The organism is Actinomycetospora soli (assembly GCF_021026295.1).
Taxonomy (GTDB): Bacteria; Actinomycetota; Actinomycetes; order Mycobacteriales; family Pseudonocardiaceae; genus Actinomycetospora; species Actinomycetospora soli.
This window is the reverse complement of the sequence record NZ_JAJNDA010000007.1, coordinates 170,190-224,547: the sequence shown is the minus strand read 5'-3', so window position 1 is coordinate 224,547 and position 54,358 is coordinate 170,190. Positions and strand designations below refer to the sequence as shown.

Annotated in this window: 60 protein-coding genes and 4 tRNA genes (2 of these 64 only partly in view); 22 read left to right on the top strand and 42 right to left on the bottom strand. The window is 73.4% G+C overall.

Annotated elements, in window-relative coordinates:
* On the top strand, positions 1-75 hold the 3' portion of the coding sequence (locus tag LN037_RS13985; protein WP_230753470.1) for a hypothetical protein. It extends 684 nt beyond the left edge of the window; only the last 75 of its 759 coding nucleotides appear in the window; its start codon lies beyond the left edge, outside the window; its stop codon occupies positions 73-75.
* Positions 76-223: 148 nt separating this feature from the next.
* Here the strand turns inward: LN037_RS13985 and LN037_RS13980 are convergent, their stop codons facing one another.
* From LN037_RS13980 to LN037_RS13970, 3 genes are read right to left on the bottom strand one after another with little or no spacing between them, the layout of a single operon-like run.
* Positions 224-694, bottom strand: a complete 471-nt coding sequence (locus LN037_RS13980) for an NUDIX domain-containing protein (protein WP_230753468.1) — start codon at positions 692-694, stop codon at positions 224-226.
* A 50-nt stretch (positions 695-744) separates the two neighbouring features.
* Positions 745-2,115: an Ea47 family protein gene (locus LN037_RS13975; RefSeq protein ID WP_504755817.1), complete on the bottom strand. Its 1,371-nt coding sequence runs from the start codon at positions 2,113-2,115 to the stop codon at positions 745-747.
* Positions 2,105-2,869 carry an XRE family transcriptional regulator gene (locus LN037_RS13970; protein ID WP_230753464.1) on the bottom strand — a complete coding sequence of 255 codons (765 nt, stop codon included), beginning with the start codon at positions 2,867-2,869 and terminating at the stop codon, positions 2,105-2,107. The genes LN037_RS13975 and LN037_RS13970 overlap by 11 nt, the downstream gene beginning before the upstream one ends.
* 161 nt (positions 2,870-3,030) lie before the next feature.
* Between LN037_RS13970 and LN037_RS13965 the strand changes: the two genes are divergently transcribed.
* From LN037_RS13965 to LN037_RS13935, 7 genes are read left to right on the top strand one after another with little or no spacing between them, the layout of a single operon-like run.
* Positions 3,031-3,435 (top strand): hypothetical protein, encoded by a 405-nt coding sequence (locus LN037_RS13965; protein ID WP_230753462.1) that lies wholly within the window; start codon positions 3,031-3,033, stop codon positions 3,433-3,435.
* Positions 3,436-3,438: 3 nt separating this feature from the next.
* Positions 3,439-3,801 (top strand): WhiB family transcriptional regulator, encoded by a 363-nt coding sequence (locus tag LN037_RS13960; RefSeq protein WP_230753460.1) that lies wholly within the window; start codon positions 3,439-3,441, stop codon positions 3,799-3,801.
* The gene (locus LN037_RS13955; RefSeq protein ID WP_230753459.1) at positions 3,801-5,015 is read left to right on the top strand and encodes a hypothetical protein; all 1,215 of its coding nucleotides are present in this window, start codon (positions 3,801-3,803) and stop codon (positions 5,013-5,015) included. The genes LN037_RS13960 and LN037_RS13955 overlap by 1 nt, the downstream gene beginning before the upstream one ends.
* Positions 5,012-5,233, top strand: coding sequence for a hypothetical protein (locus LN037_RS13950; RefSeq protein WP_230753456.1), 222 nt, complete (start codon positions 5,012-5,014; stop codon positions 5,231-5,233). The genes LN037_RS13955 and LN037_RS13950 overlap by 4 nt, the downstream gene beginning before the upstream one ends.
* Positions 5,230-5,580 (top strand): hypothetical protein, encoded by a 351-nt coding sequence (locus LN037_RS13945; protein WP_230753454.1) that lies wholly within the window; start codon positions 5,230-5,232, stop codon positions 5,578-5,580. The genes LN037_RS13950 and LN037_RS13945 overlap by 4 nt, the downstream gene beginning before the upstream one ends.
* A 3-nt stretch (positions 5,581-5,583) precedes the next feature.
* Complete coding sequence (locus LN037_RS13940; RefSeq protein WP_230753451.1) at positions 5,584-5,766, top strand: helix-turn-helix domain-containing protein; 183 nt, start codon at positions 5,584-5,586, stop codon at positions 5,764-5,766.
* Positions 5,766-6,974 (top strand): tyrosine-type recombinase/integrase, encoded by a 1,209-nt coding sequence (locus LN037_RS13935; protein ID WP_230753448.1) that lies wholly within the window; start codon positions 5,766-5,768, stop codon positions 6,972-6,974. The genes LN037_RS13940 and LN037_RS13935 overlap by 1 nt, the downstream gene beginning before the upstream one ends.
* Positions 6,975-7,071: 97 nt before the next feature.
* Here LN037_RS13935 and LN037_RS13930 read toward each other — a convergent pair.
* The 4 genes from LN037_RS13930 to LN037_RS13915 form a co-directional block, all read right to left on the bottom strand.
* Positions 7,072-7,143, bottom strand: a tRNA-Val gene (locus LN037_RS13930).
* A 20-nt stretch (positions 7,144-7,163) separates the two neighbouring features.
* Positions 7,164-7,661 carry a TIGR02611 family protein gene (locus tag LN037_RS13925; RefSeq protein WP_230753445.1) on the bottom strand — a complete coding sequence of 166 codons (498 nt, stop codon included), beginning with the start codon at positions 7,659-7,661 and terminating at the stop codon, positions 7,164-7,166.
* A gap of 41 nt (positions 7,662-7,702) precedes the next feature.
* On the bottom strand, positions 7,703-8,506 hold the full coding sequence (locus tag LN037_RS13920) for an anti-sigma factor (RefSeq protein ID WP_230753443.1): 804 nt from the start codon (positions 8,504-8,506) through the stop codon (positions 7,703-7,705).
* Positions 8,503-9,087 (bottom strand): RNA polymerase sigma factor, encoded by a 585-nt coding sequence (locus tag LN037_RS13915; protein WP_230753440.1) that lies wholly within the window; start codon positions 9,085-9,087, stop codon positions 8,503-8,505. Before LN037_RS13915 ends, LN037_RS13920 begins: the two co-directional genes overlap by 4 nt.
* 304 nt (positions 9,088-9,391) lie before the next feature.
* On the opposite strand from LN037_RS13915, the gene LN037_RS13910 reads away from it, so the two are divergent.
* The 6 genes from LN037_RS13910 (at position 9,392) to LN037_RS33575 (ending at position 12,342) form a co-directional block, all read left to right on the top strand.
* Complete coding sequence (locus tag LN037_RS13910) at positions 9,392-9,811, top strand: SsgA family sporulation/cell division regulator (RefSeq protein ID WP_018330195.1); 420 nt, start codon at positions 9,392-9,394, stop codon at positions 9,809-9,811.
* 92 nt (positions 9,812-9,903) lie between these two features.
* A tRNA-Gly gene (locus tag LN037_RS13905) sits at positions 9,904-9,976 on the top strand.
* Between the two features lie 26 nt (positions 9,977-10,002).
* A tRNA-Cys gene (locus LN037_RS13900) sits at positions 10,003-10,074 on the top strand.
* Between the two features lies 1 nt (position 10,075).
* Positions 10,076-10,147: transfer RNA gene (locus LN037_RS13895), tRNA-Val, on the top strand.
* Positions 10,148-10,496: 349 nt separating this feature from the next.
* Entirely contained in the window at positions 10,497-11,540 is a 1,044-nt protein-coding gene (locus tag LN037_RS13890; protein WP_230753437.1) for a COG4315 family predicted lipoprotein, read from the top strand.
* Between the two features lie 55 nt (positions 11,541-11,595).
* Positions 11,596-12,342: an IclR family transcriptional regulator gene (locus LN037_RS33575; RefSeq protein ID WP_230753434.1), complete on the top strand. Its 747-nt coding sequence runs from the start codon at positions 11,596-11,598 to the stop codon at positions 12,340-12,342.
* Here LN037_RS33575 and LN037_RS13880 read toward each other — a convergent pair.
* From LN037_RS13880 to LN037_RS13840, 9 genes are all read right to left on the bottom strand, one after another.
* Entirely contained in the window at positions 12,339-12,776 is a 438-nt protein-coding gene (locus LN037_RS13880) for an OsmC family protein (RefSeq protein WP_230753431.1), read from the bottom strand. The two genes, LN037_RS33575 and LN037_RS13880, sit on opposite strands and share 4 nt — an antisense overlap.
* A 2-nt stretch (positions 12,777-12,778) precedes the next feature.
* Complete coding sequence (locus LN037_RS13875) at positions 12,779-12,958, bottom strand: hypothetical protein (RefSeq protein ID WP_230753429.1); 180 nt, start codon at positions 12,956-12,958, stop codon at positions 12,779-12,781.
* A 39-nt stretch (positions 12,959-12,997) separates the two neighbouring features.
* The gene (locus LN037_RS13870) at positions 12,998-13,786 is read right to left on the bottom strand and encodes an alpha/beta fold hydrolase (RefSeq protein ID WP_230753427.1); all 789 of its coding nucleotides are present in this window, start codon (positions 13,784-13,786) and stop codon (positions 12,998-13,000) included.
* 51 nt (positions 13,787-13,837) lie between these two features.
* Positions 13,838-14,824 carry an NADPH:quinone oxidoreductase family protein gene (locus tag LN037_RS13865; protein ID WP_230753424.1) on the bottom strand — a complete coding sequence of 329 codons (987 nt, stop codon included), beginning with the start codon at positions 14,822-14,824 and terminating at the stop codon, positions 13,838-13,840.
* A 36-nt stretch (positions 14,825-14,860) separates the two neighbouring features.
* Entirely contained in the window at positions 14,861-15,040 is a 180-nt protein-coding gene (locus LN037_RS13860) for a hypothetical protein (RefSeq protein ID WP_230753422.1), read from the bottom strand.
* A gap of 146 nt (positions 15,041-15,186) precedes the next feature.
* Complete coding sequence (locus LN037_RS13855; RefSeq protein ID WP_230753419.1) at positions 15,187-15,846, bottom strand: NADPH-dependent F420 reductase; 660 nt, start codon at positions 15,844-15,846, stop codon at positions 15,187-15,189.
* Positions 15,847-15,945: 99 nt separating this feature from the next.
* Complete coding sequence (locus LN037_RS13850; protein WP_230753417.1) at positions 15,946-17,850, bottom strand: HNH endonuclease signature motif containing protein; 1,905 nt, start codon at positions 17,848-17,850, stop codon at positions 15,946-15,948.
* A gap of 86 nt (positions 17,851-17,936) precedes the next feature.
* Positions 17,937-19,091, bottom strand: a complete 1,155-nt coding sequence (locus LN037_RS13845; protein WP_230753414.1) for an oxidoreductase — start codon at positions 19,089-19,091, stop codon at positions 17,937-17,939.
* 17 nt (positions 19,092-19,108) lie between these two features.
* The gene (locus tag LN037_RS13840; protein ID WP_230753412.1) at positions 19,109-19,765 is read right to left on the bottom strand and encodes a class I SAM-dependent methyltransferase; all 657 of its coding nucleotides are present in this window, start codon (positions 19,763-19,765) and stop codon (positions 19,109-19,111) included.
* Between the two features lie 82 nt (positions 19,766-19,847).
* Here LN037_RS13840 and LN037_RS13835 point away from each other — a divergent pair, with 82 nt between their 5' ends.
* Positions 19,848-20,090 (top strand): DUF8847 domain-containing protein, encoded by a 243-nt coding sequence (locus LN037_RS13835; protein WP_230753409.1) that lies wholly within the window; start codon positions 19,848-19,850, stop codon positions 20,088-20,090.
* Between the two features lie 7 nt (positions 20,091-20,097).
* On the opposite strand, the gene LN037_RS13830 is transcribed toward LN037_RS13835, so the two are convergent.
* From LN037_RS13830 to LN037_RS13820, 3 genes are read right to left on the bottom strand one after another with little or no spacing between them, the layout of a single operon-like run.
* A complete protein-coding gene (locus LN037_RS13830; protein WP_230753406.1) occupies positions 20,098-20,484 on the bottom strand; it encodes a hypothetical protein in 387 nt (128 codons plus the stop codon).
* A 21-nt stretch (positions 20,485-20,505) separates the two neighbouring features.
* The gene (locus LN037_RS13825) at positions 20,506-21,678 is read right to left on the bottom strand and encodes a cation:proton antiporter (RefSeq protein WP_230753403.1); all 1,173 of its coding nucleotides are present in this window, start codon (positions 21,676-21,678) and stop codon (positions 20,506-20,508) included.
* Positions 21,679-21,686: 8 nt separating this feature from the next.
* Positions 21,687-22,169 carry a cation:proton antiporter regulatory subunit gene (locus tag LN037_RS13820; RefSeq protein ID WP_230753400.1) on the bottom strand — a complete coding sequence of 161 codons (483 nt, stop codon included), beginning with the start codon at positions 22,167-22,169 and terminating at the stop codon, positions 21,687-21,689.
* Between the two features lie 81 nt (positions 22,170-22,250).
* Between LN037_RS13820 and LN037_RS13815 the strand changes: the two genes are divergently transcribed.
* Positions 22,251-24,776, top strand: coding sequence for a DEAD/DEAH box helicase (locus tag LN037_RS13815; protein WP_230753398.1), 2,526 nt, complete (start codon positions 22,251-22,253; stop codon positions 24,774-24,776).
* A gap of 3 nt (positions 24,777-24,779) precedes the next feature.
* Here LN037_RS13815 and LN037_RS13810 read toward each other — a convergent pair whose 3' ends face one another.
* From LN037_RS13810 to LN037_RS13770, 9 genes are all read right to left on the bottom strand, one after another.
* Positions 24,780-24,947, bottom strand: a complete 168-nt coding sequence (locus tag LN037_RS13810; RefSeq protein ID WP_230753395.1) for a hypothetical protein — start codon at positions 24,945-24,947, stop codon at positions 24,780-24,782.
* Between the two features lie 102 nt (positions 24,948-25,049).
* Entirely contained in the window at positions 25,050-25,910 is an 861-nt protein-coding gene (locus tag LN037_RS13805; protein ID WP_443611897.1) for an exodeoxyribonuclease III, read from the bottom strand.
* 9 nt (positions 25,911-25,919) lie between these two features.
* Complete coding sequence (locus LN037_RS13800; protein WP_230753393.1) at positions 25,920-26,411, bottom strand: hypothetical protein; 492 nt, start codon at positions 26,409-26,411, stop codon at positions 25,920-25,922.
* Positions 26,412-26,442: 31 nt separating this feature from the next.
* Entirely contained in the window at positions 26,443-26,985 is a 543-nt protein-coding gene (locus tag LN037_RS13795; protein WP_230753390.1) for a DUF6790 family protein, read from the bottom strand.
* Positions 26,986-27,070: 85 nt separating this feature from the next.
* A complete protein-coding gene (locus LN037_RS33570) occupies positions 27,071-28,870 on the bottom strand; it encodes a helix-turn-helix domain-containing protein (protein WP_230753387.1) in 1,800 nt (599 codons plus the stop codon).
* Between the two features lie 66 nt (positions 28,871-28,936).
* On the bottom strand, positions 28,937-29,407 hold the full coding sequence (locus LN037_RS13785; RefSeq protein WP_230753385.1) for an SRPBCC family protein: 471 nt from the start codon (positions 29,405-29,407) through the stop codon (positions 28,937-28,939).
* A 57-nt stretch (positions 29,408-29,464) separates the two neighbouring features.
* On the bottom strand, positions 29,465-29,863 hold the full coding sequence (locus LN037_RS13780; RefSeq protein ID WP_230753381.1) for an FKBP-type peptidyl-prolyl cis-trans isomerase: 399 nt from the start codon (positions 29,861-29,863) through the stop codon (positions 29,465-29,467).
* Positions 29,864-29,886: 23 nt separating this feature from the next.
* Positions 29,887-31,698, bottom strand: coding sequence for a thiamine pyrophosphate-requiring protein (locus LN037_RS13775; RefSeq protein ID WP_230753378.1), 1,812 nt, complete (start codon positions 31,696-31,698; stop codon positions 29,887-29,889).
* Between the two features lie 30 nt (positions 31,699-31,728).
* Positions 31,729-32,769 carry a glutathione S-transferase family protein gene (locus LN037_RS13770; RefSeq protein WP_230753376.1) on the bottom strand — a complete coding sequence of 347 codons (1,041 nt, stop codon included), beginning with the start codon at positions 32,767-32,769 and terminating at the stop codon, positions 31,729-31,731.
* Positions 32,770-33,112: 343 nt separating this feature from the next.
* Between LN037_RS13770 and ppc the strand changes: the two genes are divergently transcribed.
* On the top strand, positions 33,113-35,887 hold the full coding sequence (ppc, locus tag LN037_RS13765; RefSeq protein ID WP_230753373.1) for a phosphoenolpyruvate carboxylase: 2,775 nt from the start codon (positions 33,113-33,115) through the stop codon (positions 35,885-35,887).
* A gap of 141 nt (positions 35,888-36,028) precedes the next feature.
* On the top strand, positions 36,029-37,114 hold the full coding sequence (locus LN037_RS13760; protein ID WP_230753371.1) for a sodium:calcium antiporter: 1,086 nt from the start codon (positions 36,029-36,031) through the stop codon (positions 37,112-37,114).
* Between the two features lie 67 nt (positions 37,115-37,181).
* Here LN037_RS13760 and pqqE read toward each other — a convergent pair whose 3' ends face one another.
* The 9 genes from pqqE to LN037_RS13715 form a co-directional block, all read right to left on the bottom strand.
* Positions 37,182-38,303, bottom strand: a complete 1,122-nt coding sequence (gene pqqE / locus LN037_RS13755) for a pyrroloquinoline quinone biosynthesis protein PqqE (protein ID WP_230753369.1) — start codon at positions 38,301-38,303, stop codon at positions 37,182-37,184.
* Positions 38,296-38,607, bottom strand: a complete 312-nt coding sequence (gene pqqD, locus LN037_RS13750; protein WP_230753367.1) for a pyrroloquinoline quinone biosynthesis peptide chaperone PqqD — start codon at positions 38,605-38,607, stop codon at positions 38,296-38,298. The genes pqqE and pqqD overlap by 8 nt, the downstream gene beginning before the upstream one ends.
* Entirely contained in the window at positions 38,604-39,290 is a 687-nt protein-coding gene (gene pqqC / locus LN037_RS13745; protein ID WP_230753365.1) for a pyrroloquinoline-quinone synthase PqqC, read from the bottom strand. Before pqqC ends, pqqD begins: the two co-directional genes overlap by 4 nt.
* Positions 39,287-40,174 (bottom strand): pyrroloquinoline quinone biosynthesis protein PqqB, encoded by an 888-nt coding sequence (gene pqqB, locus LN037_RS13740; RefSeq protein WP_230753363.1) that lies wholly within the window; start codon positions 40,172-40,174, stop codon positions 39,287-39,289. Before pqqB ends, pqqC begins: the two co-directional genes overlap by 4 nt.
* Positions 40,175-40,181: 7 nt before the next feature.
* The gene (locus LN037_RS13735) at positions 40,182-40,946 is read right to left on the bottom strand and encodes a ribonucleotide-diphosphate reductase subunit beta (protein WP_230753361.1); all 765 of its coding nucleotides are present in this window, start codon (positions 40,944-40,946) and stop codon (positions 40,182-40,184) included.
* Positions 40,943-41,128, bottom strand: coding sequence for a rubredoxin (gene rd / locus LN037_RS13730; RefSeq protein ID WP_343054021.1), 186 nt, complete (start codon positions 41,126-41,128; stop codon positions 40,943-40,945). Before rd ends, LN037_RS13735 begins: the two co-directional genes overlap by 4 nt.
* Before the next feature lie 91 nt (positions 41,129-41,219).
* A complete protein-coding gene (pqqA, locus tag LN037_RS13725) occupies positions 41,220-41,300 on the bottom strand; it encodes a pyrroloquinoline quinone precursor peptide PqqA (RefSeq protein ID WP_230753680.1) in 81 nt (26 codons plus the stop codon).
* 47 nt (positions 41,301-41,347) lie between these two features.
* On the bottom strand, positions 41,348-43,036 hold the full coding sequence (locus LN037_RS13720; RefSeq protein WP_230753357.1) for a PQQ-dependent dehydrogenase, methanol/ethanol family: 1,689 nt from the start codon (positions 43,034-43,036) through the stop codon (positions 41,348-41,350).
* A gap of 19 nt (positions 43,037-43,055) precedes the next feature.
* Positions 43,056-43,520, bottom strand: a complete 465-nt coding sequence (locus tag LN037_RS13715) for an MSMEG_3727 family PQQ-associated protein (protein ID WP_230753356.1) — start codon at positions 43,518-43,520, stop codon at positions 43,056-43,058.
* Positions 43,521-43,959: 439 nt separating this feature from the next.
* Between LN037_RS13715 and LN037_RS13710 the strand changes: the two genes are divergently transcribed.
* Positions 43,960-44,700, top strand: coding sequence for a hypothetical protein (locus tag LN037_RS13710; protein ID WP_230753355.1), 741 nt, complete (start codon positions 43,960-43,962; stop codon positions 44,698-44,700).
* Here LN037_RS13710 and LN037_RS13705 read toward each other — a convergent pair.
* From LN037_RS13705 to LN037_RS13690, 4 genes are read right to left on the bottom strand one after another with little or no spacing between them, the layout of a single operon-like run.
* On the bottom strand, positions 44,697-47,921 hold the full coding sequence (locus LN037_RS13705) for an ATP-binding protein (RefSeq protein ID WP_230753353.1): 3,225 nt from the start codon (positions 47,919-47,921) through the stop codon (positions 44,697-44,699). The genes LN037_RS13710 and LN037_RS13705 overlap by 4 nt on opposite strands.
* Positions 47,918-49,171, bottom strand: a complete 1,254-nt coding sequence (locus tag LN037_RS13700) for a sensor histidine kinase (protein WP_230753351.1) — start codon at positions 49,169-49,171, stop codon at positions 47,918-47,920. Before LN037_RS13700 ends, LN037_RS13705 begins: the two co-directional genes overlap by 4 nt.
* A complete protein-coding gene (locus LN037_RS13695; protein WP_230753346.1) occupies positions 49,168-49,836 on the bottom strand; it encodes a response regulator transcription factor in 669 nt (222 codons plus the stop codon). Before LN037_RS13695 ends, LN037_RS13700 begins: the two co-directional genes overlap by 4 nt.
* Positions 49,827-50,375, bottom strand: coding sequence for a sensor histidine kinase (locus tag LN037_RS13690; protein ID WP_230753344.1), 549 nt, complete (start codon positions 50,373-50,375; stop codon positions 49,827-49,829). Before LN037_RS13690 ends, LN037_RS13695 begins: the two co-directional genes overlap by 10 nt.
* 194 nt (positions 50,376-50,569) lie before the next feature.
* On the opposite strand from LN037_RS13690, the gene LN037_RS13685 reads away from it, so the two are divergent.
* The 3 genes from LN037_RS13685 to LN037_RS13675 all read left to right on the top strand — a co-directional run bounded on the left by LN037_RS13685 (position 50,570) and on the right by LN037_RS13675 (position 53,178).
* Positions 50,570-52,123: an Hsp70 family protein gene (locus LN037_RS13685; protein ID WP_230753341.1), complete on the top strand. Its 1,554-nt coding sequence runs from the start codon at positions 50,570-50,572 to the stop codon at positions 52,121-52,123.
* A gap of 90 nt (positions 52,124-52,213) precedes the next feature.
* Positions 52,214-52,405, top strand: a complete 192-nt coding sequence (locus LN037_RS13680; protein WP_230753337.1) for a hypothetical protein — start codon at positions 52,214-52,216, stop codon at positions 52,403-52,405.
* Entirely contained in the window at positions 52,405-53,178 is a 774-nt protein-coding gene (locus tag LN037_RS13675; RefSeq protein ID WP_230753336.1) for a PIG-L deacetylase family protein, read from the top strand. The genes LN037_RS13680 and LN037_RS13675 overlap by 1 nt, the downstream gene beginning before the upstream one ends.
* 1 nt (position 53,179) lies before the next feature.
* Here the strand turns inward: LN037_RS13675 and LN037_RS13670 are convergent, their stop codons facing one another.
* Positions 53,180-54,358, bottom strand: the 3' portion of a protein-coding gene (locus tag LN037_RS13670) for a hypothetical protein (RefSeq protein ID WP_230753333.1). 30 nt of this gene lie beyond the right edge of the window; 1,179 of the gene's 1,209 nt are visible here — the last part of the coding sequence; its start codon lies off the right edge, out of view; it ends in the stop codon at positions 53,180-53,182.

The window sequence follows — 54,358 nt, the reverse complement described above, 5'->3', positions numbered from 1 at the left end:
AGAGAGATAGAAGAGTTCGAGGCGCTGAGCGACGAAGAGCAGGAGGACGTAATCAGAAAGCTGCATGAGGGATGAGCAAAAGAACCGAATCGCTTTGGATTTTGATACAAAAGCTCTCTTCATCGTAGCCCGCGCAGTCCGCTAGCAGGTGCTGGAGGTACGCCCAAAAAAACTCTTTGAAGTAGTGTCGCCGACGGTAACCGAGAGGTGGTGCTATAGATAATCAGATTATCTCCGGTTCACTAGTGGCTTCCAGGGCTCTATCGATGCGCCGTCGCATGCTAGGGTGAATCGACAATTTGGACAACTCTGAAGGCTCGACCCAACGTGCGGCTTTCGACTCGGTCATGTCACCCCGCGCTTTTCCACCGAGTGGCCGGGCGTGAAAGCATATCGAGAACTCTTGCCGGACTTCACCGTCATCGTAGACCATCACATGACCCGGGTCCGTGTAAATTCCAACAAGTCCGGTCACCTCAACTCGGACGCTGGTTTCCTCCTCGACCTCGCGGACTGCCGCGTCTCGGACGGACTCGCCGAGCTCCATCGCACCTCCTGGTAGGGCCCAGAAGCCGTTGTCGATCTTATGAATCAAAAGAACTCGGCCGTACTCGTCACGCGTAGCGGCCGTGACGGACGGAACTATACTATTTGCGGTCGGCGCTTTGGGGTCGTCGAAATAGTCAAGCCTCACTAGTGAACTCGCTTTCGGTTGTTCTTGCCGAACGCTTTCCGCGTCTCCATCTAGTCTATAGCTGTGGGACCCCAACTCGCCCACATCCTGCTAGCAACGGAAAGGAGACCGTGCTGGACGTCCTCGCCCGACTCATCCTGCTCGTGGATGAATCGCACTTTCCCGAAACGACGCGTGTAGATCGACGTGATCATTCGACCCCACCCCGTCCTATCCTGGGCCACGACCGCCAGGGCGTCTAGTCTGTCTGGATTGTCGGTCGCGCGCACGGGGTAGCCCTCACCATCTCGGGACTCAGGGGCGATCCACATTTCACCGATTACGATGGCTCCATCGGCTCCCCGATGTTGAATTCGGTCAGCAATAATTTGCGAGATCACCATCTTGTCTGCGTGAGTCTCGATGTCTATCGGAAAGAAGTCGATTGGCTGAGCGTCTTGGTGAAGGATACACAGCGTAATGTGGTTCTTATCCTTCTCGAGAATCTTCTTGGCACGCTCCATGTAGACTGGCACTCGCTCGAACAGCGTTGTAGCAGCGGCCAGCCTCGAATCCCAGTCGGGCGCGATCTTATATCGTTTGTCGATCTTATCCAAACTCAACTTAGGCAGATCCACTGCCTGACTTTGGTAGATCATTGAAACCGGACCATCCTCGCCGATTGCGTAAGCACTCGTCCGCTTCATCAAAGTAGAAGCCATGCATGGCAGTCGACCGGACAGATGTTCAGTCGGGACCTCGATGCTTATAGCACCCCTGATCTCGCGAACGCCCAGTTCGTAGCCGTCACGCAAATGCGCGTCCGCTACGATGCGCGCGAGAAATCCATAGCAGTGCGCGAGGGCATCTAGCAGCTCTCGCTCTGGCAGCGCTTGATCTACCCACCGACGTTGGACGTAGAGAACCGTGTCCTGCCAGATATAACGCGGTAGACCCATGTGCGGCAGCCGCTTCGCGTACTCCGATGGTCTCGTAAGCGGTGAAATAGTGCGCGCAACTTCTTCCGCAATTGGCGAATCAGGTAGACCACTCGCGTAGATCTCGGCCGCACCTTCGTACCCGTGGACGAAACGCATTTGCGCGGTGGAGTTAATCTCCAGGTCACCCTCCTTAACGATTCTGTTTCGCGACTTCACCAGCCAGCGCATAATGGGGTCCGCCTTCATTGAGTCTTGCCATGCGGCGTACCAAGCGTCGAAATCCCGAACCAGGCTTTTTTCCTTCTGGATCATCCAGGTGACGTTCCGAAGTGCTTGTACCCCTGCGTTCAAGTTGGCCCGAAAATTGTCTACATCGTCGTAACTGTTGAGACACCCGTGCCACCACTTATGCGCTTCGTCCAAGCGACGGTGGGCAGTAGGGGTCGGGCATCTGAAATCACCGTCATTTGTCAAGTTGCAACACTCCTTTTTACGGCCCACAGAAGCGCGGATTCCTAGCTGCTGTCTTCGCAATGTCCCATACGCTCTCGAACGACTTCATATAGTGGTCCCAAATACGACCACCTGCGACTCGCCGCAAATGTAGAATCGGTGACTGTCCGGCGGGCGCGCCCCACGCGTGGCCGTTCACGAGTAGGTCTAGGTCGAAGCGGAAGAGCGAGTTGTAAAGCGTAGTGCCGTGGGCGCGGACCTCGACACCGCGGACACCGTCGAGGTCGCGCAGGTAGCGGCGGTGGAGCTGGATGCGCCCTTGCAGCCCGCCACTGGTGCCTTCCTCCTCGGCGCGTAGGGCGACGGCGCCGGAGGTCTCATCGCCGATGAGGATGCGGACGCGCACTCCCTGGCTGGCCTTGCGGCGGATGACGTCGACGAAGTCGTACTGCTCGAAGAGGAACGACCCGGCGTAAACCAAGATGTCGATCGCTTCGCGAGCGCCGTCCATGAGCTGGGCCCAGGTCTCGTGCGGGATGGACGCCCGAGACGGGTGCATCGCCAGCAGCTCGGCCTGACTCGCCGACTGCGTGACCGGCAGGTCGACCACCTCGGGCCAGATGTAGCCCTCATCGACCGACAGGGCATCGGCGACGGCGACCCGGTGGGTGCGATGCGGTAGCCGGCCCTTGGTGATCCACCGCTCGACGGTCTTGGCGTCCACCCCGACCCGCTCGGCCAGGTCCGCCGGACGCAGCCCGGCCGAGACGATCGAGCCACGGAGCCGCTGATTCGTCGACATGGCGAGGGACCTCCCGGGACGTTCGATCACGCCTAGGGACACTTTAAGGCCCACAGGACGTCCCGTCACGTCCCTTCTTGGCGGTGGGGGTGTCCCCCGCCCTCGCCGTCTCCTGGACTCACCCGCCGGACCAGGCGGGACACCGACTCCAGGAGCCCCACGTGTTCGAGTTCAACGCCCCCATCGACACCAACCTGATGCAGCCGGTCGCCACCGGCCACGCCCAGACCATGGAGCGCTGGGAAGACGGCCCCAACGGCCGCCGCTCCTCCGGCCAACCCCTCATCGACGAGGCCACCGGCGCCCCCGTCCGCATCTACGACGTCATGCTCCCCACCGGCCGCGACGGCCGCCACGAACTGCACGGCGTCCGCGTCATCAGCCACGAGGCCCCCGAGCTCGCCCCCTACGCCCCGGTCGAGCTCGACGGCTTGGTCGCCAAGGTCCGCCAGGCCCGCAACGGCGGCAAGGGCGTCGACGTCTCCTTCACCGCCGACGCCATCCGCCCCGCCACCACCGCCCGCCCCGGTGGCCGCCGCTCCGCCGACACCGCTGAGGCGGCGTAGGTCATGAGCTGGCAGAGCCACGCGGCGTGCCGCGACACCGACCCCGAGCTGTTCTTCCCACCCACCGATGACGACACCAGCCTGATCGCCGCCCGCCACAAGATGGCCGTCGCCCCGATCTGCTCGCGCTGCCCGGTCGCCACCGACTGCCTGCGCTGGGCCCTCGACACCGGCCAGGAACACGGCCTCTGGGCCGCCACCACCCCCACCGACCGGCGCGCCATCCGCCGCGCCCGCTCCGCCGGCGTGCCGGACGTCCTGGCCGACACCGACCCGATGTGCCCGGCCTGCTCGCTGCTGTTCCCGATGCCCGCGGTCGACGGCGACCTGTGCGCCCGCTGCACCGAACGATGGGAGGCCGCGTGATGACCACGCTCGCCTTCCTCTCCCCGCACCGGCACTGGCGCGGCGGACGAGGCCTGTTCGACGGCCTGAGGGCCCGCTGGGCCGAACAGCGCTGCCTCCAGCACCACGCACGCCTCGAGGACGAACTACGCGGCCTGTGGCGCGAAGCCTGCTTCGGCGTCGGGGTCTGCCAGTACGTCCAGGCCGCCGCCGGGATGACCGTCCGCACCCCACGCTTCGGCGCAGCCCGCATCCTGCGGGGCCGGACCACCTTCACCGCCGAACTACTGCCCGGCGGCGAGCCTGAGGACCTCCGCGCCCACGCCCCGCGCCTCGCCCACACCCTCGGCTTCCAAGGGCTGCGGGTTGAACCGATCGCTGGGCGCTGGGTCCGGGTCATCCTGCTGGGGACCGACCCTCTCGCCGACGCCTTCGCCCTCCGCCGACTCATCACCTCCCGCGCCGACGAGACGGTGATCCTCGGGCGCGCTGAGGACGGGGTCACCCTCGGGCACGCACTCGCCGATGCCGCCCACCTCGCCGTGCAGGGCCAGAACGGCGCCGGAAAGTCCGCCTTCACCTACGGCCTGCTCGCCCAGGTCTGCGCCGCACCGGACGTCCTCGTGGCCGGCTCCGACATCACCGGCCTCGTCCTCGGCCGCGCCTGGACCGACACCGCCCACCACGACTGGCAGACCACCGGCACCCGCGACATCCCCGCCCACGCCGCACTGCTCGACCGGCTCGTCGCCGAGATGGACCGCCGCCTCGACACCATGCCGCCCCGTCGCGACAAGGTCACCCCGACCACCAGGACACCGCTCGTGCTCGTGGTCCTGGAGGAGTTCCCCGGGCTGCTGCGCGCGGCCCAGGCGAAGGACAAGAAGCTCGCCGAGCGCATCACCTCGGCCGTGCTGCGACTCGTGTCCGAGGGGCGCAAGGCCGCGTTCCGGGTCTTGATGCTCGCCCAGCGGTTCGAGGCCAACGCCGTCGGCGGCGGCTACGCCCGCGACCAGTTCGCCCTCCGGCTCTCGTTCCGGGTGCCGGGCGAGTCGCTGGTCATGCTGCACGGCGAGGACGCCCGCCAGCTCGGTCCCGAGCACGCCAACTCCGCCCCCGGGATCGCCTACCTGTCCGCTCCCGGGCACGACTGCACCCGCCTCCGCGCCCCGTACCTCGGGGACTACGGCGAGTTCTGCGACCGCATCCAGACCCACGGGCGGAGGGCGTCGTGAACCTCGCCGCCTTCGTCGTCATCGCCTTCCTGGTGACCCTGCTGCTCGCCAAGAGCAGCAAGGCCGGCCCCGCCGCGCTGTCCGGGATCGTCACGGTCTGCCTGCTCTTCGCCGCCTTCCCCGCCCTTGGGCCTGCCGTCACGAGCGGCACCGCCGAGTTCGCGCGGGAACTCGGCTCCGCCGCCGACCGCGCCGCCAACGTCCAGGAGGCGCGATGAGCCACCCCGTCGCCCGCGACGTCGAGAAAGCTGCTGAGGCGCTCAGGGACGCCTGCCACGCCTCCCACCGCGGCCTGGTCGACGGCCCCGGCGCCTACGCCGTCGTCGGGAACCTCGTCGAGCTGACCGGGCGGCTGCCCCAGCTCCTCGACTACCTCGCCCGGTCTCTGCGCCGTGCTGACGTCACCGCGCACTACGACGACCGCGGCCGCGACCCCGCCGACGCCCTCGACCGCGCCGACGACGCCCTGGTCGAGGCCCACCGCCACCTCGGCCCGCTCTACGACCAGCTCACCACCGCCCACAACCAGCTCGGCCACCTCGGCCGGCTCATCACGGAGGACTGAGACATGGAACTGCTGACCTACACCGTCGAGGAGGTCGCCGCGATGCTCGGCACCGCCCGCTCCGCGACGTACGAGGCCGTGCGCGAGGGCCGCATCCCCGCCGTCCGGATGGGTCGGCGCTGGCTCATCCCTCGCGAGCGCTTCCACGCCTGGCTCAACGGCACGACGACCACGGACGCGGCCTGATGGGCTTCGTCCGGAAGACCGAGACCGGGAAGTGGAAGGCGTTCTGGCGCGACCCCACCGGCTCGCAGCGCTCCAAGGTCTTCACGACGAAGAAGGACGCCAGCGCCTTCCTCGCCGAGACCGAGTCCTCGAAGAGCCGGGGTCTCTACGTGTCCCCGCACGCGGGCCGGATGACCTTCGGCGAGCACGCAGCCGCCTGGATGGCTTCGTGGAACACCGAGCACACCACCGCTGCCCGGGACCGCTCGGTGATGCGCACTCACGTGCTGCCGCAGTGGGAGTCCTGGCCGCTCGCCAAGATCGACCACCTGTCGGTGCAGGCGTGGGTGACCGAGCTGGGCCACCGGCGCGCCCGGGCCACGGTCGCCGAGGCTCATCGGCTCGCCTCGGCGGTGCTGCGCTCGGCGGTCCGTAACCGGCTGATCGCCTTCAACCCCGCGCTCGACGTCCGGGTCCCGAAGCGCCGCAAGACCGACACCGACGAGCAGATCATCAGCCGGCCGACCCTGCGCCACGTCCTGCTCCCGAAGGTCCCCGAGCGCCACCGCGCGCTGATCGCCACGGCCGCCGGCTGCGGGTTGCGGTGGGGCGAGGTCGCCGGGCTCATGGACGACGCCATCGACCTGGAGGCGGGTGTCCTGCGGGTGGTCCGCACCGTCGTGGAGGTCGCCGGGCACCGGTCGTTCAAGCCCTTCCCCAAGTCGGTCGCCGGACGGCGCGACGTCCCGATCCCCGGCTGGGTCCGCCGTCTGGTCGCCGAGCACGTCGAGCGCTGGCCCTCGCCGTCCACCTCGCCGGTCTTCGCCAACGAGATTCAGGGCCCGATCGGCCGGACCGCGTTCCGCGCCCGGGTCTGGCGTCCCTCGCTCGTGCGGGCCGGGTTCATCGGCGAGGTGAGGGAGCTGGGCGAGAAGAAGTTCGAGGCCCGGTGGCGCGACAAGGACGGCGACGAGCAGTCACTGGAGACCAAGACCGAGTACCAGGCCGTGATGGAGATCGCCCGGCGCCACCACGGCGGGCTGCGCTTCCACGACCTGCGCCACTCCTACGCGACGTGGCTGGTCGACGACGGCGTCCCGCCGAACATGGTCCAACGTGTCATGGGTCACGAGCGGGCCTCGACCACGCTCGACCTCTACACCCGCCGGACCGCCGACCCGAGCCGCATCCTCGCCGCGCTCGGCGACGACGAGGGGGACGACCTCTGATGCCCGCTGCTGCCTCGACGCTGCCTCAACCGACCCCTGACACGACAAAGGCCCTGGCCGGCGACTCTCGCGAGTCCCTGACCAGGGCCTTCCTGCGTGGGCGATACTGGGATCGAACCAGTGACCTCTTCGGTGTGAACGAAGCGCTCTCCCCCTGAGCTAATCGCCCGCAGCAGGGACCAGCCTAGCTCACGCCATGATCGGGCTGTGCAGCCAGGTCCAGTGCCCGAGGCCGACCAGCTTGGCGACGATCCACAGCGCGTCCAGCAGCCAGAGGGTCGCGAGCACGATCAGACCCGTGGCCAGCGCCAACAGCAGCTGCACCACCTTGTTCTGCCGCTTCACCCACGCGACCCACCGGTCGTAGTAGCGCCGCGCGAAGCGCAGGACGCGCCCGGCCCACTCGAACTCCGTCGAGAGGATGCCGAGGCCGGTGAAGACGATCAGCCACCCGGGGCCGGGGTACGGGATCGCGATGACGCCGAGGATCAGCACGACGGTGCCGATGAAGCCGATGCCGAAGCGCCACGCGAAGTTCCAGTGCGGACGGGCGCGCACCTTCATCCGGAAGGCCCGCACGCGGATGCGCAGGCCGTGCAGGCGCCTTCTCGACGGCGGGTCGGGCGGCGCGGCGGGCGCGGTCGGCTCGGTCGGTCGCTCGGAGGTGGTGCCCTGGTCCTGGGTCATCGCCTTCCCTGGCCTCGTCGTCGGTGCGGGCCGCGACGGGGTCAGCCCGCCAGCTGACCGCTCGCGACGACCTGCGTCGGCGCGGCCGGCACCGTTCGTCCGGGTTCGTACGACACGGCGAACCCGGCGAACCGGCCGCCGGCCACCCCCGAGGGTACGGAAGCCGTCACGGGCCCCGAACCGGACATGTCGAACGTCCCCAGCCCGACCGGTCGGCCCCCGGCCAGACCCCAGAGCACGTAGGTGTGCGCGGCGTCGTTCGGCGGCAGCCCCGTCGCGAGGAACTCGGGTCCCGCGCCGCGGTCCACGACCAGCCCGACGAAGGTCCCCTCGGTCGACGCCAGCACGGCGTGCGGCGTCCCGGGCCGGGACGCCGCGTCGACGAGTTCGACGACCTGCCGGCTCCGGTCCGCCTGCGCGGCGGCCGCGTCGCGCTCCTGGGCGAGATCGCGGTTCGCGTTCACCAGCCCGCCGATCACGACGACGAGCGCTGCCGCGGCCGCCACCGCCAGCCCGGCGGTCGCACGCCGGACCCAGCGCCGCCGCTGCAGCGGGACGACGGTCGACGACGTGGCGTCGCCGGCACCGGGTGAAAGCGGTGACGCACTGCTGTCATCGGGGGCGGCCGCCGCCTCGAGGATCCGCGCCCGCAACGAGGGCGGCGGCTCGACCGGCTCGACGGCCGCGCCCAGCAGGCCGCCGACCTCCTCGGTCCCGGCCACGATCTCGAGGCACGCGGCGCACTCGTCGAGGTGGGCGGCGAACTCCGCGTCCTGCTCGGGCTCCAGCGTGTGGAGGACCCAGGCCACGGCGAGCTCGGGGTGGCCGTCGGGCGTCGCCCTCATGCCGATCCCTCCCCTCGCTCGACCTGACCGTCCAGCAGACCCCGCAACGTGCGGACCGCCGTGAACATGCGCGATTTCACCGTGCCCAACGGGACCCCGGCGATGCTCGCGACCTCCCGCTGGGTGAAACCCCCGAAGTAGGCGAGCGTGAGGGCCTCCCGCTGCTCGGTGGGCAGCCGGCCCAGGGCGTCGCGCACGTGACCGGCGACGACACGGTCCAGCGCGGCCTCGTCGGCCCCCGGACCGGAGGGGAGGCGGTCCTGCGCGGACCACTCGTCGCCGTCGTCGGCCGGGGGCACCGTGTACTTGCGGCGGGTCGCCTCGCGGCGCACCGCGTCGACGGCGCGGTGGTGGACCATGGTCATCAGCCAGGTCGCGACGCTGCCCCGCGTGGCGTCGAAGCGGTCCGGGTGGCGCCAGACGTGGAGGAAGACCTCCTGCACCACGTCCTCGGCGATCGTCTCGTCGACGCAGATCCGGCGGGCCAGGGCGTAGGCCCGGCGGGAGAAGCGGTCGTAGAAGGCGTCGAGGGCCCGGGGCGCCCGCTCGGCCACGGCGCGCAGCAGTGTGGCGTCCGCCACGACGTCGTCCGAGATTCCGTCACTCTCCGCAGTCGGCTCGGATCGTCGCTGCGACGCCTCTGCCACGGGTCCACCTCCTCCTGTGCCCTCGTGTCCGGGTCCGACGAGCCACAGGTTAGTGCGGTCGGGTAGCGGTGGGCGCTCCGGCAGGGAGGGGCGGTCGTTACGGAGGCGGACCAGGTAAGGGCTCGACCGGGTACTCCTAAGATGTGCTCGGTGCGTGAGCCGGGTGAACCGGCGTCACAGGCTCGGCCGCCGGTCGTTCCCCTCTTCGACAGCAGCGTGCGCGAAAGGCAGCCTTCGAATGCACAACGACCACGTGACGATCCGGTCCACGGCCGTGTTCGACCTGATCGGTCCGCCGAACCCGCCGGTGCCGGTCCAGGTCGAGCTCCGCTACGACACCCGGGACCCCTACGCCGTGCAGGCGGCCTTCCGGACCGGCCGCGCCGGCTGGGTGGAGTGGGTGTTCTCCCGCGACCTCCTCACCGAGGGCCTCATCGACGCCGCCGGCGACGGTGACGTCCGCATCCGTCCCTCCGAGGGCGAGTCGGTCGAGATCGAGCTCTCCTCCCCCTCCGGCCACGCGACGTTCCGCGCGCTCGCCCGCGAGGTCTCGGAGTTCCTCCAGCGCACCCACGAGGTGATCGAGCCGGGCGCCGAGGACGACTGGCTGGACCTCGAGCACGCGCTCGGCCTGCTGCTCTCCACCGACCCGAGCTGATCACCACCCCCCTGATCGGGGGCCGCGCACGATGCAGTAGAGTTCTCGTCATCGGCAGGGAGAACTTCTCCGGAACTTCTTACCGATGACATGCGGACGTAGCGCAGTTGGTAGCGCATCACCTTGCCAAGGTGAGGGTCGCGGGTTCGAGTCCCGTCGTCCGCTCGGGGAGGCAGGCCTCCGAGGATCCCGGCGGAGTGGCCGAGTGGTTTAGGCAAGGGCCTGCAAAGCCCTGTACGCGGGTTCGATTCCCGCCTCCGCCTCGGGCGATTAGCTCAGTGGGAGAGCACTACCTTGACACGGTAGGGGTCACTGGTTCAATCCCAGTATCGCCCACAACAGGCCCTGGTCACTTCTGTGACCAGGGCCTTTGTCGTGTTCCGGGGTCCTTCCCGACGACGGGTCGGTGCCGGTCGCTGCCGGTCGGGCCCGTCTCGCGACGAGCGGTCCCGCGACACCGTTGCTGAACCGTGACCTCGGCAGACGGAGCAACCGCACCCGCCGTCCGGAAGAACCTGCCGCCGTTCGCCGCGTCGGACGAGCCCCTGCACGGTGTGTCCGGCCGCTCGCTCTCAGCAAAGCGGGGTCGGCGACCCCGTGCTCCCTACCGTTCTGGCTGCGCCGCCGCGGGATGCCCCCGACTCCCGCGGCGGCACCGCTCCCCAGCGACGGAGGTAGGACCCCCATGCGCCCCGATGTGCAGCAGGACCCGCGACCGGAGTTCGGCATCCCCGTGCCCCGGGAGGCCCGGCCGTACGACGGCCCCGACGCCGCCCCGCGCACGGGTGGCTACCCGGCCGCGCCGTACGGCGGGCCCGTGTCGGGTCCGCAGCCGGTGAGCCCGTACGGCTCCGGGGCCCACGCGGCGGTGCCCTACTCCGGTCCGCAGCCGGTGGCCGGCCGTGGTCCGGTCACCGGTGGCTGGCCCGCGGCGGAGCGCCCGATGTCCGGCCCGCAGGCCCTCCCCCGCGACCTCGGGCCGCGCGGTGCCACCGAGCCGACCGTCCGTCGGCGGCTCGCCGACGACGTCGAGCCCCGCCCGCGTGACCAGCACCCGAGCGGTCCCTTGCCGATGACCGGCGGACACCGGCGCGGCCGGGGCGGTCGCGGTCGCACCGCCCTGCTCGCCCTCGTCGCGGCGGGTGCGGTCGCCGCCGGGGCCGCCGGCTACGTCGCGATCGCCCACTGGGGCACGTCCGACCAGGCGGTCACCCCGACGGCGGGTGCGGGCCAGGTCGCGCTGACCTCGCTGACCGGGGCGAACCTGGCGACGCGGCAGACGCCGCTGGGCACCGTGGCCACGAGCGACGGCTACACGCTGTACTCGTTCACGAAGGACTCGAACAAGCCCGCGGCGAGCACCTGCACCGGCTCCTGCGCCGAGCAGTGGCCGCCGGTCCTGGCCTCGGACGCCGACCCGTGGCTCAAGGGCATCGACGCGAGCCGCGTGGGCACGGTCGACCGCCCCGACGGCACCCAGCAGCTCACCCTCAACGGCTGGCCGCTCTACCGGTTCGCGAAGGACGCCGCGCCGGGCGAGACCGCCGGCAACGGGGTCGGCGGGACCTGGCGCGCGGTGGGTCCGGACGGCAAGCCGGTCGCGCCGAACGCCTCGGCCCCGAGCGCTGCTCCGAGTGGCGGACAGGCGCAGGGCGGCTCCGCGGCTCCGGCTCCCGCGAGTGGCGGCGGCAGCGGCTACGGCGACGCCGGCGGCTCCTCCGGCTACTGAGTTTCACTCGTTCAGCTCAGCAGCACGTCACCCTCCGCGATCTAGGCTCCGGAGGGTGACGACCGCTGCCCCCGCCGGCACCCTGCGCGCCCTGCGCCTGTTCGCCGCGAACCCGGACGGACTCGACCTGCGCAGCGCCGAACGGCAGCTCGGGCGCCCGACCGCGTCGGCCCGGCAGGCCGTGGACGCGCTCGTGGCGGGCGGGTACGTCGAGCGGACGTCGGCCGGCACCTTCCGCATGCGGCCGGGGCCCGAGGGCCTCGCCGGTCCCGTGGCGCGGGCGTCCGAGGTCCCGACGATGCTCGCCGACGCCGTCACCGAGCTGCACCGCCGCACGCGGGCGCGGGCCTACCTGGCGGAGTGGACCGACGACGACCACGTCGACCTGCTCGACGCCCGGGGCCACGAGCGGCTCGCCCGGATCCCGGAGCTGCCCGCCCGGGTGCCGCCGACCATGGCGCACGCCGTCGCGGCCGCGAAGGTGCTCATGGCCTTCTCGTCCGCGCGCCGGTCCCGCCTCGAGGGCGCGTCCTGGACGCGGTTCACGGCCACCACGATCACCGACCCGCTGACCCTCGACGTCGAGCTCGCGACGATCCGCCGCGACGGCTACGCCCTCGACCGCGAGGAGTTCGCGGAGGGGTTCAGCTGCGTCGCCGCCCCCGTGGCCGACCCGGGCGGCCGCGTGGCGGCCTGCCTCGCGGTGTCCATGCCGACCCGCCAGCTCGACACCTGCCGCGCGGAGACGATCCGCGCCGTCACCGACGTCGCCCGGACCGCGCACCGGCTCTGGTACCGCTAGGTCGCGACCGTCACCGGGAACGCCACGCTGCGGGCGATGAAGCACGCCTCGTGCGCGGCGTGGTGGAGCGCGTCGAGATCGGCGGCCCCGCCCGTCGTCGTGATCTCCGGGTGCAGGACGACGGACTCGAAGGACCAGCCGCCGTCGTCGTCGCGGGTCATCCGCCCGACCGGGCTGTCGGTGTAGGCGGTCACGACGACGCCGGCCTCGGCCGCGAGGTGCAGGAAGCTGAGCAGGTGGCACTCGGACAGGGCCGCCACCAGCAGTTCCTCCGGGTTCCACCGGGAGGCGTCGCCGTGGAAGGACCGGTCGGCCGAGCCCTCGAGCGTCGGCCTCCCGGTCGCCGCGACCGTGTGGTTCCGCGTGTAGGACCGGTAGTCCACGGTGCCCGGGTCGTCCGACCAGGACACCGTGAGCCGGTACTCGTGGGCCACCGTCAGCGACTCTCGCGGTCCCGGCGGTCCTCCTCCTCGGTCCGCTCGCGGGCGATCTCGAGCGCCCGCGCGGCGGTGTCCTGATCGGGATAGGGACCGAGGCGGTCGGCCGCGCGACACCCGTCGTACGGCTCCACCGTGTTGTGCTTCAGGCAGTAGTACCACTCGTTCTCGTGGGCCACGGCCCGCAGCCTGCCACGGATCAGCACCCGTGCATGGGTCTAGACGCGGGAGAGTCGCGCGGTGCCGAGGATCAGCTCCGCGGTGAGCTCCGGGTCGTCGGCCATCGGGACGTGGCCGCAGCCCGGCAGCACCACGACGCGGGCGTCCGGCAGCACCTGGCGCAGGCGCCGGATCTGCACGCGCGGGAGCAGGTAGTCGCGGGCGCCCCAGCCGACCATCGTCGGGACGTCCGAGCGGCGCGGCGCCGTCCACGTGTCGAGCGCGGCGAGCATCGTCGCGAAGCCCTCGCGCGGGCGGGCGAGGCCCTGCAGGTCGTCGCCCATCCCCGCGTAGTGGTCCCGTCCGGGGTGGGCGACCAGGGCGCTCAGCAGCGCGTGCCGGCCCGCCTTCGACCCGAGCACGGCGTCCAGCCGCTCGCGCGACCACGACTGGAGGAGCTTCGAGGAGCCGCCGAGCAGCGTCTTCGCCCAGAGGCGGCCGACGGGCGACCAGAAGCCCGCGGGCGACAGCGCGGTCGCCGAGCGCACCGAGCCCCGCGCCGCCATCTCCAGGGCGATGAGCCCGCCGAGCGAGTTGCCGGCGATGTGCGGGCGCTCGATCCCGAGGTCGCTCGCGAGCCCCTCGACCGCCTCGACCAGCGGTCGGGTCGAGCCGTCGAACCCGGGGTCGACGTCGGCGGACTCGCCGTGCCCGGGGAGGTCGATCGCGATCACCTCGTGCTCGCGGTCCAGCAACGGGATCACCGGGTCCCAGCCCTGACGGCGGTGGGTGATGCCGTGGACGAGGAACAGGGGTTCCCCGCTCCCGGTGCGGCTGTGGGCGAGCATGATCGGACCTCCCCGACGGCGGTGTCGATGTCGGGGAGGACCGTATCCGGACTACTCGCGGGTGTGGATCACGACCTTGCCCGTGACCCGCCGCTCCGCCAGCTCGCCGACCGCTGCGGCGGCCTCCGCGAGCGGGTAGACGCCGCTGATCGGCGGCGCGAGGAGGCCGGAGGCGATGTCGTCGGTCAGTTCGTCCCACTGACGGCGCATGTACCCGGGGTTGCTCCAGGCCCACTCGCCCCAGCCGGCGCCGACCACCTCGGTGTTGCGCAGCAGCAGCCGGTTCACCTTCACCGTCGGGATCTCGCCGCCGGTGAACCCGACGACGACGAGCCGCCCGGCGCGGGCGAGCGAGCGCAGCGAGTCGGTGAAGCGGTCGCCACCGACCGGGTCGACGATCACGTCGACGCCCCGCTTGTCGGTCAGCGCGAGGACCGCGTCCTTGAAGCCCGTGCCCTCGGCGTCGGTGACGAGCACGGCGTGGTCGGCACCGGCGGAGCGGGCGACCTCGGCCTTGCCCTCGGTCGACACGACGGCGATGACGGTGGCGCCCCGCGCCTTGGCGAACTGGATGCAGGCGATCCCGACGCCGCCCGCGGCGCCGTGCACCAGCACGGTCTCGCCCTCGGCGAGCCGACCCCGGGTCGCGACGACGAACTCGGCGGTCAGGTAGTTCATCGGCAGGCCCGCGCCGACGTCGAAGGACACCGCATCGGGCAGCGGGAACGTCTGGTCGACGTTGGCGGCGACGGTCTCAGCGAACGCGCCCACGACACAGAGCGCCGCGACGCGGTCGCCGGGCGAGAACCCGGACCCGTCGGGGGCGGTGCGCACGGTGCCGGCGACCTCGGAGCCGAGGACGAACGGCAGCTCCGGCTTCATCTGGTACTCGCCCCGCGTCTGCAGCAGGTCGGGGAACACGACCCCCGCCGCCTCGACGTCGATGAGGACCTGGTCCGGGCCGGCGACCGGCTCGTCGACCTCGACGACCTCGAGTGCCTCCGGACCCTCGAGCTTGCTCACCTGCACTGCGCGCATGGGCCGATCATGCCCCACGGCGCGGTGCGGTGACCGCTACAGGCCGAGCACGTGCAGGTGCGACAGCGCGCCGATCAGGTAGATCGCCAGCAGCACGAGCAGCGCGACGCCGCCGCGGATCGCGCCCGGGGTGCGCAGCAGCTCGCCCCAGCCCGGGCGGCGCTCGGCCCCGGTGTCGCGGCGCTCGCCGGTCCCGGTCGTGCGTCCCGTCGTCATGGCGGTCTCCCTCCGTCGGCGGCCCCTGGCGGGCGGCGGCCGGGGAACATCCGACCGCCGCACTCACCAGTGGGACGTCTGCCGCGCGGGAATCGTCACGGACTCGACCGGATGGAGTACGTCACGATCGTGGGAAGGCCCGCGGCTCAGGCCGAGAACTCCGCCGGACGCTCCGGCGGGGCCGCGGCCAGGGCCGCGCGGACGCCGTCGGCGTCGAGGTCCGTGCCGTACACCGGCGTGCCGGGCTGCTGACGCCACGACTCCTCGAGCGGCCCGGCGTCGACCGGGTCGAACCCGAGCTCGTCGACCAGCGCCAGCACCGTCTCCTTGCCCGGGCCGTCGGCCCCGGCGACCGGGAGCGCGATGCGCCCGGCCTCGCCGCGCGGGCGGCCGCGGTTGAGCAGGTGCTCCCAGTAGATGCCGTTGAACGCCTTGTAGACCGGCGTGCCGAGCTGCTCGGACACCCAGACGCTCTCCGGGGTGCCCTCCTCGATCGCGTCGATCCGACCGTCGCGCTGCTGCGGGTAGTAGTTGTTCGTCTCGACGACGGGCGCGCCGGGCTTCCGGCTCGCGACCACGCCCTCGGGCAGGTTCGGGGTGTTCTTCTGCGGGATGCTCACGACGACGAGGTCCGCGTCCTGCGCCGCCTCGCTCGCCCACACCGCGGTCGCGCCGGTCTCCGCGGCCAGGTCCGCGAGCGTCTCGGGGTCGCGGGAGTTGGCCACCCGCACCTCGTGCCCCAGGGACGTGAGCCGCCGCGTCAGCGTGCCCGCGATCAGGCCCGCTCCGATGATGCCGATCCTCATGCGCGGGCCAACCCCGCGCCGGTCGCGGGTGTTCCGGTCGCGGGGGTGGTGCGCGAGACACGTCCCCGCCGGCGGGACGGGGCTGCCCGAGCACAGCGCTCAGGCAGCCCTGTCCATGGCCTGCCAGGGCCGGTTGTGTCGGGGTTGTCGGGTGGGGTCGAGCCATGTGGGGGGTCGGAACCAGGGCATGTGGTCGGTCATGTGGACGTCCCAGCCGCTGTGGTGGACGAGGTCGTGGTGATACCGGCAGAGGCAGACGAGGTTGTCGGGTTCGGTGTGTCCGCCGTTGGCCCAGTGGATGATGTGGTGGATTTCGGAGTGCCGCGCGCGTCGGCGGCAGCCGGGGAACGCGCAGTGCCGATCCCGGCGGGTGACGGCGCGGGCGGTGGCGGTGGGGATCGAGCGGGTCTTGCGGCCGACGTCGAGGACTTCACCCTTCGAGCCGAGCAGCATGGGGATGATGTCGGCGTCGCACGCCAACCGCCGCGCGGTGTCGGGGCGGATCCAGGTGGAGTCACCGAGCAGGGCCAGTGCGGTGCTGGTGTCGGCGAGTTGTTGGCGCAGCGTCTCGTAGTCCAGCGTCACGGTCAGGGTGACGCGTTCCCGGCCGGGGAGCGCCATGGTGTCGACGTCCGGTGGGGTCCACGGCCGCCGCGGTGGCGGTGGTTCATCGGCCTCGGACTCAGTAGTTGCATCGGATTCGTGGTCCGGCGTGGGCGCGCCGGGGCCGAACATCGAGGGCTCGTCCGCCTCGGGCTCGCGCTTGGAGGTGGCGTCGGATCCGGTGCCGGTGGCACCGGTTCCCGCGTCCTCCTCGGGCGAGGGCTCGTCGGTGGCGGGCTCCGGTGCGCGGTTCGCGTCGGAACCGGTGCCGGTGACATCGGTTCGCGCGTCGTTCCCGGGCACGGTCTCGTCGAGGCCGGGGTCGGGGAACGGCATCGACGCCTGCCCGGTGCCGGGCTCGGGGTCGGGTTCGTTGAGGCCGGCGTGGTGGCTGGCGGAGATCAGGTCCAGCAGCCCGGAGGCTTGGCGGGCCGGGAGGGAGCGGTCGGCCTCGTCGCGCGGGTCGTGCCCACGGTTCCCATCGGCGGATTCCGGGGCTTCCCCGGTGTCCGGGTCGGCGACCACCGACGACGCCGGAGCAGGCGTGGCGGCCCGGATGGCGTCGTCGAACAGGGCTGCCGCGGTCCGTTCGCGCAGTACCAGTTTGGCGTGCAGGTCACCGTTGCGGCGCTTGGTGTAGCGCAACTCGTTGCCCGAGGCGTCGTCGTCCTTCGGGGCCGCCCCGTCGGGGTCGAGCCGATCCGCGATCACCTTGGCCGCCGAGAACAACGCCTTCGGGCTGTGGGTGGTGGCCAACGCCGCGAGCTGCTCCTCCGCCGTCGCCAGCACCGCCGGCCCGAGGCCGGGGACCGCGCCGAGACGCTGCATGGTCTTGCGGATGATCTCGACGTGGTGCTCGTCGACCAGCCCGTCCTCGACCACCGCCGCCGTCGCGGGCAGATCGGCCGGTGTCGTGGCTCCGGTGGGGGTGACGGTCTCGCGCAGCGCGTCCGCCTGCCGCTCGAGCAGGCGCACCGTGGTGGGGTCCAGGCGCAGATGGTCCTCGAGCAGCCGCGACATCCGCCGGTAGCCGGTCTCGTCGAGGACATCGCTGTCACGGATCGCGTTGATCGCCCGGTACAACCGGGCCCCCGCCAACCGTCGGGCCCGCACCGCCGCCGCGCCCTCGGCCAACAACGCCAACGACCCCGCCGACACCTCACCGTCCGAGGACGCCTCCGGCTCCGAGACTCCCGGCACCGCCCACCCAGGCTCCACCGGCTCGACCGGCTCGGTGGCGAGTGGCGGCTCCTCCTCATCATCGAAGGAGTACGCCGAGATCGGCGCGAGGGCGTCCTCGACCGCCCACGCCGCGAGCTCCTCGTCCGAGAGCGGCACGAACGGCGGGTCGTCAGGCAGCGGCATCCCCGTGTCGGGGTCCCACCCTGCCTCGATCGCCATGCACCCATCATCGAACACCAGTTCGACAAGATCCAGGGGCCATCCGGCGCAACATGCTCGCGAATGGAGCAGGTACTCGGGCCGACCTATCCGACCGGCGGCAGCCCGATGCTCTGCTCGGGGCCGCGGAAGTGCTCGATCCACCACTGCCAGTCGTCGGGCAGCAGGTCGAACGGGCGCTCGCGGCCGAGCTCGCGGGCCGCCCAGACCGGCCAGTGCGGGTTGGTCAGGGCCGGGGTCCCGAGCAGGACGACGTCGATCCACCCGTCCCGGACCGCCGCGTCGGCGTCCTGCGGGCGCCCGAGGTTCCAGCTCGACATCATCGGGATGCCGACCTCCTTCCGCACTCGCGCGGCGCGCTCGGCCATGAACGCGGGACGGTGGAAGTCGGGGCGGTCCGGCATGTCTGCGGTGTTGAAGCCCATGCTCATGTCGGCGAGGTCGAGGCCGTGCTCGGCCATCCAGCCGACCGCGGTGACGGCGTCGTCGAACTGCACGCCGTCGGGGTGGCCGTCGTCGGAGCCCAGCCGCATCGTCAGCGGGTACTCCTCGGGCCACACCTCCCGGACCGCGTCGAGCGCCTCGAGCAGGAACCGGGCCCGGTTCTCCAGCGACCCGCCGTACTCGTCGTCGCGGTGGTTCGCCAGCGGCGAGAAGAACTCCGCGCCGAGGTATCCGTGCGCGAAGTGCATCTCCAGCCACCGGTATCCCGCGTCGGCGGCCCGACGCGCGGCGTCGGCGTAGGACCGGTGCAGCCCCCGGATCTCCTCCACGGTCAGCGCGTGGACCGGGTGGTCGTGGTGCCCGTCGTCGTAACAGACCGCCGAGGGACCCGAGACCTGCCAGCCGCGCGGGTGGTCGGGCGGCAGCTGCCAGCCGCCCTGGTAGCCGTCGACGACGTCGTGCTTCGCGACCTCGCTGCCCTTGCGCCCGGTGTGCCCGAGCTGGATGCCGGGCACCGCGCCGAACTTGGACAGCATCGACGTGACCCGCGCGTGGCTCTCGACCTGGTGGTCGGCCCAGATGCCGGCGCAGTCGGGCGTCGTCCGGCCCTCCGGCACGATGGCGACCTGCTCCGGGAAGACCAGCCCGAAGCCGCCCGCGGCCCGGGCCCCGAGGTACATCACGTGGTAGTCGTTCATCGTGCCGTCGACCGACTCGTGCATCGTCATCGGCGACATCCCGATGCGGTTGCGCAGGGTGACGCCCTTGACGGCCAGCGGGGAGAAGAGGTCGGCCACGTCACGGTGCTTACCCGCTAGATCAACCGGTGCACCGTGGTCGGCGTGACCGCCCGGCCCTCGAGGTCCGAGGTCTCCGGGACGTCGTAGGTCGCGAGCGCCTCGACCCGCCGTCGGGGGAGGTACTCCCGCCCCGGGTCGCCGACGTAGACCTCGATCCCGACGCCCGTCGCCTCGTCGAGGAACTCCAGCATCAGCCGCGCCATCGGCTGCTCGTAGAACACGTCGCCGGCGAGGATCACGTCGACGTCCACCACGAGGTCCGACTCGCCCACGAGGTCGCCCACCACCTCCACCGGCACGCCGTTGAGCGCCTCGTTGCGCGCCGTCGCGACGCGGGCGCGGGCGTCGTGGTCGGAGGCGACGACCGACGCGGCCCCCGCCCGCAACGCGGCGATCCCGACGATGCCCGACCCGCTCGCCAGGTCCAGGACCTTCTTCCCGACGACGAGCTCGGGCCGGTCGAGCACGCAGCGCGCGAGCGCCTGCCCGCCCGCCCACGCGAAGGCCCAGAACGGCGGGGCGGCCTCGTCGGTCTCGGACCAGGTGCGGTGGATGTCGTCGGCGAGCAGCAGCGTCACCTCCGGCACGAGCGGGGCCGTGCCGGGGGCGGTCCAGCTCGTGACCTGGGCATCGAGTTCGCCGAGGGTCACGTCGTCGTCACCGCTGGTCACGAGATACCCCGGACGGACGCAGCGCCGAGCCGGTTCCCCACCTACCCTGTGGCGGAACCGCGAGACCCCGGGGAGGCAGACCATGTCCGACGAGACGACCCGTGAGGACGCCGTCCTGCTCTACCTCGGCGGCCCGCTCGACGGCCGCGTCGAGGTCCGCGAGGCCCGTCACGGCGCCCCGCTGCCCACGGTGACCCACACCCACCTCCACGACGGTCCGAAGGTCGTGCACCACTACGACCTGCATCCGCTCACCGACGGTGCCGGTGTCTACCACCTGCGCGTCGAGCCGGTGCCGCAGCCCGCCGAGGCCGAGTCGGCCTGACGACCGCTCAGGCCAGCCACCACCCCAGCGCGCACAGCGCGCCCCACGCGCCCGCCACCGCGACCGCCTTCGTCCGCGCCTCCCGGTCGGGCAGGCTCGTGCCGAGCAGCACCAGGTCGACCACGTCGGAGCCGACCCGCACGGCCGTCGCCGTCCGCAGCGCCTCCCCGTCCGGCGCGAACGCCATCGCCAGGCCCGACGCGAGGTCCCGGCCGCCGAGGGCGCGGATGCCGATCGCAGTGCCGCGCGAGAGCGACCCGGCGTCCGGGGCGAGCTTGGTGGGACGGGCGAACAGTTCGGGCTTCGCGATGATGGCCACGCTGTAGGCCGCGGTCGCGGCGCCCAGCACGCGAGGGAACCAGGGGGCCTTCGACGACGACGAGGTCAAGGTCATGACGGGCGTGTACCCACTCCGTCAGGCGGCGGCGCGTCGTCGTCCGGACAGCGCACCGTGGGCCGGCACGACCACGCGGGCGAGGACCGGTCCCAGGACCGCCATGAGCAGCACGTAGGTCGTCGCGAGCGGCGCGAACTCCGGGTCGATCGCCGCCGAGCTCAGCGCGAGCCCCGCGATGACGATCGAGAACTCGCCCCGCGCCACCAGCGCGGCACCCGCCCGCCACCGGCCGAGCGACCCCACCCCGGCCTGCCGGGCGGCGAACCAGCCGGTACCGATCTTCGTCATCGTGGTGACGACGGCGAGTGCGAGCGCGACCGGGATGACCGCCGGGATCGACGCCGGGTCGGTGTTCAGGCCGAAGACGACGAAGAACACGGCGGCGAACAGGTCGCGCAGCGGGCTCAGTACACGGGTCGCGTTCTCGGCGGTGTCCTCGCTGATCGCGATGCCGAGCAGGAACGCGCCGACGCCGGCGGAGACCTGCAGCTGCGAGGCGACGCCGGCGACGAGCAGCGCCACCCCGATCACCCGCAGCAGGAACACCTCGGAGCTCGGCGAGTCGACGACGGCGGACACCGCGCCGCCGAAGCGCAGCGCCACCACCAGCACGACGACGAGCAGGACCAGGGCGATCGCCACCGTCCGCAGGCCCGCGAGGAACCCGAGCGAGGCCAGCACCGCCGTCGTCACGGGCAGGTAGAGCGCCATCGCGAGGTCCTCCATGACGAGGACCGAGAGGACGGCCGGGGTCTCGCGGTTGCCGAGACGACCGAGGTCGGAGAGGACCTTCGCGATGATCCCCGACGACGAGACCCACGTGACGCCGGCCATCGCCAGCGCGCCGACCGGGCCCCAGCCGAGCAGCAGCGCCGCGACCGCGCCCGGCGTCGCGTTGAGCACCATGTCGACGATCCCGGCGAGCCACGACCGGCGCAGCCCGCCGACGAGGTCGGACGCCGAGTACTCGAGGCCGAGCAGGAGCAGCAGCAGGACGACGCCGACCTCGCTCGCGAGCTCGGTGAACCCCTCGATACCCGCGAGCGGCAGCAGCCCGCCCTGCCCGAATGCCAGCCCGCCGAGCAGGTAGAGCGGGATCGGCGAGATCCCGATGCGGCCGGCGAGCCGGCCGAGGACGCCGAGCCCGAAGAACAGGGCGCCGAGTTCCTCCAGCGCGAGAGCGGTCTCCACGGGAGCGCTCAGCCGGCCTCGAGGATCTCCGCCGCCTGCCTCAGTCCCTCGCCCGTCCCGACGATCACCACCAGGTCCCCGGCCGCGAACACGAAGTCCGGGCGGGGCGACGGGGAGACGACGTGGTCGCGGACCACGGCGACGATGGACGTGGCCGTCCGGGTGCGCATCGCGGTGTCGCCCAGGGCGCGGCCCACGTAGGGCGAGCCGGCGGCGATCGGGAACTGCGCGGTGTTCACGCCCTCCACCTCGCGCTGCTGGTCCCCCAGCTTCGCGACGAGGTTCGGCGCGCCGAGCAGCGTGCCGAGCGCGTTGCACTCGGCCTCCGACAGCGGGACGCTCGCGACACAGGCGTCCGGGTCCTCGCGGCCGGTCAGCAGCAGCTCCCGGTGCCCGTCGCGGTGGGTCAGCACCCCGACCCGGCGTCCGTCGCCCGTGACGAACTCCTGCTTCGTGCCGATCCCCGGCAGCCTGGTCAGCTCGACGTCCACGCCTGCCCACGCTAACCGTCCGGGCGCCCACGGGTCGCCGGTCCCCGGCGTCGTCGCGCGGACCTGGGAGGATGGACGGCGATGAGCGCACCGTCCCTGCTCCCCACGCCCGGCGCCGACCCCGACGAGCTGTTCGAGGGCTTCTCCGCCTGGGCGGCCGAGCGCGGGCTGGAGCTGTACCCGGCGCAGGCCGAGGCGCTGATCGAGCTCGTCACCGGCGCGAACGTGATCGTCTCGACGCCCACCGGCTCCGGGAAGTCGCTGATCGCCCTCGGCGCGCACGTCGCCGCGATGTCGCGCGGCGAGCGCACCGTCTACACCGCGCCGATCAAGGCGCTGGTCAGCGAGAAGTTCTTCTCCCTCGGCGCGCAGCTCGGGTACGCCAACGTCGGGATGCTCACCGGCGACGCGGCGGTCAACCCGGAGGCGCCGGTCATCTGCTGCACCGCCGAGGTGCTGGCCAACTGGGCGCTGCGCGAGGGCGCGGGTGCCGACATCGGCCAGGTCGTCATGGACGAGTTCCACTTCTACGCCGACCCCGACCGCGGGTGGGCGTGGCAGGTGCCGCTGATCGAGCTGCCCCAGTGCCAGTTCCTGCTGATGAGCGCGACGCTCGGCGACGTGTCCTTCTTCCAGGAGGACCTGACGCGGCGCACCGGACGCGAGACCGCGGTCGTCGCGAACACCGAGCGTCCCGTGCCGCTGTCGTTCCGCTGGTCGACCACCCCGCTGCACGAGACGATCTCCGAGCTCATCACCGGTCGGCAGGCGCCCGTCTACATCGTCCACACGACGCAGGCCGCGGCGATCGAGCAGGCGCAGGCGCTGATGAGCCTGAACGTCTCGACGAAGGCGGAGAAGGAGCAGATCGCCGAGCTGATCGGCTCGTTCCGCTTCACCGCCGGGTTCGGGAAGACCCTGTCCCGCCTCGTGCGCCACGGCATCGGCGTGCACCACGCCGGGATGCTGCCGAAGTACCGCCGGCTCGTGGAGACGCTGGCCCAGGCCGGCCTGCTCAAGCTGATCTGCGGCACCGACACGCTCGGCGTCGGGATCAACATCCCCATCCGCACGGTGCTGTTCACGGCGCTGACGAAGTTCGACGGGCAGCGGGTCCGGCACCTGCGCGCCCGCGAGTTCCACCAGGTGGCGGGCCGGGCAGGGCGCGCGGGCTACGACACCGCGGGCTTCGTCGTCGTGCAGGCCCCCGAGCACGAGGTGGAGAACGCGAAGCGCCTCGCGAAGGCCGGCGACGACGTCAAGAAGCAGCGGCGGGTCGTCCGCGTGAAGGCGCCGGACGGGTTCGTGTCGTGGTCCGAGCGCACGATGGAGAAGCTGGTCGAGGCCCAGCCCGAGCAGCTCACGAGCCAGATGCGCGTGACGACGGCGATGCTGCTGCAGGTCGCGCAGCGCCCCGGCCCGTACTTCCCGGCGATGCGCCACCTGCTCGAGGACAACCACGCCGACCGTCCCACGCAGCGCCGGCTGATCCTGCGCGCGATCCAGCTCTTCCGCGGGCTCATCGAGGCCGACGTCGTCGAGGTGCTGGAGGTTCCCGACGAGGCCGGGCGCACGGTCCGCCTCGTCGACGACCTGCAGGTCGACTTCGCGCTCAACCAGCCGCTCTCGCCGTTCGCGCTCGCCGCGTTCGAGCTGCTCGACGACGAGTCCCCGACCTACTCGCTGGACCTGGTCAGCGTCGTCGAGTCGACGCTGGACGACCCCAAGCAGGTCCTGCGCGCCCAGGAGAACGCGGCGCGCGGCGAGGCCGTCGGCGCGATGAAGGCCGAGGGGCTCGAGTACGAGGAGCGGATGGAGCGCCTCGAGGAGATCACCTGGCCGAAGCCGCTCGTCGAGCTGCTGGAGCCCGCGTTCGAGACCTACCGCAAGGGCCACCCCTGGGTCGGCGACGCGGAGCTCTCCCCCAAGGCCGTCGTCCGGGACCTCTACGAGCGGGCGATGACCTTCGTCGAGTTCGTCTCGCACTACAAGATCGCCCGGTCCGAGGGCCTGGTGCTGCGCTACCTCACCGACGCCTACCGGGCGCTGCGGCAGACGATCCCGGAGTCGGCGGGCACCGACGACCTCGACGACCTCATCGCCTGGCTCGGCGAGCTCGTCCGCCAGACCGACTCGTCGCTGCTCGACGAGTGGGAGACGCTGTCCAACCCGACCGAGCTCGACGCGGCGGGCACCGACGCCGCCCCGATCGACCAGGGCCCGCCGCCGGTCACCCGCAACGAGCGGGCCTTCCGGGTGCTGGTGCGCAACGAGATGTTCCGGCGCGTCGAGCTGTTCGCCCGCCGTGTGCCGGGGGACCTGGCCGAGCTCTCGGGCGACGAGGGCCCGTCGCTCGACACCTGGTCGCAGGCGATGCTCGACTACTTCGACGAGTACCCGACCCTCGGCGCCGGCCCGGACGCCCGCGGCCCGGCGCTGTTCCGGGTCGTCGACCAGGGCCGCACGTGGCAGGTCCGCCAGGTCTTCGACGATCCCGAGGGCGACCACGACTGGGGCATCACCGCCACCGTCGACCTCGACGCCTCCGACGAGGTCGGCTCGGCCGTCGTGCACGTGACCCACGTGGGGCCGTTCGAGACGGTCTGACGGTCACGGGATCCCGGCGGCCGCCGCCGGGCTGATACCCATTCGGTGCGCGACCTGGTCGCGATACCAGCCGACGGTCGGCACGACGTGGTCGAGGATCAGCGTCACCAGCTCCTCGACGACCGCCTCGCCTGCCCGCGGGAGCCGCCCCGTCCCGTCGTCGTCCGCCATCGCCCGAGCATGCCGCTTCCCGACGGCGGGTGGGTGCGCTTCCGCCGGATCGGCGGCGGCGGACTCCGGGTCGACCCTTGTCACCCGCCCGGCGCGCAGGCCTCAGGCCTTCTTCCGCCGCGGGGCGCCCTTCTTCGCGCCGAGGGAGGGCGGCGGTACGACCGGGCCGATGTCGCCGTCGGGGGCGGTGTCGAGGTCGACGATCACCGGGGCGTGGTCGGAGGGCCCGGTGCCCTTGCGGGCCTGCCGGTCGACCCACGCGGCCTGCCGACGCTCGGCGATCGGGGCGCCCGCGAGGACGAGGTCGATCCGCATGCCGCGGTCCTGGTGGAAGGCGCCGCCGCGGTAGTCCCAGTAGGTGAAGGCGGGGACGTCGACCCAGCGCTCCCGGACCACGTCGTGCAGCCCGGTCTTCTCGATCGCGGCGAGGGCCTCGCGCTCCGGCGGCGTGACGTGCGTGGACTCGGCGAACACCTCGACGGAGTAGACGTCGAGGTCGGCCGGCGCGATGTTGAAGTCCCCCGCGACGATCGTGCGGTCGGGATCGCCCGCCTCCACCACGTCGCGCAGCACGCCGAGCCACTCCAGCTTGTAGGCGTAGTGCGGGTCGTCGACGGTGCGGCCGTTCGGCACGTAGACGCTGGTCACGCGCATGTCGCCGCACGTCGCGGTGACGGCCCGCGCCTCCTGGTGCGGGTAGCCGGGAGCACCGGGGAGCCCGTTCACCACGTCGTCCAGGCCCACCCGCGACAGCAGGGCCACACCGTTCCAGCGGCCCTCGCCGTAGTGGGCGACCTGGTACCCCCGCTCGGCCAGCGCGGCCCCGAAGGTCTCGTCGAACGCCTCGTCGGAGAGCTTGGTCTCCTGCAGGCACACGACGTCGGGCGCGCGGTCGTCGAGCCAGCCCAGCAGGCGCGGCTCGCGGGCCTTCGCGGAGTTCACGTTCCAGGTCGCCACTCGCACCCCACCACGCTAACGGGCGGCCCCGACGGCGTCCTTCGAGGACTCCCGCGCCCCGAGCGGCTGCGCCCGCCGCCACACGAGTTCGGCCTGGAAGGCGACCATGACGGCGATCATGAGCAGGACCTCGCCGATCCCGCCGTCGTCACTGATCCCCGCGAAGTACGCGAGGGTGCCGAGGGCGAACTTGAGCACGACCATGCCGAGGAACAGGCCGATGGTCAGGGCGGTGCCCTGCGCGTAGACCCGCCCACCCTCCGGCCACACCCGCGTCAGGCGACCGCGGGCGAGTCCCACGACCACCGAGAGCAGGATGCTCGCGCCGAGGAACGTCCAGGCGAGACCGCTGGTCGGCGCGTGGTAGCCGCCGATGGCGATGCCCACGATCCCGTAGATGATCGCGAGCTTGAAGCGGGACGACCCGACGATCTCGTGGCGCTGGGTCTGCTTGTAGATGGCGTAGGCGATCATCGCGACGATGATCAGCCAGGACGTGGCGGGCATCTCGGGCTCCTGACGGCGGGTCGGTGCGGGCTCAGGCCGGCACGCGGGTGGGGGCGGCGCTCTCGTGGGCGCCGGGCGCGGTGTGGCGGGCGGCGGCGCGGCGCGCGGCCCAGGTCGTGATCGCGGCGATCGCGGGCACGAGGAAGCAGGTGGGGATGGCGCCGACGTTGTCGGGCGCGGTGTTGCCGTGCATCAGCCACTGCGTGACGTGCTGGATGCCGTCGAGGTAGAGCTGCACGAAGGCGACGAAGATCGTCGCGCTCATCCAGCCGTCGCGGAAGCGGGTCCACGCGACGGCGAGACCGGCGAGGCCGACGGCGAGGTCGGAGCCGCCGTTCTCCCACTGGAACGGCGACGGGGACCAGCCGATGCTCTCCGCCGCGGCCGCGGCACCGGGTCCCATGTGGACCAGTCCGGCCAGCACGCCGTTCACCCCGAGGCCGACGACCACGAACCAGAGCGCCGTCAGTTCGAGGAGGCGCCGCCCGGTCCGACGTTCGGGAGACCGGTCGAGGATCACGTGGAGTACCAGCCCGCCGAGCAGGACGATCCACATGAACAGGAAGAAGGACATGGCCACCCTTTCGCCGCAGTACGTACGACTCAGCGTGACCGAGATCCATCGCCGGAACATCCGTGCGATGACGTAGACGGAGGGCTCAGCCCGGGTGGTGCCGTGCCGCCGTCGTCGCGAGCTCGACCCGGGTGCGCAGGCCGAGCTTGCGCAGCGCGTTCGAGACGTGGGTCTGCACGGTGCGCGGCGAGATCGCGAGCCGCACGGCCATCTCCGGGCCCGCCACGCCCTCGGCGACGAGTTCGGCGACCCGGCGCTCGGTCGGGGTGAGCGCGTCCCAGCCCTCCGGGGGGCGTCCCCGGCGGCCGCCCGCGCCGAGTCGTACGCCGAGGGCCCGCAGCCGGTTGGCCAGCCGTCGGGACACCCCGTCGGCACCCAGCCGGTCGGCCGTCTCCCGCACGCGGGCCGCCAGGGCGCGGGCCGCGTCCGCGTCGCCGAGACGCGCCGCCAGGCAGGCCGCCTCCTCACGGGCCGTCATCGAGCCCGGGACGTCCCCGGCGCTCTCCAGCGCGTCGACCGCGGCGAGGACGGCGGCCAGGTCGTCCCCGGCGAGCCCGACGACGAGGTCGACGAGCGGCCGGAGCAGCACGCCCTCGGGCGGATCGGCGCGCAGCGCGGCAGCGAGGTCGTCGAGCACGTCGCGCCGGTCGGCGCGCAGGGCGAGGCGGGTCACGTCCGTCGCGGACATCGCGACCGCCGCGATCCGGCCGTCCCGGTGCGCCGCGCGCCACGCATCGTCGGCGCGACGCAGACCGACCTCCGGTGCTCCCCGGGACTCGTCGAGCAGGGCGGCGGCGATCGCGAGCGTGGGGAGGCCGAACTGCTCGGTCAGTCCGGCCGCGCCCTCGAGCGCGGCGGCCGCCGTCGTCGTGTCGCCGCGGTCGAGGTCCAGCCGGGCGCGGCCGGCTACCGCGAGCGAGGTCCACCCGGTCCCGGTGGCCGCCGCGGCGGCCAGGCCGGCGTCGAGTTCGGCCGACGCGTCCGGCCAACGCCCGGCGACCGCGTGCACCCGGGCCGACACGAAGTCGTGGTACGGCCCCAGCCACAGGTGCCCGGCGCGGGCGGCCCGGTCGCGCACGTCGCGGGCGTCGCGTTCGGCGGCCGCGGGCCCCTCGGCGAGCAGGCGGCACCAGGCCGGCCACACCGTCGCCGTCGCGGCCTCGGCCCACGACTCCCCCGCCCGCGCCTCGACGGACGCCACCGCGAGCTCGGTGGCCCGGACGGTCCGGCCGCGCAGGAACGACGCGCTCGCGGCGTTGAGCAGCGCGGTCGGGTCCCCCTCCACCGGGTCGGCGGTGGGCACCGGGCCGTCGCCCGCCAGCAGGTCGACCCACGTGCGCAGGTGGGTCAACCGGTCCTGCTGCTCGCGGGGCAGCGGGAGGGCGAGGACCGCGTCGATCTCGGCCCGCGCGTCGTCCACCCGCGCCGCGCTGATCAGGGTGAAGATCAGGAACGAGCGGATGCGGGCCCGCACGGCCGGGTCCTCGGACGCGGCGAGCTCCCCGCGCGCGACCCGGACCGCCTCGTCGACCCGACCCGCCGCGGCGAGCGTGCCGGCCCGGGACACGGCGTCGGCGCTCTCCAGTGCGGCCGCGTGCGCCGAGTGCAGGAGCGTGCGCAGCGGCCGCGGGATCGCCGCGTACGCCGTCTCCCGGTCCTCGGTGCGGACGAACTCGAGCCGCTCGTCGTCGCGCCAGATCAGCACGTCCGCGTCGACGGCCTCGCGGACCGCGCGCAGCATCGACCCGGCGGGCAGCCCCGACACCGCGGCGAGGTGCTCGACGCTCGCGGCGCCGCCCCAGACCGCCAACGTCGCGATCAGGTCCGCCGCCGGGCCGTCGAGCCCGCGCACGCCGGTCCGGGAGGACCCGTCGTCGGGAAGCACCCCCCGATCCTGACGAGCGGGGAGGAATCCGCCAATGGGGTCACCCGTCGGAGGGAACCCGGACGGTCAGGCCGCGCGGCCCTCGGCGCGCGCCTTCACCGTCGCGAGCGTGCGCGCCATGCCCTCGCGGTTGTGCGACGGGCTGTCCGAGGTGCGGCCCTTGCCGACGAGCGAGGCGATCGCGGTGCGCTTGTCGATCCAACGCTGGGTGACCTTGGTGCCGGAGCCCTCGGGCTCGAGGGTGAAGCTCCAGCGGGCGACGGACTGGCCGACGACGTCGACGTCCCAGCTGATGTGGTGCGCGGGGTCGTACTCGGCGACCGTGCTGGTGGTCGGCCAGCGCAGGAGGCCCTTGCGGTTCCAGCCGATGAACCGGGCACCGGGCCTCGGACCGGTGGCGCCGCCGAGCCACGTGATCGAGTAGCACTCGGGCGAGATCTCGCCGATACGGGCGGGGTCGCCGACGAGCTCCCACACCTTCTCCGGCGGGGCCGCCACGAACTCGCTGACGACGACGTCTGGCGCCTTCTCCGGCACGATCGACCTCCTGGATGCGCGGTGGTACCGGTCGGTAACACCGCGCACCCTAGAGGATCAGTTGACCTTGACGAGGTCCACGACGAACACCAGGTGGGCGTTCGGCGGGATGACCCCGCCCGCGCCCTGCGGGCCGTAGCCCTGGTGCGGCGGCACGACGAGGACGCGGCGCCCGCCCTCGCGCATGCCGGAGATGCCCAGCTTGAACCCGTCGATGACCTGCCCGAGCGGGAACTCGACCGGGGCCCCGCCGCGGCTCCACGACGAGTCGAACTCGCTCGAGTTCGACACGAGCCGGCCCTCGTACTGCACCTGCACGGTGTCGCGGTGCGACGCCTCGGCGCCGCCACCGACGACGAGGTCGGTGATGTCCAGGTCGTTCGGGAGGGTGTCGGGGGTGACCGACGCGCCCGGCGCACGGGTCAGGTCGTCGGCGTTCTCCACGGTGACTGCCATGGCCCCACCGTAGGGGTCGCCGGTCAGTCCTTCGGCGCGAGGCCCAGCAGCGACCGGGCCTTCGCGCCGACGGTCTCCTTCACGCCGTTGGCGATGATCGAGAGCGCGTCGGGGTCGCCGGCGACCTGCGAGCGCGCGGTGTTGAACGCCTGCTGCAGCGTGACGTGCGGCGGGACCAGCGGGATGTCCTTGTCGACCTTCGCGTCGACGACGAACGGCCGGTCCGCGGCGAGGGCGGCGTCCCAGACCGACCCGATGTCGTCGCGGTCGGTCAGGGTGGCCCCGCCCAGCCCGAGCAGCCTCGCCCACTCCGCGTAGGGGACGTCCGGGACGGCCTGCGACTGCGGGTCCGGCGCCTCCCCGAGCATCCCGCGGGTCTCCCACGAGACGTAGGAGAGGTCGTCGTTGGACAGCACCAGCAGGACGAACCGTGGGTCGGCCCAGGTCCGCCAGTAGCGCTGCACCGTGATCAGCTCGTTGACCCCGTTCATCTGCATGGCGCCGTCGCCCACCAGCCCGACGACGGGTCGGTCCGGGTGGGCGGTCTTGGCCGCGATCGCGTACGGCAGCGCCCCGCCCATCGACAGCAACGTGCCCGACAGCGACCCCCGCTGGGTCGGCTTCAGGGTGAGGTCGCGGGCGTACCAGGAGGTGGCGGTGCCGCAGTCCACCGCGATCTGCGCGTCGTCGGGCAGGCGGTCGGAGAGCTCCCGGACGACGAGCTCCGGGTTGAGCTTCGAGGTCCGCTGGTGGGCGCGCTGCTCGGAGTAGTCGTCCCACGAGGCGGTCCACCGCTCGACGTGCGCCCGCCACGACGGGTCGGTCTTGTCCTCGAGCAGCGGCAGGAGGGCCTCGAGGGTCGGCGCCGCGTCGCCGGTGAGGTTGACGTCGGTGTCGTAGCGGATGCCGCAGCGGGACCCGTCGACGTCGATCTGCACCGCGCGCGCCTGGCCGGGCGCCGGGTAGTACTCGGTGTAGGGCATCGTCGAACCGACGATGAGCAGGGTGTCGCACTCGCGCATGAGGTGCCACGAGGCCGTGGTGCCGAGCAGGCCGATCGCGCCGCAGTTCCAGGGTGAGCGCTCGTCGATCACGCCCTTGCCGAGCAGCGCGGTGGAGAGCCCGGCGCCCAGGCGGTTCGCGACCTCGGTCAGCTCGGTCGACGCCCCGAGCGCACCGGCGCCCGCGAGGATCGCGACCTTCTCCCCCGCGTTCAGCACCGCGGCCGCCGCCTCGAGCGCGGCCGGGGCCGGGGCGCCCGGGTCGGAGGAGGGGACGGCGGAGGTCTGGTAGTAGCCGTGCGCGTCCGGCGGCTCCGGGACGGCGCCCTCCTCCAGCACGTCGCTGGGCAGGATGACGACGGCGACGGTGCGGTCGGCCAGGGCGGTGCGGCACGCGCGGTCGACGACGTGGCGCACCTGCGAGGGGTCCTTCACCTCGGCCACGTAGCCCCCGACGTCGGAGAACAACGTGCCGAGGTCGATCTCCTGGTAGTAGCCGCCCGCCTGCGCGGTCTGCGCGGTGTGCCCGAGCAGCGCGACGACGGGCTGGTGGTCGAGCTTGGCGTCGTAGAGCCCGTTGAGCGCGTGGATCGCCCCGGGCCCGCTGGTGACCACGCAGCAGCCGATGGGCGACCCGCCGTACTTGACGTCGGCGCACGCCGCGAACGCGGCGGTCTCCTCGTGCCGGACCTGGACGAACTCGGCGTCGTCCCGTCCGGGCAGGGCGGTGAAGATCCCGCCGATGCCGTCGCCCGGGTAGCCGTAGAAGCGGTGGACGCCCCAGGCCGCGAGGCGGTCGAGGACGTGCTCGGCGACGTTCTTCGGTGCACTCACGGCACACGGCTACCCGGGGCCGACCCGCCCTCACATGTCGATCGGGCCCAGCGGGCGCAACGGGTGCTCCAGCGGCGCGGGGGCGGTGCCCTCCGGCCCGAACGGCGACCCGCCGAGCTCCTCGCGGTGGTGCGGAGTGAGCCAGACCGACGGCTCCGGCCCGAGCGGGACGACCTGCGTCGGGTTGATCGTCGTCTGGACCATGTAGTAGTGCCGCTTGATGTGGTCGAAGTCGACCGTGTCCCCGAAGCCGGGGGTCTGGTAGAGGTCGCGGGCGTAGGCCCAGAGCGCGCCGAACTCGGCGAGCTTCTGCCGGTTGCACTTGAAGTGGGCCTGGTAGACCGCGTCGAACCGGGCGAGCGTGGTGAACAGCCGGATGTCGGCCTCGGTGATGCTCTCGCCCACGAGGTAGCGCTGGTTCTCGAGGCGCTCGTCGAGCTCGTCGAGCCGGGCGAAGAGCGCGGCGTAGGCCTCCTCGTACCGGGTCTGCTTCGTGGCGAAGCCCGCCTTGTAGACCCCGTTGTTCACGTCGTGGAAGACGCCCTCGTTGACCTCGTCGATCTCCTCGCGCAGCGCCTCGGGGTAGAGGTCGGGCGCGCCGGCCCGCTGGTGGGCCCGCCACTGCTGCCCCAGGTCGATCGTGATCTGCGGGTAGTCGTTGGTGACGAGCGCCCCGGAGGCGACGTCGACGACCGCCGGCACGGAGACGCCGTTCTCGGTGCCGTCCTCCGGGTCGCGCGCGAGGTAGGCCTGCTCGAGGTGGGTGTAGCCGAGCACGGGGTCGACGCCGCCCTCGTCGAGCGAGAACCGCCACGACCGGTCGTCCTGCAGCGGATCGGTGATGGCCAGCGAGATCGCGTCCTCCAGCCCCATCAGCCGCCGCACGATCACGGAGCGGTGCGCCCACGGGCAGGCCAGCGAGACGACGAGGCGGTAGCGCCCCGGCTCCGCGGGCCACTCCCCCGGCCCGGAGGGGTTCGCGACGATCCGGTCGGTGAAGCGCGGTCCGCGGCGCTTGAACGAGCCGCTGGAGTCGGCGTAGGCCTTCGTGTTGCCGGCAGTGGTGCTCACGGTGGGGACATTCCCGGCGTGGCCGTCCGCGACGCGCGCGCCTGGCATTCCCGACGACGGCGCGGTCGGCTCGGCGCCCCGTAGACAGATGATCATGTCGAGCGCGACAGACGTCCGTGTCGCGCTCGGCATGATCATCTGCCTAGGCCCCCGGCCTGCGTCACCACCCGGGCCGGCACATCGCGTTGTTCTCGAGGACCACGAGCACGGTCGGCCACGGGTGCCCGGTCATACCGGACATCCCGCCGGGAAGGTGTACGGGAACCGGCTTCCGGGGAACGATGCCCGACGTCCCCCGCTGCCGTGGGCGTCCCGTGACCCCGCCCGCGAGGAGACGCCGTACATGAGCACCGGCCGCCGTTCCGACTCCGTGTCGACCGAGACCAGCGTGTCCTCCGAGTCCGAGCACTCCGCGCTGCGGACCGACATCCGGCGCCTCTCGACCCTGCTCGGGAAGACCCTGGCGCGGCAGAACGGCGAGGACATGCTCGACCTCGTCGAGAAGGTCCGGCACCTCGTCCGCGAGGTGCCCGAGCGCGGCGACACCGGGATCCGGGACCTGCTCGCGTCGCTCGACCCCGGCACCGCCGCCGTCCTCGCGCGGGCCTTCGCCACGTACTTCCACCTGGCCAACGTCGCCGAGCAGACGCACCGGGCGTCGGAGCGGCAGGCGGTGCACGAGGGCGGCGAGGGCCCGATCCACCTGCTCGCCGAGCGGCTGGTCACCGAGGCCGACCCCGACGAGGTCGCGACCGCGCTCTCCCGCCTGCAGCTCAAGCCGACCTTCACCGCCCACCCCACCGAGGCGCAGCGGCAGTCGGTGCTCGGCAAGCTGCGGGCGATCGCGGGCATCCTCGGCGACGGGCTGTCCGAGGACGTGGCCGAGACGAAGCTCGCGCGGCTCGTCGACCTCATGTGGCAGACCGACGAGATCCGCCCCGAGCGGCCGACGGTGCTCGACGAGGCCCGCTCGGTCTCCTACTACCTGGAGCAGCTGGGGCGGCACGCTGTGCCCGAGGTGCTCACCGTGCTCGACGAGGAGCTCGACCGCGTCGGGCTGCACCTGCCCGAGGGTGCCCGCCCGCTCGTGCTCGGCTGCTGGGTCGGCGGCGACCGGGACGGCAACCCGAACGTCACCGCCGACCTCACCCGCGACGCCATGGCGGTCTACGCCGACCGCGGGGTGCGCATCCAGATCGGGCTGATCGAGGAGCTCGTGCAGGAGCTCTCGGTGTCGACGCGGCTGGTGGGCGTGAGCGAGGACCTGCGGCGCAGCCTGGCCCGCGACCGCCGCCACCTGCCCGAGATCCACGACCGCTTCGTCCGGCTCAACGCCGAGGAGCCCTACCGCCTCAAGTGCTCGTACGTGTACGCGCGGCTGGAGAACACCCGGGCCCGCTACCTCGACGGCTCCCCGCACGTGCCCGGCCGGGACTACCTGGGCTCCGCGGAGTACCTCGCCGACCTGGAGGTGATGGACCGCTCGCTGCGCTCCCACCAGGGCGACCGCATCGCCGACGGGATGCTGCGCGACGTCATGCGCACGGCCAACGCGGTGGGTCTGCACCTCGCCTCGGTCGACGTCCGCGAGCACACCAAGCTCCACCACACCGCGCTCGCCGCACTGTTCGACCGGCTCGGGGAGCTGGAGACGCCGTACGGCGAGCTCGACCACGACGGCCGGATCGAGGTGCTGTCCCGCGAGCTCGCCGGGCGCCGGGCGCTGACCCCGCGGCGCAACCGGCAGGACATCGGCGACGACAGCTTCCGGGAGACCCTCGACGTCTTCGACACGATCCGCGAGGTGCAGGAGACCTACGGCGAGGAGGCCCTGCACACCTACGTCATGTCGATGGCCCAGAACGTCGACGACGTCCTCGCGGTGGCGGTGCTCGCCCGCGAGGCGGGGCTGATCGAGCTCGACGTCGACGGCGCCCGCTCGTCGCTCGACATCGTGCCGCTGTTCGAGACCGCGACCGAGCTGAAGATCTCCGGCGACCTGCTCGACGGGATGCTCTCCGACCCGTCGTACCGCGCGATCGTGGCGGCCCGCGGCGACGTGCAGGAGATGATGCTGGGCTACTCGGACTCCAACAAGGGCGCCGGCATCACGACGAGCCAGTGGTCCATCCACACCGCGCAGCGCCAGCTGCGGGACGTCGCGGCCAAGCACGGCGTGCGGCTGCGGCTCTTCCACGGTCGCGGCGGCTCGGTCGGGCGCGGCGGCGGCCCGGCGGGCGAGGCGATCGCGGCCCAGCCGCACGGCGTCGTCGACGCGGTGATGAAGGTGACCGAGCAGGGCGAGGTCATCTCCGACAAGTACTCGCTGCCCTCCCTCGCCGAGGACAACCTCGAGATCATGCTCTCGGCGGTGCTGGAGGCGACGCTGCTGCACCAGACGAGCCGCGTGCCCGCCGACCAGCTGGAGCGCTGGGACGAGGCGATGGACGTCATCAGCGACGCCGCGCAGGAGGCCTACGGCGCGCTGGTCGGCCACGAGGGCCTGCCGAACTTCTTCACCCAGGCGACGCCCGTCGACGAGCTGTCGATGCTCAACGTCGGGTCCCGCCCCGGCAAGCGGCCCGGGGCCGGTGGCGACGCCTCGCTCGACGACCTCCGCGCCATCCCGTGGGTCTTCGGCTGGACCCAGACCCGCATGATCGTCCCCGGCTGGTTCGGGCTGGGCTCGGGGCTGAGAGCCGCCCGGGAGGCGGGCTACGGCGAGGTCATCGACGAGATGCGGGACTGGGCGTTCTTCGCGAACCTGCTCTCCAACGTCGAGATGACGCTGGCCAAGACGGACATGCGGATCGCCGGCTTCTACGTCGCCGAGCTGGTCGACCCCGAGCTGCAGGACGTCTTCGAGATCATCAAGACCGAGCACGCGCTCACGCTGCGCGAGGTCCTCGCCCTCTCCTCCGGCGACGCCCTGGTCGCGAACAACCCGCTGCTGCGTCAGACGCTCGAGGTGCGCGAGAGCTATCTCGAGCCCCTGCACCACCTGCAGGTGCACGCGCTCGCCGAACGCCGCACGGTCGACGAACCGGACCCCGACCTGCAGCGGGCCCTGCTGCTCACGGTCAACGGCATCTCCGCCGGAATGCGCAACACCGGATAGCGCACGACCTTCCGCGCCGATCACCGATGATCGGATCCCCGACTTTCGACCCGTTGATTTCGCCGGTGATGCCGATCACCATCGACCGCGATCACATCGTGGCACTCGACATCGTGGCGATCATTCGGCGGGAGCACCGGTATGGAATCGATCTTGTTGTTCGTGATCGGCATCGCGGTGCTGGTCTTCAGTGCGGAGAAGTTGATCGGCTATCTCGTCGGCGTGGCGAGCCGGTGGACGATCTCGCTGTTCCTGATCGCCGTGATCTTCACCGGGATCGAGTTCGACGACCTCGCGTTCGGGATCGTGCTGAATCTCGAGGACCTGAGCAACGTCGCGCTCGGCACCGTCATCGGGACGACCGTGGCGATGACGGGGATCGTGCTCGCGATCTCCGCCATCGTCGCGCCCTGCGAGGTCGAGGTGCCGCGCAGCTATCTCGTCCTGTTCGTGCTGGCGCCGATCGTGATGCTCGCCTTCGCCCTCACCGGGTTCTTCACCCTGGCGTCCGGGATCGTGCTGCTGGCCGCGTTCGTGGCCTTCGTCGGCTTCGTCGCGTGGCGCGAGTACGCGGCCCGCAAGCCCGTGTTCCGCAACGCCGAGGTCTACGAGCAGCTGGAAAAGGTCGGCGCGGGGGTCGGGGGCGGGGGCGGGTCGACCGCGCTGCGCGACGAGCCGCCGGCCACCCCGGGCCACCACTTCACGCTGCCGGCCGACCTGCGGGTCGACCAGGGCTTCCTCAAGGCCCGCGCGCACTCCCCCGCGGTGGGGCTCGGGCTCGCCGTCCTCGCCCTGGTCGGGCTCGTGATCGGCGCCGTCGCGGCCGGTCAGGCCACCGAGGGCGTGATCGAGACCCTCGGGATCGAGGGGACCGTCTTCGGCGTCACGATCGCGACGCTGGCCCTGTCGCTCGAGGACATCTTCCTCACCGCCGAGCCGCAGCGCCGGGGGGCGCCGGAGATCGCGGTCGCCAACGTCATCGGCAGCGTCGTCTTCTCGGTCACCGGCAAGCTCGGGATCATCCTGCTCACGGGCGGCGCCATCGCGGTCGACGAGGACGTGGTGGCCTGGCACCTGCCCGTGCTCATCGTCATGACGGCGATCGCGGCGGGCTTCCTCGCCACCGGCCGGCTGCGCCGCTGGCACGGGATCGTCCTGCTCGCCCTGTACGTCGCCTACTTCGTCGTCAGCCTGGTGGCCTTCGGCGGCGTGCCGATGGACGACTAGAGGTGCCGAGCGTGTGAGTACTTGTGACGGCGATAGCCGTCACAAGTACTCACGAGGCGAAGCCCCCTCAGGCGTGCGGCCGCGCCACCAGCGGGAGCTCGACCGGACGCGACTCCTCGTTCGCCTCGGCCACGGCGGCCTCGACGATGCCGTGGTCGGGCGCGAGGTGGCAGACCGGGTCGGTGCGGGTGGCGTCGCCGGTGAGGGCGAACGCCTGGCAGCGGCAGCCGCCGAGGTCGATCTCCCGACGCGAGCACGACCGGCACGGGTCCTGCATCCAGTCGGTGCCGCGGTAGGCCGAGAACATCGGCGAGTCCCGCCAGATCCAGGCCAGCGGGTGCTCCCGCACGTTCGCGGCCGGCAGCGGCAGGTCGTGCGCCGCGAGGCAGGGCAGGGCGTTCCCGTTCGGCACGACGACGAGCTGGCGCGCGCCCCAGCCACCCATGCACGGCTTCGGGTAGGTCGCGTAGTAGTCCGGGATCACGTAGATGATCTCCATGCGCCCGCGCAGGCGCTCCTTCGCCTCGCGGACCACCACCTCGGCCGCCGCCAGCTGGTCGCGCGAGGGCAGCAGCGAGGCGCGGTTCACCGCGGCCCAGCCGTAGTACTGGGTGTTCGCGAGCTCGATGCGGTCGGCCTCGAGCTCCTCGGCGGCGGCCAGGACCTCGGCCACCCGGTCGATGTTCTGCCGGTGCAGGACGACGTTGAGCGTGAGCGGCCAGCCCAGCTCCCGCACCCGCCGGGCGGCGTCGATCTTGCGCGCGAACGACGGCGAGCCCGCGATCCGGTCGGACAGCGTCGGCTCGTCGGCCTGCAGCGACACCTGCACGTGGTCGAGCCCGGCGTCGTGCAGCTCGGCCGCCCGCTCGGGGGTGAAGCCGAGCGCACTCGTGACGAGGTTGGTGTAGAGCCCCTGCTCGGAGGCGGTGCGCACGAGGTCGACGAGGTCGCGGCGCAGCAGCGGCTCCCCGCCGGAGAGGTGGCACTGCAGCGCCCCGAGGTCCGCGGCCTCGGTGATCACCCGCTGCCACTCGGCCGTGGTGAGCTCGTCGCGGTAGGCGGCGAGCTCGGTCGGGTTCGAGCAGTAGGCGCAGGCCAGCGGGCACCGGTAGGTCAGCTCCGCGAGCAGGCCGAGAGGCCCCTCCACCGCGGTCGCGCTCCGCTGCGCTGCCCCTTCGACGTCAGTCATGGATCTCCACGTGTCGACGCTCGGCGAGCTTGGTCAGATAGGCGACGACCTGCCCCTCGGGCACGTCGGTGTAGCGCTCCCGCAGGGCGGCCTCGATCTCGGCGACCGTCCGCACCCCGTCGCAGAGCTCGAGGATCGCGGCGCCGGAGCCGTTGAGCTCCACCACGGTCTCGGGCAGCAGGAGCACGTGCCGGTCGCGGGCCCGGTCGTAGCGGAACTTCACCCCGCGCCCGAGACGCGGGACACCCGTCGTCGGGACCGGCAGGGTCGACGGTCCGGCTCCGCTGCGCGCGTCCCCGCTCATCCCGGGTACGCCGCGTCGATCGCGTCCATCATCGACCACAGCACGTCGTTCTTGAACGCCAGCGCGTCGTAGGCGGCCTGCTCGAGCTCCGGGGTCCGGCAGTGCTCGAGCACCACCTCCAGGGCGTGCTCGGAGTCGCGCGGGGCCTGGTGCAGCCGGTTGCGGAAGTACTGCAGGCCGGTCGGGTCGATCCAGGTGTAGTACTTCTCGAACGCCGCGAGCCGGGTCGCCATGAGGTCGGGCGCGAACAGCTCGGTGAGCGACGACGCCACGGCGATCGGCCACGGCTTCGTCCGCGCGAAGGTGATGTAGGCGTCGACCGCGAAGCGCACGCCGGGGCGCAGGTGCACGTGCGAGGTCATCTCGTCGCGCGGCACGCCGCACGCCTCGCCGAGCCGCAGCCAGGCCTCGATCCCGCCCGGGTCGTCCCCGACGCCGTCGTGGTCGGTGATCCGCCGGATCCACCGCCGGCGCACGGTCACGTCCGGGCAGTTCGACAGGATCGCGGCGTCCTTGATCGGGATGGCCTCCTGGTAGGCGAAGCGGTTCGCCACCCACCCGCGGATCTGGGCCGGGGACAGCTCGCCGTCGTTCATGCGCACGTGGAACGGGTGCGCCGCGTGGTAGCGCGAGGCCTGCGAGCGCAGCCGCTCGGTCAACGTCGTCTCCGCCACCGCCGTCATGCCACGATCTCCGTCCCGTCGGTCCCGATCTCCACCCCGGCCTTCCCGACGACGAGGCCCTCCGCGGCCCCGGGCAGGAGGATCGGGTTCGAGTTGTTGACGTGCACCAGCACGATCCGGGGCACGCCGAGGTCGGCGAACGCGTCCAGCGAGCGCTCGAGCGCGACGTGGCCCATGTCGGCGGCGGTCTTGCGGCCCAGCCCGAGCCGGACGAGCTCGTCGTCGTGGAAGCAGGTCCCGTCGACGAGCAGCACGTCCGCGCCCGTGCACGCCGCGCGCAGCGGCGCGAGGTCGGCCACGCCCGGCGCGTACACCACGACGCCGCCGGTCCGGCGGTCGTGGAACCGGTAGCCGACGACGCGGCCCTCCTCCGGACCCGACGTCGGGAACCGCGGGGTCTTGCCCGTCGGCAGGTCGAACGCCGTGTAGGTCAGGTCGTCGGTGAGGGCGTGCTCGACCCCGATCCCCACCCCGACCACCGTGACCGGGCAGTAGGCCTCGAGCGTCGTCAGGAAGCCGGTCCCCTCGCGCAGCACCGCCTCGGAGGCGGCGGTGGCGTGCACGGTCACCCCGGAACCCTCGCGCAGGATGAGCAGGCCCAGCGTGTGGTCGATCTCCGCGTCGGTCAGCAGGATCGCCTCGACCGGGCTCCGTCGCGTGCTGCCCGGGTGCAGGTCGGCAGCCGCCGTGAGCTGCTGGCGGACGTCGGGCGAGGCGTTGACGAGAAATGCACGAGCACCAGCGGGTCCGTCGTCGATGACCGCGACGGACGACTGCGTGCGGGGTTCGACCGTGCCCGCGCGGGCGGCCGCGCAGCCGGCGCAGGAGCAGTTCCACTGCGGGAGCCCGCCACCGGCGGACGACCCGAGGACGCGGACCTTCACGGGGCGGTCACCAGAACTTGATGCCGACGGACTTCAGGCGGCGCTTGTGCAGCTGCTCCACCTTCTCGATGTCCTTGCGGTCGATGAGCTCGCCCCAGGCGTGCGCGGCCTTCATCCCCTGCTGGAGGAGCTCCTCCATCTCGTCGGAGACGACGTCGGCGCTCTGGATCACCCGCGAGCCGAAGCCGATGTGCCAGCGCTCGTCGCGCAGCACCAGCTCCATGCCCTTGTGCACGCCGGGCAGGCTCACCGAGCACCGGTCGAGGGCGGCGAGCAGGGCGTGCTGGCCCGCCGTGAGCACCACGCCCTCGAGGATCATGTGGTAGAGGCTGACCGCCGCGGTGAGGTCCTTCTCCCCGGCGGCGAGGTCGGCGGCGAGGGTGGGCAGGCGCTCCTCGAACAGCTCCAGCAGCTCGGGGCTCACGCGGTCGCGCAGGGTGTCCAGCCGGTCGGCGAGGCTCTCGCCGGGGATGCCGACCACCTCGCCGGCGACGCGGTCGAAGAAGCGGGCGTGCCGGGCCTCGTCGCGCGCCTGGGCCCGGAAGCAGCCGGCCATCTGGTCGTCGGTGCTCGCCCGGTCCTCGAACGAGCCGAGGTGGGTCGCGACCGCCATCTCCCCCACGCAGAAACCGGCGATCAGGCCGAGCACCCGCTCGCGCTCGGAGGCCTCGAGCTCCGGCCACGCCTCGACGTCGCCGGTGAGGTCGATGGCCTTCTCGTCCCACTGCAGCGACTCGGCGAGTTGGACGAAGTGGCCGTACCCGGTGATCATAGGTCGAGATCCTCTCCCGGTTGCACCTCACGGAAATCCGCCTTCTCGGCGCCGCAGATCGGGCACATCCAGTCGTCGGGAATGTCCTCGAAGGGCGTCCCGGGCGGGATGCCGCTGTCGGGGTCACCCTCCTCCGGATCATAGATGAGCCCGCACATCTCGCAGATCCACTTGCTGGCCACGGGCGGCGCACTCATCGGGTTCCCCGTTTCTCGCTCCACACGCCGAGCAGGGGCGCCGGATTTCTCCGACGCCCCTGGCGGCATTACCAGATCAGTCGTCCATCTGGGCGACGTACATCGTCACCTCAGGGGCGACACCGATTTCGGTGAACTCCGGGGTCTCCCACTCCATGTCAGACCTCCCTTCCTCGAATTCGGTCCGTCCATTGTCCCTCGGACTCAGTCCTCGGGCAGTGCGAAACAGAACAGCGCGTCACCCGCGGCGGCGCCGAGCAGGCCGGGCAGGAAGCCCTCGACCCAGCCGCCCCAGCCGGTCGGCACGGCCACGTACTGGCGCCCGTCGACCTCGAAGGTGATCGGGCTCGAGTGGTGGCCGCTGCCGCACTGGAACTGCCAGAGCTTCTCGCCGGTCTGCGCGTCGAGGGCCACGAACTCGCCGCTCGGCGTGCCCTGGAAGACGAGCCCGCCCGCGGTCGACACGTTCGACGCGCACATCGGGTACTCGTGGTTCCAGCGCCACTTCTCCTCGCCGGTCAGCGGGTCGACCGCGCTGACGAAGCCGTAGTGGTCGTCGAGGTCGACGGCCACGCCGGCGCCCCAGTAGGGGATCGACTCCTTGAACTCCCGACGACGGCGGGTGGCGGTCGCGCCGACCTCCTGGACCGGGATGTAGATCAGCCCGGTCTCGGGGTTGTACGACATGTGCGTCCACTCCTTGCCACCGGCCGGGCCGGGCCAGAAGTGGACGGGGACGCCCTCCTCGTCGGGGTAGATCTTCGGCGTCACCTTGCCGTCGGGGCTGATCTCGCCCCAGGTGATGCGGTCGACGAAGGGGAAGACCCGGACGAGCTCGCCGTTGGTGCGGTCGATGACGAAGAAGTAGCCGTTCTTGTCCGCGTGGGCGAGCAGCTTGCGCCCGTCCGGTGCGTCGAAGAGCAGGTTCTCCATCGTCGAGTCGTAGTCCCACAGGTCGTGCGGCGTGAACTGGTAGTGCCACCGGATCTCGCCGGAGTTCACGTCGATCGCCACGACCGAGTCGGTGTAGAGGTTGTCCCCCGGGCGCACGCCGCCGTCGAAGTCCGGCGCCGGGTTGCCCGTGCCCTGGAAGAGCAGCTCGAGCTCGGGGTCGTAGGTCGGGGTGATCCAGCAGTTCGCGCCACCGCGCTGCCAGGCCTCGCCGTCCTCCGGCCAGGTCTCCGAGCCGGGCTCGCCCGGCTTCGGCACGGTGTAGCAGCGCCAGCGCCGCTCGCCGGTCTGGGCGTCGAACGCGTCGAGGTGGCCGCGGACGCCGAACTCGCCGCCGGCGCTGCCCACGACGACCATGTCCTTGACGATCAGCGGGGCGGCCGAGCCGCTCTCGCCGGCCCGGACGTCACCGTTGGTGGTGTCCCAGACCTTCTCGCCCGTCGTCGCGTCGAGCGCGATGAGGTGGGCGTTCAGGGTGTACATGTACACCTTGCCGTGGCCCACGGCGACGCCGCGGTTCACGTTGCCGCAGCACAGCGAGGTGTCGAACGGCGACGCGTGCTTGTAGCGCCACAGCTCCTCGCCGGTCTTCGGGTCGATGGCCCACACCTTGCCGTCGGGGCCGGAGACGTACATGACGCCGTCGACGACGAGCGGGGTGGCCTCGAAGGAGTAGGTGGACGCGCCGGAGTGCATGCCGGTCGACCCCGCCTGGAAGACCCAGGCCGGCACCAGCTTGCGGACGTTGTCCTTGGTGATCTGGTTCAGCGTCGAGTAGCGCTGTCCGTCGTAGGTGCCGTAGTACGTGAGCCAGTTCTCCGGCTCCGACCGGGCACCCTGGATGCGCTCGTAGTCGACGTTGCGCGTCGCGGGCGCCTCGCCCTTGACGTTGGACAGTGTGCGGTGGGCGACGGCCTCGCCGGCGTCGACGTAGTCGGTCATCGTGTGCTCCTCTCGGGTCTCAGGGACGGGGCTGCGCCGGACGGTCGAGCTTGGCCGAGTCCGGCACCTCGCCACCCATGACCAGGGCGGCGGTCAGCCCGCGGCCCTCGTCGTTGCCGGTGGTGGAGCCGTACCAGTAGGCCCCCGGACCGTCGAGGTTCAGCCGCGCCGTGCCCTTCGAGTGGTTGACCAGCCAGATGATCTTGGGGTCACCGTTGTGCGGCAGGAGGGCGCAGTGGGTGTTCTTGTCGTCGTTGATCAACGTGAGCTCGATGTCCCCGCCGTGCGGGAACACGATGATGCTCGGGTCGAAGATCAGCTGGTCCTCGGGGATGCGGACGGTGGCGCGCATGACGCCGTCCTCGCCCTCCTCGGCGTACCCCACGTTGCCGGTGCCGAGCATCCGGCCCAACGTGGTGCGGTTCTGTCCGTCCAGTCCCGCAGCGTGGAGCTCGTCCGCTCGATCGTCTGCCGTGGCCGTCATCGGCCGTCCCCTCCTCGTCACGACTGCATGGATCCCCCGCGCCGGTGGGGCACGACGGGGTGGGCGGCGTCGAGCGGGGGACGGGCCGAGGAAACGGCCCGCCCGGCCGTGTGCCTGCGCAGGGTCCCGGGAAGTGCGCACACGATGCCGCCACGGTCTGATCGACCGTTCGGCCGACGACGTCGGCCGCTGGGCGGCAGGACACGCCACGGACGGCGACGACTGCACATGATCAGTCGCCGAGCGGTGTGTGCTGAGCCACTTCCGACCATAGATACCGCGCCGGTCGACGGCAAGTGGATCGTGGACGGCGCGTCGGATCTCGATCACGGCGAGCCTCTTATCGCCGCCGCGGACAGGCCCTAGAGTCACCCGCGACGGATCGACGCGGACCGTCGACACCCCTGCCGTCGGGAGGGCCGCGGTGCCCAGGTTCGGGATGCCCGAAGCACTGTCACGGCTGACGGCCGAGCACGGCCTCGCCGACTCGGTCGAGCTGAAGACGCTCCTCGCCGGCCCGGCCGGCCCCGTGGCCGAGGTGCTCACCGGGCGCGCCGCGCCCACGTGGAGCACCCGGCGCAGCTACCTCGTCGACACCCCGGCGCTCGACCTGCTGCGCGTCGGGATCGAGGTGCGGCTGCGCCGCCGCGCCCGCGGCCGCTACGACCTGGCCGTGTCCGCCCGCCGGGCGGGCTCGTCGGCGCGCTGCGGCACGCCGCGCGGGGGCCGGGTGGAGCTCGACGTCGTGCCCGGGGGCCTGTGGCTCGACGTCGAGGTGCGCAGCGAGGTCGACCCGCGGGTCGCCACCCGGGTGATCGAGGGGGCGGGGGCGGGCGCCGACCTGCTCTCCCCTGCGCAGCGGGCGTGGGCCTGCCGGGGCGGGGAGGGAGCCGTCGACGAGCGGTGCCTGCGCGACCTGCGGGTGCACGGTCCGCTCGTGGTCAGCCGCGTCAAGGTCGCCGCCTCGCGCTGGGGACTGCGCCGCGCCGACCTGGAGCACTTCCGCTTCCCGAGCGGGCGGGAGCGGGTCGAGCTCTCCACGCACTGCGTGCCGCACGAGGTCGCGGACACCGTGCCCGCCTTCGAGCGGATGCTCGACGAGCGCTCGGTGGTGTGCGCGGCCGCCTACCGGCCCCGCACCGCCGAGTGGCGCGCCGAGCTCGCGGACCGGACGAACTAGCCGCCGTCGGCGAGGGTCCCCAGCACCCCCTCGCACGAGGCCGCGAGCACCGTGGCGGCCTCGCGCACGTCGCGACCGGTCCCGGGGTGCCCGGCGAGCCGCGCCCACGCCGCCCGCTGCTCGCGGGCCAGCCGGGCGAGCTCGACCGGGTCGGTGCCGGCATCCGCCCCGAGCCGCAGCGCGGGGTCGCCGCCGGCGAGCAGGCGGACCGCCGCGTCCCGCCGTCCCGCCGGCAGCACGACCCGGCCGGTGTCGAGGGCGTCGGCGAGCGCGGCCTCGGCGAGCTCGCGGGCGCCGGCCGACCGCACCCGGTCGAGCTCGACGGCGAGCCACCGGGTCCACGGGCGGCCGGGCGCCGCCGCGACGAGCCGGTCGGCCGCGTCGAGGGCCGTCGCCGCCCGGCGGCGCGCCGCCCGCGGTCGGCAGCGGGCCACGAGCACCGTCGCGAGCCGGCCCACGTTGCGGCCCCCGAGCGCGCCCGGCCCCGGCAGGGCCACCCGGACGACGCCGGTGAGCGGGTCCTCGACCGACACCGACACCGCGGGCACGACCCGGGCCGCGACCGACGGGACGTCGGCCAGCCAGTCCGGCACCCGCGTCCCCGTGTCGTCCTCGGCGAGCAGCACCAGGGCGTCGACGAGCTCGTCGGCGGTCAGCGGGCCGAGGGCGGCCCGGGCGGCGAGGTCCACGACGACGGCGGGGCGCTCGACGACCCCGGCGACCGCGGCCGCGACGGCGGCGGCGTCCGCCGGGGTCGGCCCGGTGACGCCGTACCGCCACGGGGCGACGGCCGCGGCCGCGAGGTCGGCCACGGCACCCGCGGCGGGGTCGCCGACCGGGACCTGCTCGACGGCCCGGCGCAGGAGGGTCTGGGTGGCGTCGAAGAGTCCCGACCCGGCGTCGGGCAGCGGGGGCCCGACGGCGGCGCCGGAGGTGCGGGGGCCCGCGGCGAGGCCGGGCACCACGGCGAGCAGTCGGGTGTCGGCGACCTCAGCGGGACCCGCCGCACGCGGCGGGGCGACCGAGGCGACGAGGGCCCGGGCCCCGGCCGCGACCCGCTCCCGGGCGGCGTCCCGCTCCCCCGGGCCGGTCCCGTCGACCAGCGCCGCCACCAGGCCGGTCCGGGCGGCGGCGGGGGCCTCCGGCTCGTCCGCGGTGCGCACGGGGAGCTCGGCGCGGACCGTCGTCCCCTCCCCCGGTGCCGAGGCGACGGAGACGTGCCCGCCGACCCGGGTCAGGCGGGCGTCGAGGTTGCGCAGGCCCCGGCCCGGGCCGTCGTGGCGCACGGTGAACCCCGGGCCCTCGTCGGCGACCTCGAGGCGCAGGACCTCGGGCCGCCCGGTGAGCCGGACGCGCACCAGCGCGCCGCCCGCGTGCTTGCGGGCGTTGTTCACCGCCTCCAGGCAGACGAAGTACGCGGCCTCCTCCACCTCCGGGTCGTACCGGCCGACGCCGTCGGCGGCGAGGGTGACCGCGGGATCGCCCGCGAGGTCGGCCTCGAGGGCGGCGACGAGGCCGAGCCGGGCCACCGCCGCCGAGGAGACGCCGCTCGCGGTCTCGTCGAGCACCGCCGCGGCGGTGTCGAGCTGGTCGACGAGCACGTCGAGGCGGGTCCGGGCCTCGGCGAGCCGGCCCGCGCCGACGAGGTGCTCCACCAGGCCGAGGGTGAGCCGCAGCGAGACCAGGTGGTGCTGGGCACCGTCGTGGAGGTCGCGCTCGAGGCCGCGCCGCTCGGCGTCGGTCTCGGCGACGAGCCGCCGCCGGGCCGCCGCGATCCGCTCGGCGTGCGCGACCCCGGCGCGGAGCTGGCGCTCGAGCTCGATCTCCAGCCGGTGCGCCGCGAGGACCCCGCCGAGGCCGTCGGCGACCTCGGCCACGAGCCGCGTGCGGTCCCCGCCCCCGGCGAGGGCCTCGGCGTCGACGGCGAGCGCGCCGACCTCGCGGCCGCCGTGGTGGACGCCGAACCGGACCTCCTCGTCGCCGGCGCCGGGTTCCCGCCAGGTCAGCACCCGGTCGCGCAGGCCGTCGCGCTGCACCGTCAACCGCACCGCCCGGGCGCCGAGGGCCCGTCCCACGGCCTCGGGCACCGCGTCGAGCGGCGCGTCGCCGCGGGTGGAGGCACCGAGGCGCGCGAGGACCCCGGCCGGGGTGGCCCGGTCGCCGTAGAGGAGGCGCTCGGCGAGCCGGTCGGCCGCCCGGGCGGCGGGCAGCCACGACGCCGCGACGGCGGCGGTGGCCACCACCCAGCCGGTGACCGTCCCGCCGGTCGCCCGGCCCAGCCCCGCGGACACCAGGGTCGCGAGCAGCACGGCGAGCCCGCCGAGCGCGACGACCGTGAGCAGGCCCGCGAGACCGCGGTGCAGCAGCCGCTCCGCCGAGCGGGCCCGCCGGGCCGCCAGCACCGCGAGCGCGACCACGGCCGCGGTGAGCCGCGCGAACCAGAACAGCAGGGCGAGCGGCAGACCGGCGCCCGGTCCGCCGTGCCGGGCGGTGGGGTCGTCGATCGTCAGCCCCGGCCGGTCGAGCAGGGCGAGCACGAGCGTCAGCACCGCGAGCACGAGGGCGGCGCCGAGCGCGGCGACCAGCACGCTCGTGAGCAGCCGGGCCCGGGCGCGGGCCTCCGGGTCCGGGCCGCGGCGCACGGCGGGCCCCACCGCGGCGAGCCCGAGCAGCGGCACCCCGAACCCGAAGAACACGACACAGCTCACGGTGTGCGGGAGCAGGGCCGTCCCGAGCCCCGCGAGGAAGAGCACGGCGGCCACCACCGGCACCAGCACCCGGGACCGTCGCCCTGCGGGCCCGTCGACGACGGTCAGCAGCGCGCCGGCGTACGCTGCCCCCGCGATGCCGTGGAGCAGCACCTGGTGCAGCTCCCCGATCTCCACCCCGGTCACCGCGCGGACCGCGGAGGTGGCGGCGTGCGCCTGCAGGTTGAACGCGCCCGCCGTGCCCACCATCGCGAGGGCGAGCAGCCGGGTCGGCCACGCGGTGCCGCCGAAGCGCAGCAGGACCCCGGCGACGACGAGCGCCACCCCGCTCGCGAGGTAGTCGACGACCGCCTGCCCCGGGGGCTCGTTCAACGCGCCCGGACCGGTCGCGCCCGACACCGCGACGAGCGCACCCACGGCCAGCCACACCAGCGTCATGGCCGTGACGACGCCGAACACGATCCAGTACGCCACCCGCGCCGGCGACCGGCGGACCGGCGCGGCCGTGCTCACCGGGCCTCCGGCGCCAGCTCGACCGGGAGCCGGGCGCGCAGGCCGCCGGCGTCGACGTCGAGCGCCCCGCCGAGCGCCACGAGCCGGTCGGCCTCTGCGGCGAGCCCGGCGGCCACCCTCGCGGGCTCCGGCGCGCCCTCCCCCGGCGGGAACGTGACCTCGACGGTCGCACGGTCGCCCGCCCGGCCCAGCGTCACCTCGAGCGGGGCGTCCCCGGGCACGGCGGCGAGCACCGCGACGGCGGCGTAGTACAGCCCGGACTCCACCTCCCACGGCAACCGGTCGGGCCAGCGGCCGGCGAGGTGGACCGGGCGCGGGAGGTCGGCCACCACCTCCTCCAGCGCGGCGCGCAGGCCCTCGTCACGCAGCACCGCCGGGTGCACCCCGCGAGCGATGACGCGGAAGCGGTCGAGCAGCTCCTCGAGCCGGGACCGGGCGGCGTCCAGGTGGTGGCGGGCCAGGCCGGCGGCCTCGTCGCGGTCGGCGTCGTCGGCGTCCGGGGCCAGGCCGTCGTCGAGCACCTCCCCGGCATCGTCGACGGCGCGCCGCAGCGCGGCGAGCCGCCCGCCGGTGGCCTCCGCCAGCTCGGCCGCGAGCCGCCGCCGCTCCGCCTCCCGCGCGTGGCCCAGCCGGCGCCGGGACTCCTCGGTCTGGCGGGCGAGCTCGGCGACCCGGGCGACCCGGCCGCGGAGCTCCTCGCCGCGGGCCAGGCCGCGGACGAGCAGGGTGGTGGCGTCGGCGACGTCGGCCACCAGCGCCCGGTCGGCCGCCGTCACCGGACGGCCCGGCTTCCCGACGGTGAGCACCGCGCGCAGCTCCGGTCCCGTCGCCCCCGTCGGCCGGTCGAGGACGGGGTGGGCGTGGTCGACGTCGGGGCGCGCGAGCAGCGTCGCGAGGTCCCCGACCCGCTCGCCGGTCCGCCCGACGAGGCCGTCGACGCCCGCCAGCCAGACGTCGGCGTGGAGGGCGCGGGTGCCCTCCCCGAGCACCCGGGCGAGCGCCGGGAGCGACCCGACGTCCCCGGTCGCCGCGGCGAGCACCGCCGACCGTCCGACGTCGGACGACCGACCCGTGCCCGGTCCGGCGAGACCGGTGGCGGCGAGGACGACGGCCGCGAGCGCGACCCCGGCGAACGGCGCGAGCACCGGACCCGCCGGGCCGAGCGCGAGCTCCCCGGCCACCACCGCGAGCAGCAGGCAGATCGCGACGACCCCGGCGACGGCGAGGGCGCGCAGCGCGCCCGGCGTCACGACCGCTCGCCCTGCTGCGACCGCAGGTAGGTGAGCACCGCCAGCACCCGCCGGTTGCTCTCGGTCGCGTCGGCGTGCAGCCCGAACTTGTCGAAGATGCTCGCGATGTGCTTCTCCACGGCCTTGCCGCTGACGAAGAGCTCCCCGGCGATGGCGCCGTTGGAGCGCCCCTCGGCCATCAGCCGGACCACGTCGCGCTCCCGCTCGGAGAGCGCCGCCACGACGTTCGCGCGGTCGGTGCGGGGCTTCTCGACGAGCCGTCGGGCCAGCACCGGCTCGATGACGATCTCGCCCTCGGCGATGCGGGTCAGCGTGTCGGACAGGACGTCGACGCTGCCGACCTTCTCCTTGAGCCGGTAGCCGATCCGCTCGGTGCCGATCTCCAGGATGCGCACGAGGTAGTGCGACTCGGCGTAGTGCGAGAGGAACAGCAGGCCGGTGTCCGGGTGGCTCGCGCGGAGCCGCTCGGCGGTGACGAGCCCGCCGTCGGGCTCGGGGGGCATGCGGATGTCGAGCACCGCCACGTCGACGGGGCGGCCCGCGAGTGCGCGGAGCAGCTCGTCGCCCCCGGGCTCGACGGCGACGACCTCGTGCCCGGCCGCCTCCAGCAGCATGACCAGGCCCTGCCGGAACAGGGCTCCGTCCTCGGCCAGCGCTACCCGCACGGGAACCTCCCGACGATCTCCGCCGCCGTGACCGCGACGTCCCCGCCGAGCGGGCCGGCCTCGTCGGCGAGCACGGCGGCCAGCCCCGGGTCGGCGCCCGCGACCGCGACGACGAGGGTGGCGCCGTCCCGGCGGACGGTGACGGCCAGCGGGCCGCGGGCGGCGGCGAGGACCTCGACGAGCGCGAAGTACGCGGCGCCCTCGGCGGCCGGGCCGCAGCGGTCGTCGGCGACGTCGAGCGCCACGTCGACGCCGGTGGCCCGGGCGCGCTCGGCCAGGGCCGGTCCGAGCCCGGCCTCGTGCAGCAGGGGCGGGTAGATCCCGGCGGCCACGGCGCGCAGCTCGTCGAGGGCCGCGGCCACCTCGTCCTGCAGCGCCTCGATCTGCTCGCGCGGGGCGTCGAGCACCCCCAGGCGCAGGGCGAGGGAGGAGATGCGCACCGCCGCGCCGTCGTGGAGGCGTCGCTCGAGCTGCCGGCGGCGTGTCCAGTGCTCCCGCCGCACGTCCCGACGGCGGGTGGGGCCGTCCGCCGTCGTCATGGTCGCGAGTCTGGGGCGCAAGCGGTGGACCGCGGCAGGGGGCGGATCCCCGTAGCTCGGAGGGCTGACCCCCTTGACGCGGCCGGCGCGTGACCATGCGTGGCGCATCCGCGCATCGTGCCCGAAACACTCGCCCGTCCGCACCATCCCTGGTTACGATCCGTGCCCGAGTCGGTGGCCAGCGGGGAGGGGTCGTGTTCTACGTCCTGGGTGTCGACCTCGGGACGACGACGGTCGCGGCCGCCGCCGGGGACGCCGACCGGGCGGACGCGGTGGCCCTCGGCGACGCCGCGCTGCTCGCCCCGGCCGTGGTCGCCCGCCGCCCCGACGGCGCACTCGTCACGGGCGACGCGGCGTTGCGGCGCGCCGTGGCCGACCCGGACCGGGTCGCCCGCGCGGTCCGCCGCCGCCTCGGGGACCCGACGCCGGTCCTGCTCGGCGGGGAGGGCGCCTCGCCGACGGACCTGCTGGCCGCCGTGCTGCGCGGCGCCGTCGACCGGGCCGTCGCCGCCCGCGGCGGGCGGCCCGACCGGGTCGTGCTCACCCACCCCGCGTCGTGGGGGCCCTACCGCCGCGGGCTCGTCGAGGACGTCGCGGCGGCCGCCGGGATCGAGGCCGTCCACACCGTGACCGACCCCGAGGCCGCGGTCCGCCAGGTCGACGCCGTCCGCGGACTCCCGCCCGGGCCGGTGGCGGTACTCGACCTGGGGGGCACCTCGTGCGAGGCGGCCGTCGTCGCCGACGGCGCGGTGCGCGGCGTCCCCGTCGCCGTCGAGCGGCTCGGCGGCGACGACCTGGACGAGGCCCTCGCCGCGCTGGTCGACGAGACGGCCGGGGGCCTGCTCGCCGATCTCGACCCGGAGGACCCGTCGTCGGGCCCGACCCTCGCCCGCTTCCGCGCCGACTGCGCGGCGGCGAAGGAGGCCCTCTCGGTCGACGACGAGGTCGCGGTGCCCCTGCTCCTGCCCGGCCGACACGTCGACGTGCCGGTACGTCGCGCCGCGTTCGAGGAGCGGATCGCGCCGGTGGTGGAGCGGGCGGTCGCGACGCTGCGGCAGGCCGTCGAGGCCGCCGGCGGCGACGCCGCTCCGGTCGCCGTGGTGCTGGTCGGCGGGTCGGCACGCGTGCCGCTGCTCGTCCGATCGGTCCGGACCGCGATGACCGCGCCCGTGGTGGTCGAGGCCCGGCCCGACCACGTCGTCGCCCTCGGTGCCGTCCGGCTCGGCGCGGCCCCACCCGCCGCCGGGGTCCCCGCCGCGGCGGCCGGCGGCGAGGACGGACGCACCACGCTCACCCCGCTGCGTCCGGCCGCGGAGGACGCGCGGACGACGACCGTCCGGGCCACGCCCGGCGCCCCGACCCGTCCCCGGCCGCCCGCGGGCACGGGCACGGGCCCGGTCCGCGCGCCCGGACATCCGCCCGGGACGCACACCGGGCCGTTCCCCGGACCGCTCCCCGGGCTGACGCCCGGACCGACGCCCACCGGCCCCGGGCGCCCGGGCCCGCCCACCGGACCGTTCCGCCCCGGCCCGCCCGGCCCCCGGCCGCCCGGGCCGGGCCGTCCTCCCGGTCCGTTCCCACCCGGTGCCCCTGCCCGGTCCGGCCCACCCGGGCAGCCCGGACAGCCCGGACCCGCGGCTCCGGCCGCGACCCCGGGCCGACGCCGCCGCACGGTGCTGCTCGTGCTCGTGGTCCTGCTCGTCGTGGCCGCGCTCGCCACGGGGGTGGTCCTCCTGCTGGGGGGTTGACCCCACCTGGTCGGAGGGTCCGCACCACCGCGGCGCAACCCCGACGGCCGCCACGCTTCTCCTCATCACCGACGACCCGAGGAGCCCGCCATGACCACCACCCTCGCCCCCGCCGCCGCCCTCTCCGCCCGGGACCGCGCCGTCCTCGCGGCGATCGCCGCCGGACGCGGGACCGTCGTGGCCGGCCGCATCCTCGTCGACGGCCTCCCGCTGGCCGACCAGTTCGTCGCCGCCCGCCTCCGCGCGGCCGGGCTGCTGGACGCCCCCGACCGGGCCGCCTGATGCTCCCCGCGCCGCTCGACGACGCCCGCCGCGGCGGCGCCCGCATCCTCGTCCTGTCCCCCCACCTCGACGACGGCGTCCTCTCCTGCGGCGCCCTGCTGTCCACGCTGACCCGCAGCGAGATCACCGTGCTCACCCTGTTCACCGCGTGCTCGCCCGGGCCCCACACCCGGGCCGCCCGCTCCTTCCTGCGCCAGTGCGCCCACCCGGACGCCGCCTCCCTGTTCGCCGCGCGCCGCGCCGAGGACCGGGAGGTGGTGGGCCGGCTCGACGCACGCGCCGAGCACGCCGGCCACGTCGACGCCCTGTTCCGGCGCCGTGCGGTCCCGGGCGCCGTCGGCCGGGTGCTGCCCGAGCTCGCGCACCGCTACCCGACCTACCGGTTCGACATCGCCCGCGGCCGCGTCTCCCGCGGCGACCGGGCCCTGCGTGCCGCTCTGGCCACCGACCTCGCCCGCCGCGTCCGCGACGTCGACCTGCTGCTCGCCCCGCTCGGCGTCGGCCGCCACGTCGACCATCTCGTCACCCGGGACCTCGGCCCGACCTGGCCCGGCCGCGTCGTCTACTACGCCGACCTCCCCTACGCCCTCTCGCACGCTCCCGACGCGGCCTTCGTCCGCCGCGAGGGCCTGCGGCCCCACTCCGTCGACGAACACCCCGACACCGTCCTGGACCGGAAGGACGCCCTGGTCCGCGGCTACCGCACCCAGGTCGACGCGCTCTTCCCGTCCGGCGTGATCCCGCGGACCGCCGAGACGTACTGGTCGTCCTGATTCAGCCCCGCGCCCGGTCGGCGAACGCCGCGAGGGGCAGCGTGCCGTCCCAGAGCTGCCGGTCGTGCGCCCAGGAGAGCGTGCGCAACCCGCACGCACGTGCCTGCCGCCAGGCCACCGCGGCCATGCCCTGCTCCGACGGGTCGCGGTAGGCGGCGTCGAGGTCGGCCGAGGCGCCGTAGCCGGGGTTCTCCCCGGTCACGGCCAGGCCGTGCTCACCGGCCACCCGCGTGATCCACCGCGTCGCCGACCACTCCCCGACCACCGGGTCGTCCAGCGCCACGGCGCGGTCGTCGGGCGTGCAGGGGTCGTCCCCGCCGGAGCCGTCGGCCACCGACGTCACCGAGGCGACCACCCGGCCGTCGTGCGGGAGGGCCGCGTACAGCGCGGCCCACGCCGCGCCCGTCCCGAGGCGGTCGTCGGACAGCCCGCGCGCGACCGCCGCGTCGTACGCCGCGGGCACCACGCCCACGCCGGGCGTCAGCACCTCGAACGACCCGCCGAACCCCAGGTCCGACAGCGTCGTCATCTGCCAGCGCACCACGTCCACGAGGGCCCCGACGTACCAGTCGGCCCAGGCGCGGACGCCGTCGGCGGGCAGCCCGCCGGAGCCCGGCACCCAGCCCGGGGCGGGGTTGCGCGGCATCGAGGACGGCAGGTCCGGGCCGTTCCGCGCGTTGCGGTCGAAGGCCCACCACCCGCCGTCGGGGTAGAGGACCTCGCCGAGCCCGCCGGCGCCGAGCCGGATCGAGTCGACCGCGCGCAGGTCGACCACCGCGGCGACGCGGGCGAGGTAGGCCTCGGCGAGCGCGCGCAGCCGCCGGTCGAACACGATCGCGGCGTACGGCGAGGTCCGGCCGGAGGCGTCGACCAGGCGGGCGTCGGGGAGGGCCAGGACCCAGTCCGGGGTGTCGTGCAGGCCGAGCCCGAGCGACACCGACCGCCCGTCGCGGCGCAGGGCGTCGACGTCCGCGCGCAGCGCGCGCAGGGCCGCGACGTCGATCCGGCCCGGCTCGGGTTCGACGCGCGCCCAGGACAGCTCGACCATCGCGGCCCGGACCCCCGCGGCCGCCTCGGCCGGGGAGTGCTCCACGGCCGAGAGCAGCGTCCCCGCGGTCGGGACGCCGGCGACGGCCGCGCTGGGCGTCACCGACGCCCCGCACCCCACGAGCAGGCAGCC

Bases quoted from the DNA above. Each gene is read 5' to 3' on its own strand.
- LN037_RS13970 (WP_230753464.1), bottom strand. From the start codon at position 2,869: ATGTCGACGAATCAGCGGCTCCGTGGCTCGATCGTCTCGGCCGGGCTG.
- LN037_RS13960 (WP_230753460.1), top strand. From the start codon at position 3,439: ATGAGCTGGCAGAGCCACGCGGCGTGCCGCGACACCGACCCCGAGCTG.
- LN037_RS13955 (WP_230753459.1), top strand. From the start codon at position 3,801: ATGACCACGCTCGCCTTCCTCTCCCCGCACCGGCACTGGCGCGGCGGA.
- LN037_RS13945 (WP_230753454.1), top strand. From the start codon at position 5,230: ATGAGCCACCCCGTCGCCCGCGACGTCGAGAAAGCTGCTGAGGCGCTC.
- LN037_RS13940 (WP_230753451.1), top strand. From the start codon at position 5,584: ATGGAACTGCTGACCTACACCGTCGAGGAGGTCGCCGCGATGCTCGGC.
- LN037_RS13935 (WP_230753448.1), top strand. From the start codon at position 5,766: ATGGGCTTCGTCCGGAAGACCGAGACCGGGAAGTGGAAGGCGTTCTGG.
- LN037_RS13925 (WP_230753445.1), bottom strand. From the start codon at position 7,661: ATGACCCAGGACCAGGGCACCACCTCCGAGCGACCGACCGAGCCGACC.
- LN037_RS13920 (WP_230753443.1), bottom strand. From the start codon at position 8,506: ATGAGGGCGACGCCCGACGGCCACCCCGAGCTCGCCGTGGCCTGGGTC.
- LN037_RS13910 (WP_018330195.1), top strand. From the start codon at position 9,392: ATGCACAACGACCACGTGACGATCCGGTCCACGGCCGTGTTCGACCTG.
- LN037_RS13890 (WP_230753437.1), top strand. From the start codon at position 10,497: ATGCGCCCCGATGTGCAGCAGGACCCGCGACCGGAGTTCGGCATCCCC.
- LN037_RS13870 (WP_230753427.1), bottom strand. From the start codon at position 13,786: ATGCTCGCCCACAGCCGCACCGGGAGCGGGGAACCCCTGTTCCTCGTC.
- LN037_RS13865 (WP_230753424.1), bottom strand. From the start codon at position 14,824: ATGCGCGCAGTGCAGGTGAGCAAGCTCGAGGGTCCGGAGGCACTCGAG.
- LN037_RS13860 (WP_230753422.1), bottom strand. From the start codon at position 15,040: ATGACGACGGGACGCACGACCGGGACCGGCGAGCGCCGCGACACCGGG.
- LN037_RS13855 (WP_230753419.1), bottom strand. From the start codon at position 15,846: ATGAGGATCGGCATCATCGGAGCGGGCCTGATCGCGGGCACGCTGACG.
- LN037_RS13850 (WP_230753417.1), bottom strand. From the start codon at position 17,850: ATGGCGATCGAGGCAGGGTGGGACCCCGACACGGGGATGCCGCTGCCT.
- LN037_RS13835 (WP_230753409.1), top strand. From the start codon at position 19,848: ATGTCCGACGAGACGACCCGTGAGGACGCCGTCCTGCTCTACCTCGGC.
- LN037_RS13830 (WP_230753406.1), bottom strand. From the start codon at position 20,484: ATGACCTTGACCTCGTCGTCGTCGAAGGCCCCCTGGTTCCCTCGCGTG.
- LN037_RS13815 (WP_230753398.1), top strand. From the start codon at position 22,251: ATGAGCGCACCGTCCCTGCTCCCCACGCCCGGCGCCGACCCCGACGAG.
- LN037_RS13810 (WP_230753395.1), bottom strand. From the start codon at position 24,947: ATGGCGGACGACGACGGGACGGGGCGGCTCCCGCGGGCAGGCGAGGCG.
- LN037_RS13800 (WP_230753393.1), bottom strand. From the start codon at position 26,411: ATGCCCGCCACGTCCTGGCTGATCATCGTCGCGATGATCGCCTACGCC.
- LN037_RS13795 (WP_230753390.1), bottom strand. From the start codon at position 26,985: ATGTCCTTCTTCCTGTTCATGTGGATCGTCCTGCTCGGCGGGCTGGTA.
- LN037_RS13780 (WP_230753381.1), bottom strand. From the start codon at position 29,863: ATGGCAGTCACCGTGGAGAACGCCGACGACCTGACCCGTGCGCCGGGC.
- ppc (WP_230753373.1), top strand. From the start codon at position 33,113: ATGAGCACCGGCCGCCGTTCCGACTCCGTGTCGACCGAGACCAGCGTG.
- LN037_RS13760 (WP_230753371.1), top strand. From the start codon at position 36,029: ATGGAATCGATCTTGTTGTTCGTGATCGGCATCGCGGTGCTGGTCTTC.
- pqqE (WP_230753369.1), bottom strand. From the start codon at position 38,303: ATGACTGACGTCGAAGGGGCAGCGCAGCGGAGCGCGACCGCGGTGGAG.
- pqqD (WP_230753367.1), bottom strand. From the start codon at position 38,607: ATGAGCGGGGACGCGCGCAGCGGAGCCGGACCGTCGACCCTGCCGGTC.
- pqqC (WP_230753365.1), bottom strand. From the start codon at position 39,290: ATGACGGCGGTGGCGGAGACGACGTTGACCGAGCGGCTGCGCTCGCAG.
- LN037_RS13735 (WP_230753361.1), bottom strand. From the start codon at position 40,946: ATGATCACCGGGTACGGCCACTTCGTCCAACTCGCCGAGTCGCTGCAG.
- pqqA (WP_230753680.1), bottom strand. From the start codon at position 41,300: ATGGAGTGGGAGACCCCGGAGTTCACCGAAATCGGTGTCGCCCCTGAG.
- LN037_RS13720 (WP_230753357.1), bottom strand. From the start codon at position 43,036: ATGACCGACTACGTCGACGCCGGCGAGGCCGTCGCCCACCGCACACTG.
- LN037_RS13715 (WP_230753356.1), bottom strand. From the start codon at position 43,520: ATGACGGCCACGGCAGACGATCGAGCGGACGAGCTCCACGCTGCGGGA.
- LN037_RS13710 (WP_230753355.1), top strand. From the start codon at position 43,960: ATGCCCGAAGCACTGTCACGGCTGACGGCCGAGCACGGCCTCGCCGAC.
- LN037_RS13690 (WP_230753344.1), bottom strand. From the start codon at position 50,375: ATGACGACGGCGGACGGCCCCACCCGCCGTCGGGACGTGCGGCGGGAG.
- LN037_RS13680 (WP_230753337.1), top strand. From the start codon at position 52,214: ATGACCACCACCCTCGCCCCCGCCGCCGCCCTCTCCGCCCGGGACCGC.
- LN037_RS13675 (WP_230753336.1), top strand. From the start codon at position 52,405: ATGCTCCCCGCGCCGCTCGACGACGCCCGCCGCGGCGGCGCCCGCATC.